54 protein-coding genes, 1 tRNA gene and 1 pseudogene are annotated in these 56520 nt (G+C 71.1%); 21 read left to right on the top strand and 35 right to left on the bottom strand.

Going from position 1 to position 56520, the window contains the following annotated elements; all coding sequences use genetic code 11:
• The first annotated feature begins 461 nt into the window (after window positions 1-461).
• The 5 genes from P3T41_RS01605 to P3T41_RS01585 all read left to right on the top strand — a co-directional run bounded on the left by P3T41_RS01605 (window position 462) and on the right by P3T41_RS01585 (window position 6136).
• Window positions 462-1691 (top strand): branched-chain amino acid ABC transporter substrate-binding protein, encoded by a 1230-nt coding sequence (locus P3T41_RS01605; protein ID WP_280687090.1) that lies wholly within the window; start codon window positions 462-464, stop codon window positions 1689-1691.
• Window positions 1692-1808: 117 nt separating this feature from the next.
• Complete coding sequence (locus P3T41_RS01600; protein WP_280687089.1) at window positions 1809-2738, top strand: branched-chain amino acid ABC transporter permease; 930 nt, start codon at window positions 1809-1811, stop codon at window positions 2736-2738.
• Window positions 2739-2757: 19 nt separating this feature from the next.
• Window positions 2758-4527 carry a branched-chain amino acid ABC transporter permease gene (locus P3T41_RS01595; RefSeq protein ID WP_280687088.1) on the top strand — a complete coding sequence of 590 codons (1770 nt, stop codon included), beginning with the start codon at window positions 2758-2760 and terminating at the stop codon, window positions 4525-4527.
• On the top strand, window positions 4524-5420 hold the full coding sequence (locus tag P3T41_RS01590; RefSeq protein WP_280687087.1) for an ABC transporter ATP-binding protein: 897 nt from the start codon (window positions 4524-4526) through the stop codon (window positions 5418-5420). The genes P3T41_RS01595 and P3T41_RS01590 overlap by 4 nt, the downstream gene beginning before the upstream one ends.
• On the top strand, window positions 5417-6136 hold the full coding sequence (locus P3T41_RS01585) for an ABC transporter ATP-binding protein (RefSeq protein ID WP_280687086.1): 720 nt from the start codon (window positions 5417-5419) through the stop codon (window positions 6134-6136). The genes P3T41_RS01590 and P3T41_RS01585 overlap by 4 nt, the downstream gene beginning before the upstream one ends.
• 95 nt (window positions 6137-6231) lie before the next feature.
• Here the strand turns inward: P3T41_RS01585 and P3T41_RS01580 are convergent, their stop codons facing one another.
• Window positions 6232-6885 (bottom strand): response regulator, encoded by a 654-nt coding sequence (locus tag P3T41_RS01580; protein WP_280687085.1) that lies wholly within the window; start codon window positions 6883-6885, stop codon window positions 6232-6234.
• 98 nt (window positions 6886-6983) lie between these two features.
• On the opposite strand from P3T41_RS01580, the gene P3T41_RS01575 reads away from it, so the two are divergent.
• From P3T41_RS01575 to lepB, 3 genes are all read left to right on the top strand, one after another.
• Window positions 6984-7056 (top strand) — tRNA-Leu (locus P3T41_RS01575).
• A 120-nt stretch (window positions 7057-7176) separates the two neighbouring features.
• On the top strand, window positions 7177-7938 hold the full coding sequence (locus P3T41_RS01570; protein WP_280687084.1) for a transcriptional regulator: 762 nt from the start codon (window positions 7177-7179) through the stop codon (window positions 7936-7938).
• 102 nt (window positions 7939-8040) lie between these two features.
• Window positions 8041-8892, top strand: coding sequence for a signal peptidase I (lepB, locus tag P3T41_RS01565; RefSeq protein ID WP_348533619.1), 852 nt, complete (start codon window positions 8041-8043; stop codon window positions 8890-8892).
• Here lepB and P3T41_RS01560 read toward each other — a convergent pair.
• The gene (locus P3T41_RS01560) at window positions 8883-9266 is read right to left on the bottom strand and encodes a VOC family protein (protein WP_280687082.1); all 384 of its coding nucleotides are present in this window, start codon (window positions 9264-9266) and stop codon (window positions 8883-8885) included. The two genes, lepB and P3T41_RS01560, sit on opposite strands and share 10 nt — an antisense overlap.
• Window positions 9267-9361: 95 nt before the next feature.
• Between P3T41_RS01560 and P3T41_RS01555 the strand changes: the two genes are divergently transcribed.
• The 5 genes and pseudogenes from P3T41_RS01555 (at window position 9362) to P3T41_RS01535 (ending at window position 16904) form a co-directional block, all read left to right on the top strand.
• On the top strand, window positions 9362-10201 hold the full coding sequence (locus P3T41_RS01555) for a hypothetical protein (protein WP_280687081.1): 840 nt from the start codon (window positions 9362-9364) through the stop codon (window positions 10199-10201).
• Window positions 10191-14432 (top strand): caspase family protein, encoded by a 4242-nt coding sequence (locus P3T41_RS01550; protein WP_280687080.1) that lies wholly within the window; start codon window positions 10191-10193, stop codon window positions 14430-14432. The genes P3T41_RS01555 and P3T41_RS01550 overlap by 11 nt, the downstream gene beginning before the upstream one ends.
• A 110-nt stretch (window positions 14433-14542) precedes the next feature.
• Window positions 14543-15307: pseudogene (locus P3T41_RS01545) on the top strand (ADP-ribosylglycohydrolase family protein); the annotation flags it as partial.
• Window positions 15308-15316: 9 nt separating this feature from the next.
• Window positions 15317-15817, top strand: coding sequence for a GNAT family N-acetyltransferase (locus P3T41_RS01540; protein WP_280687079.1), 501 nt, complete (start codon window positions 15317-15319; stop codon window positions 15815-15817).
• Window positions 15818-15923: 106 nt separating this feature from the next.
• A complete protein-coding gene (locus tag P3T41_RS01535; protein ID WP_280687078.1) occupies window positions 15924-16904 on the top strand; it encodes a serine hydrolase in 981 nt (326 codons plus the stop codon).
• Between the two features lie 63 nt (window positions 16905-16967).
• Here the strand turns inward: P3T41_RS01535 and pyk are convergent, their stop codons facing one another.
• Complete coding sequence (gene pyk / locus P3T41_RS01530) at window positions 16968-18413, bottom strand: pyruvate kinase (RefSeq protein WP_280687077.1); 1446 nt, start codon at window positions 18411-18413, stop codon at window positions 16968-16970.
• 268 nt (window positions 18414-18681) lie between these two features.
• On the opposite strand from pyk, the gene P3T41_RS01525 reads away from it, so the two are divergent.
• The 3 genes from P3T41_RS01525 to P3T41_RS01515 are packed head-to-tail and all read left to right on the top strand — an operon-like array spanning window position 18682 to window position 22095.
• The gene (locus P3T41_RS01525) at window positions 18682-19794 is read left to right on the top strand and encodes a hypothetical protein (protein ID WP_280687076.1); all 1113 of its coding nucleotides are present in this window, start codon (window positions 18682-18684) and stop codon (window positions 19792-19794) included.
• Window positions 19794-21503, top strand: coding sequence for a VWA domain-containing protein (locus P3T41_RS01520; RefSeq protein WP_280687075.1), 1710 nt, complete (start codon window positions 19794-19796; stop codon window positions 21501-21503). Before P3T41_RS01525 ends, P3T41_RS01520 begins: the two co-directional genes overlap by 1 nt.
• Window positions 21490-22095, top strand: coding sequence for a hypothetical protein (locus P3T41_RS01515; protein ID WP_280687074.1), 606 nt, complete (start codon window positions 21490-21492; stop codon window positions 22093-22095). Before P3T41_RS01520 ends, P3T41_RS01515 begins: the two co-directional genes overlap by 14 nt.
• A gap of 52 nt (window positions 22096-22147) precedes the next feature.
• On the opposite strand, the gene P3T41_RS01510 is transcribed toward P3T41_RS01515, so the two are convergent.
• The 21 genes from P3T41_RS01510 to hisI all read right to left on the bottom strand — a co-directional run bounded on the left by P3T41_RS01510 (window position 22148) and on the right by hisI (window position 44102).
• Window positions 22148-22459, bottom strand: a complete 312-nt coding sequence (locus tag P3T41_RS01510) for a hypothetical protein (protein WP_280687073.1) — start codon at window positions 22457-22459, stop codon at window positions 22148-22150.
• Between the two features lie 111 nt (window positions 22460-22570).
• Window positions 22571-24028, bottom strand: a complete 1458-nt coding sequence (locus tag P3T41_RS01505) for an aldehyde dehydrogenase family protein (RefSeq protein WP_280687072.1) — start codon at window positions 24026-24028, stop codon at window positions 22571-22573.
• A 45-nt stretch (window positions 24029-24073) separates the two neighbouring features.
• Window positions 24074-24946, bottom strand: coding sequence for a helix-turn-helix transcriptional regulator (locus tag P3T41_RS01500; protein WP_280687071.1), 873 nt, complete (start codon window positions 24944-24946; stop codon window positions 24074-24076).
• A gap of 154 nt (window positions 24947-25100) precedes the next feature.
• Window positions 25101-25523: a PIN domain-containing protein gene (locus P3T41_RS01495; RefSeq protein ID WP_280687070.1), complete on the bottom strand. Its 423-nt coding sequence runs from the start codon at window positions 25521-25523 to the stop codon at window positions 25101-25103.
• Complete coding sequence (locus tag P3T41_RS01490; RefSeq protein WP_280687069.1) at window positions 25520-25798, bottom strand: CopG family transcriptional regulator; 279 nt, start codon at window positions 25796-25798, stop codon at window positions 25520-25522. The genes P3T41_RS01495 and P3T41_RS01490 overlap by 4 nt, the downstream gene beginning before the upstream one ends.
• 229 nt (window positions 25799-26027) lie before the next feature.
• Complete coding sequence (locus P3T41_RS01485) at window positions 26028-27488, bottom strand: glutamate synthase subunit beta (RefSeq protein ID WP_280687068.1); 1461 nt, start codon at window positions 27486-27488, stop codon at window positions 26028-26030.
• The gene (gene gltB / locus P3T41_RS01480; protein WP_280687317.1) at window positions 27481-32085 is read right to left on the bottom strand and encodes a glutamate synthase large subunit; all 4605 of its coding nucleotides are present in this window, start codon (window positions 32083-32085) and stop codon (window positions 27481-27483) included. The genes P3T41_RS01485 and gltB overlap by 8 nt, the downstream gene beginning before the upstream one ends.
• A 418-nt stretch (window positions 32086-32503) precedes the next feature.
• Window positions 32504-33247, bottom strand: a complete 744-nt coding sequence (locus P3T41_RS01475; RefSeq protein WP_280687067.1) for a VIT1/CCC1 transporter family protein — start codon at window positions 33245-33247, stop codon at window positions 32504-32506.
• Between the two features lie 231 nt (window positions 33248-33478).
• Complete coding sequence (lgt, locus tag P3T41_RS01470; RefSeq protein WP_280687066.1) at window positions 33479-34405, bottom strand: prolipoprotein diacylglyceryl transferase; 927 nt, start codon at window positions 34403-34405, stop codon at window positions 33479-33481.
• Window positions 34406-34525: 120 nt separating this feature from the next.
• Window positions 34526-35389, bottom strand: a complete 864-nt coding sequence (locus P3T41_RS01465) for a thioredoxin domain-containing protein (RefSeq protein ID WP_280687065.1) — start codon at window positions 35387-35389, stop codon at window positions 34526-34528.
• Window positions 35390-35494: 105 nt separating this feature from the next.
• The gene (locus P3T41_RS01460) at window positions 35495-36013 is read right to left on the bottom strand and encodes a MauE/DoxX family redox-associated membrane protein (RefSeq protein ID WP_280687064.1); all 519 of its coding nucleotides are present in this window, start codon (window positions 36011-36013) and stop codon (window positions 35495-35497) included.
• 114 nt (window positions 36014-36127) lie between these two features.
• The gene (locus tag P3T41_RS01455; RefSeq protein WP_280687063.1) at window positions 36128-36331 is read right to left on the bottom strand and encodes a hypothetical protein; all 204 of its coding nucleotides are present in this window, start codon (window positions 36329-36331) and stop codon (window positions 36128-36130) included.
• 236 nt (window positions 36332-36567) lie between these two features.
• Window positions 36568-37377, bottom strand: coding sequence for a tryptophan synthase subunit alpha (trpA, locus tag P3T41_RS01450; protein WP_280687062.1), 810 nt, complete (start codon window positions 37375-37377; stop codon window positions 36568-36570).
• Window positions 37374-38615, bottom strand: a complete 1242-nt coding sequence (gene trpB, locus P3T41_RS01445) for a tryptophan synthase subunit beta (RefSeq protein WP_280687061.1) — start codon at window positions 38613-38615, stop codon at window positions 37374-37376. Before trpB ends, trpA begins: the two co-directional genes overlap by 4 nt.
• A gap of 197 nt (window positions 38616-38812) precedes the next feature.
• Window positions 38813-39625 carry an indole-3-glycerol phosphate synthase TrpC gene (gene trpC / locus P3T41_RS01440; RefSeq protein ID WP_280687060.1) on the bottom strand — a complete coding sequence of 271 codons (813 nt, stop codon included), beginning with the start codon at window positions 39623-39625 and terminating at the stop codon, window positions 38813-38815.
• 232 nt (window positions 39626-39857) lie between these two features.
• A complete protein-coding gene (locus P3T41_RS01435) occupies window positions 39858-40298 on the bottom strand; it encodes a DUF2752 domain-containing protein (RefSeq protein ID WP_280687059.1) in 441 nt (146 codons plus the stop codon).
• A gap of 184 nt (window positions 40299-40482) precedes the next feature.
• Entirely contained in the window at window positions 40483-40776 is a 294-nt protein-coding gene (locus P3T41_RS01430) for an HGxxPAAW family protein (protein WP_280687058.1), read from the bottom strand.
• A 118-nt stretch (window positions 40777-40894) separates the two neighbouring features.
• Complete coding sequence (locus P3T41_RS01425) at window positions 40895-41521, bottom strand: TIGR02234 family membrane protein (RefSeq protein ID WP_280687057.1); 627 nt, start codon at window positions 41519-41521, stop codon at window positions 40895-40897.
• 48 nt (window positions 41522-41569) lie between these two features.
• Entirely contained in the window at window positions 41570-42121 is a 552-nt protein-coding gene (locus tag P3T41_RS01420) for a Uma2 family endonuclease (RefSeq protein WP_280687056.1), read from the bottom strand.
• A gap of 39 nt (window positions 42122-42160) precedes the next feature.
• A complete protein-coding gene (locus tag P3T41_RS01415) occupies window positions 42161-43678 on the bottom strand; it encodes an anthranilate synthase component I (RefSeq protein WP_280687055.1) in 1518 nt (505 codons plus the stop codon).
• Window positions 43679-43718: 40 nt separating this feature from the next.
• Entirely contained in the window at window positions 43719-44102 is a 384-nt protein-coding gene (gene hisI / locus P3T41_RS01410) for a phosphoribosyl-AMP cyclohydrolase (protein ID WP_280687054.1), read from the bottom strand.
• A 111-nt stretch (window positions 44103-44213) separates the two neighbouring features.
• On the opposite strand from hisI, the gene P3T41_RS01405 reads away from it, so the two are divergent.
• Window positions 44214-44759 (top strand): hypothetical protein, encoded by a 546-nt coding sequence (locus tag P3T41_RS01405; RefSeq protein WP_280687053.1) that lies wholly within the window; start codon window positions 44214-44216, stop codon window positions 44757-44759.
• A gap of 9 nt (window positions 44760-44768) precedes the next feature.
• Here the strand turns inward: P3T41_RS01405 and hisF are convergent, their stop codons facing one another.
• Genes hisF through hisD form a run of 8 tightly spaced genes read right to left on the bottom strand, consistent with a single transcriptional unit; the run spans window position 44769 to window position 50531 of the window.
• A complete protein-coding gene (gene hisF, locus P3T41_RS01400) occupies window positions 44769-45539 on the bottom strand; it encodes an imidazole glycerol phosphate synthase subunit HisF (RefSeq protein ID WP_280687052.1) in 771 nt (256 codons plus the stop codon).
• On the bottom strand, window positions 45536-45964 hold the full coding sequence (locus P3T41_RS01395; RefSeq protein ID WP_280687051.1) for a Rid family hydrolase: 429 nt from the start codon (window positions 45962-45964) through the stop codon (window positions 45536-45538). Before P3T41_RS01395 ends, hisF begins: the two co-directional genes overlap by 4 nt.
• Window positions 45964-46686: a bifunctional 1-(5-phosphoribosyl)-5-((5-phosphoribosylamino)methylideneamino)imidazole-4-carboxamide isomerase/phosphoribosylanthranilate isomerase PriA gene (gene priA / locus P3T41_RS01390; RefSeq protein ID WP_280687050.1), complete on the bottom strand. Its 723-nt coding sequence runs from the start codon at window positions 46684-46686 to the stop codon at window positions 45964-45966. The genes P3T41_RS01395 and priA overlap by 1 nt, the downstream gene beginning before the upstream one ends.
• Window positions 46687-46707: 21 nt before the next feature.
• A complete protein-coding gene (hisH, locus tag P3T41_RS01385) occupies window positions 46708-47343 on the bottom strand; it encodes an imidazole glycerol phosphate synthase subunit HisH (RefSeq protein ID WP_280687049.1) in 636 nt (211 codons plus the stop codon).
• A 20-nt stretch (window positions 47344-47363) separates the two neighbouring features.
• Complete coding sequence (locus P3T41_RS01380; RefSeq protein ID WP_266298987.1) at window positions 47364-47513, bottom strand: hypothetical protein; 150 nt, start codon at window positions 47511-47513, stop codon at window positions 47364-47366.
• Window positions 47510-48109, bottom strand: a complete 600-nt coding sequence (gene hisB / locus P3T41_RS01375; protein WP_280687048.1) for an imidazoleglycerol-phosphate dehydratase HisB — start codon at window positions 48107-48109, stop codon at window positions 47510-47512. Before hisB ends, P3T41_RS01380 begins: the two co-directional genes overlap by 4 nt.
• On the bottom strand, window positions 48109-49227 hold the full coding sequence (locus P3T41_RS01370) for a histidinol-phosphate transaminase (RefSeq protein ID WP_280687047.1): 1119 nt from the start codon (window positions 49225-49227) through the stop codon (window positions 48109-48111). Before P3T41_RS01370 ends, hisB begins: the two co-directional genes overlap by 1 nt.
• Window positions 49224-50531: a histidinol dehydrogenase gene (gene hisD / locus P3T41_RS01365; protein ID WP_280687046.1), complete on the bottom strand. Its 1308-nt coding sequence runs from the start codon at window positions 50529-50531 to the stop codon at window positions 49224-49226. The genes P3T41_RS01370 and hisD overlap by 4 nt, the downstream gene beginning before the upstream one ends.
• A 128-nt stretch (window positions 50532-50659) precedes the next feature.
• On the opposite strand from hisD, the gene P3T41_RS01360 reads away from it, so the two are divergent.
• Window positions 50660-52462, top strand: coding sequence for an oxidoreductase (locus P3T41_RS01360; RefSeq protein WP_280687045.1), 1803 nt, complete (start codon window positions 50660-50662; stop codon window positions 52460-52462).
• A gap of 4 nt (window positions 52463-52466) precedes the next feature.
• Window positions 52467-54440, top strand: a complete 1974-nt coding sequence (locus tag P3T41_RS01355; protein WP_280687044.1) for a hypothetical protein — start codon at window positions 52467-52469, stop codon at window positions 54438-54440.
• A gap of 24 nt (window positions 54441-54464) precedes the next feature.
• Here P3T41_RS01355 and P3T41_RS01350 read toward each other — a convergent pair whose 3' ends face one another.
• The 3 genes from P3T41_RS01350 to P3T41_RS01340 are packed head-to-tail and all read right to left on the bottom strand — an operon-like array spanning window position 54465 to window position 55732.
• Complete coding sequence (locus P3T41_RS01350; RefSeq protein WP_280687043.1) at window positions 54465-54686, bottom strand: DUF397 domain-containing protein; 222 nt, start codon at window positions 54684-54686, stop codon at window positions 54465-54467.
• Window positions 54683-55537 (bottom strand): helix-turn-helix transcriptional regulator, encoded by an 855-nt coding sequence (locus P3T41_RS01345; protein ID WP_280687042.1) that lies wholly within the window; start codon window positions 55535-55537, stop codon window positions 54683-54685. The genes P3T41_RS01350 and P3T41_RS01345 overlap by 4 nt, the downstream gene beginning before the upstream one ends.
• A gap of 21 nt (window positions 55538-55558) precedes the next feature.
• Window positions 55559-55732: a hypothetical protein gene (locus P3T41_RS01340; protein ID WP_280687041.1), complete on the bottom strand. Its 174-nt coding sequence runs from the start codon at window positions 55730-55732 to the stop codon at window positions 55559-55561.
• A 74-nt stretch (window positions 55733-55806) separates the two neighbouring features.
• On the opposite strand from P3T41_RS01340, the gene P3T41_RS01335 reads away from it, so the two are divergent.
• Together P3T41_RS01335 and P3T41_RS01330 are read left to right on the top strand one after the other, a co-directional pair.
• On the top strand, window positions 55807-56034 hold the full coding sequence (locus tag P3T41_RS01335; RefSeq protein WP_280687040.1) for a hypothetical protein: 228 nt from the start codon (window positions 55807-55809) through the stop codon (window positions 56032-56034).
• Window positions 56015-56341 carry a hypothetical protein gene (locus P3T41_RS01330; protein ID WP_280687039.1) on the top strand — a complete coding sequence of 109 codons (327 nt, stop codon included), beginning with the start codon at window positions 56015-56017 and terminating at the stop codon, window positions 56339-56341. The genes P3T41_RS01335 and P3T41_RS01330 overlap by 20 nt, the downstream gene beginning before the upstream one ends.
• Window positions 56342-56520: the final 179 nt, after the last annotated feature.

Here is a 56520-nt window from a genome sequence, read left to right as displayed (position 1 = left end):
GCGACTCCCCTCTGTGACGTTGCGTAACATTATGGCCAGGCCCGCTACGCATCGGCGGCCCTGCGCGCAGCGCCTGGCAGGGCTGCCGACACTGCGTCAGGTCCGCATTCCGGACGCGGGTGACCAGACGGCCCCACTCGGACAATCATGTCCGCTCACCGAACAGATCGCCCATCACCACCTCGTTCCCCGGCCATTGGGACAGTACCTGACGATTCGTCAGAAACAGTGAGACCTCCGGCGCTCCCCGAAAGTCCAGCATGCGAGACGCCAGCATAAGGTGCTCATAACAAGAGAATCACAGCAGGCGCACACCCCTGCCACCGGCCGCCCGGCCGCTCTAGAGTCACGGCCAGTCACCGCGCCACCGGATCGAGCCAACCAGATCGGGCTGCCCCAGTGCGCGAACCGGCCGCGGCCGCCCACGGCCCGCTGCCTTCACACCAGAAGGGGAACCCCTCGTGCGTCATCGTTCACTGCTTGTGCTGAGCATCGCCCTCACCGGAGCCCTCACCGTCACCGCCTGCGGCTCCCGCGGCGGGAACAAGTCCAGCAGCAACAGCGCGTCCGGCGGCCTGACGGTCACCATCGGCGTCGACGCCCCGCTCTCCGGCCAGAACTCCGCCACCGGCCTGGGCATCCAGTACGGCGTGCAGATCGCCGTGGACGACGCCAACGCCAACCACCTGGTGCCGGGCGTCACGTTCAAGGTCAAGGCCCTGGACGACCAGGCCCAGCCCGCCACCGGCCAGCAGAACGCCACCGGCCTGGTCGCCGACTCCAGCGTGCTCGGCGTCGTCGGCCCGCTCAACTCCGGTGTGGCGCAGTCCATGCAGCAGGTGTTCGCGACCGCCAACCTGGTCGAGATCTCGCCGTCCAACACCAACCCCACGCTCACCCAGGGCCCCAACTGGGCCAGCGGCCAGAAGACCCGCGCTTACAAGACCTACTTCCGCACCGCGACCACCGACGCCCTGCAGGGCGCCTTCGCCGCCCAGTACGCCAGCGCCGCCGGCAAGAAGAACGCCTTCGTGGTGGACGACAAGCAGGCCTACGGCGCGGGCCTGGCCGGCATCTTCAAGGACGCCTTCGCCAAGGACGGCGGCCAGATCGCCGGCACCGACCACGTCAACACCGGGGACAAGGACTTCTCCACCCTGGTCACCAAGATCAAGTCCTCCGGCGCCGACCTGCTCTACTACGGCGGCCAGTACGACGAGGCCTCGCTGCTCTCCAAGCAGCTCAAGGCGGCCGGCGCCAACATCCCGCTGTTCGGCGGCGACGGCATCTTCTCCGCCACCTACATCTCCACCGCCGGCGCCGGCTCCGAAGGCGACCTGGCCACCTCGGTCGGCGTCCCGGTCGACACCCTGGCCACCGCCAAGGACTTCATCGCCAAGTACAAGGCCGCCAACTACCCCGGCGACTACGGCACCTACGGCGGCTACTCGTACGACGCCGCCACCGCGATCATCAAGTCGATCGGCAGCGTGGTCAGCGCCAACAACGGCAAGCTGCCCAGCGACGCGCGCGCCAAGGTGGTGGCCGGCGTGCAGGCCAGCGACTTCGACGGCATCGCCGGACACGTCTCCTTCGACCAGTACGGCGACACCACCAACAAGCAGCTGACCGTGTACCAGGTCACCAGCGGCAAGTGGGCCTCGGTCAAGACCGGCACCTTCAACGGCTGACCCGCACCACCCGACCCGCCACGGGGCCGCCCGCGCGAAGACCGCGCGCGCGGCCCCGCGTCCCCCCTCACTCCGCGCGCACCACGCGACGCCGGCACCACCGACCTGGAGGCTGCGGTGCACACCCTGCCGCAACAACTCGCCAACGGCCTTTTCCTAGGCTCGACATACGGGCTGATCGCCATCGGATACACGATGGTCTACGGCATCGTGCAGCTCATCAACTTCGCCCACGGCGAGATCTTCATGACCGGAGGCTTCGGCGCGCTCACCGTCTACCTGGTGCTGCCGCACGGCACCAGCCTCTGGCTCGCGCTGCCCCTGATGCTGATCGGCGGCGCCCTCACCTCGGTGCTGATCGCGCTCGGTGCCGAACGCTTCGCCTACCGCCCGCTGCGCAACGCCCCCAGGCTGGCACCGCTGATCGCCGCCATCGGCCTCTCGCTCGCCCTGCAGCAGGCCGTGCACAACCTCTACCCCAAGGCCACCAGCCCCCGCGCCTTCCCCCAACTGGCCGCCGGACCCTGGCACCTGGCCGGCATCCGGATCCAGTCCGGTGACCTGTTCACCGTGCTCGCCGCCCCGATCTGCATGATCATCCTGGCCCTGTTCGTGCAGCGCTCGCGCACCGGACGCGCCATGCAGGCCACCGCCCAGGACCCGGACACCGCACAGCTGATGGGCATCGACACCAACAAGATCATCGCCGCCGCCTTCGGCATCGGCGCCCTCTTCGCCGCCGTCGCCGCCGTCTGCTACGGCCTGCGCTACGGCGAGGTCGACTACAGCATGGGCTTCCAGGCCGGCCTCAAGGCCTTCACCGCCGCCGTTCTCGGCGGCATCGGCAACATCTACGGCGCGATGCTCGGCGGCCTGGTGCTCGGCCTCGCCGAAGCCCTCGCCACCGCCTACATCTCCAACGTCCCCGGCATGCAACAGCTCGGCGGCGGCAGTTGGGCCGACGTGTGGGCCTTCGTCCTGCTCATCCTGGTCCTGCTGCTGCGACCGCAAGGACTACTCGGCGAACGAGTAGCGGACCGGGCCTGAGGCGAGAGGAGAACCAGAGATGACCACCACCAGCCCCACCCTCGCCCTGCTGCGCCGCCAGGCCGCCGGCACCCTCGCCCGGCTCGAAGGCAGCGCCCCGGCCCCCGTCGCCCGCGCCCTGGTCGCCGGCGGCGCCGTCCTCACCATCGCCTCCGCCTTCCTCTCCTGGACCTGGACCGCGGACTTCCCCGGCGACCTCACCGTCAGCGGCTACCCCGGCGGCCTGCAGTGGCTCACCGTCGCCACCGGCCTGCTCCTGCTGCTGCAGACGCTGGCCGCCTACGACCTGCCGGTGCTGCGCGCCCTGGCCCCCACCGGCCACACCGCGCCACTGCGCCGCCTGGCCCTGGCCGCCTTCGCCACCACCTGGTTCACCCTGGCCGCGATCGCCATCGAACTCGGCGGCCTCGCCAACCTCACCACCGGCGGCTTCATCGCCGGCCTCGCCGTGCTGCCCGCGCTCTACGGCGCCCTGGCACTGCCCGCCGACCACCGGCCCGCCAAGGCCCCCGCGGCCACCTCGCCCTGGATCGAGCGGCTCTGGGTCACCCTGATCACCGCCGCCGGCCTGCTGCTCTTCACCTACGGCATCGACACCTCCTACGGCGAACTCTTCGAGGGCTACCTGATCGCCGCCGGGTTCAGCGCCGCCGCCTACCTCAAGTCCGGCCTCTTCGAGCGCGGCGCGGCCCTGCTCCAGCGCCAGCGCCCGTTCGCGATGACCGCCGCCTTCGTGGCCGCCGCGCTCTTCCCGCTCACCCAGAACAACGACCACGACGCCAACGTCGGCGTCAACATCCTGATCTTCGCCACCGTCGCCCTCGGCCTCAACATCGTGGTCGGCCTCACCGGCCTGCTCGACCTCGGCTACGTGGCCTTCCTCGGCGTCGGCGCCTACACCGCGGCCCTCGTCTCCGGCTCCCCGTTCTCACCCTTCCACAACGCCCAAGTACCGTTCTGGGCAGCCGCATTGATCGGCGCCGGAGTCTCCATAGTGTTCGGCGTGCTGATCGGCGCACCGACCCTGCGACTGCGCGGCGACTACCTGGCCATCGTCACCATCGGCTTCGGTGAGATCTTCCACATCACCGTGCAGAACCTCGACGGCACCTCCGGACCGAAGATCACCAACGGCCCCAACGGCATCCCGCAGATCCCCGACATCAGCATCTTCGGCCTCAACCTCGGCACCGCCCACCAGCTCGGCTCCATCACCATCGGCCGGTTCGCCAACTACTTCTTCCTGATGCTGATCGTCACCCTGATCGTCGTCGCCGTCTTCAGCCGGGCCGGCAACTCCCGGATCGGCCGCGCCTGGATCGCCATCCGCGAGGACGAGACCGCCGCCGAGGCCATGGGCATCAACGGCTTCCGCACCAAGCTGACCGCCTTCGCCCTCGGCGCCGCGCTGGCCGGCCTGGCCGGTACCGTCAGCGCCCACGTCACCTACAACGTGGTCCCCGACCCCTACGTCTTCGCCGGCTCCACCCCGCCCAACTCCGCCTTCCTGCTCGCCGCCGTCGTCCTCGGCGGCATGGGCACCGTCAGCGGCCCGCTGCTCGGCGCCTCGCTGCTCTACCTCATCCCCGAGAAGCTCTCCTTCCTGCAGAACTACCAGCTGCTCGCCTTCGGCGTGGCACTGATCCTGCTGATGCGCTTCCGCCCCGAGGGCATCATCGCCAACCGGCGCCGGAAACTGGAGTTCCACGCCGACGACGCGGACGCCGTCGAGATCCCCGAACAGGGCAGCGGCCCCGACAACGTCAACCTCAGCAAGGCAGGGGCGTGACCGACGTGACCACCACCACCGTGACCAGCACCGCCGCGCCGCTGCTGGACGTCCGCGGCGTCACCATGCGCTTCGGCGGCCTCACCGCCGTCAACAACGTCGACCTGACCGTCGGCGAAGGCGAGATCATCGGCCTGATCGGCCCCAACGGCGCCGGCAAGACCACCTTCTTCAACTGCCTCACCGGCCTGTACGTGCCGACCGAGGGCACCGTGAAGTACCGGGACAAGGTGCTGCCGCCCAAGCCCCACCTGGTCACCCAGGCCGGCATCGCCCGCACCTTCCAGAACATCCGGCTCTTCGCCAACATGACCGTGCTGGAGAACGTCCTGGTCGGCCGGCACAGCCGCACCAAGGAAGGCCTCATCTCCGCCCTGGTCCGCGGCCCCGGCTACCGCCGCGCCGAAGCCGACAGCCGCGCGAAGGCGATGGACCTGCTGGAGTTCACCGGCCTCGCCGGCAAGGCCGACCACCTGGCCCGCAACCTCCCCTACGGCGAGCAGCGCAAGCTCGAGATCGCGCGCGCCCTGGCCAGCGAGCCCGGCCTGCTGCTGCTCGACGAGCCCACCGCCGGCATGAACCCCCAGGAGACCCGGGCCGCCGAGGAGTTGGTCTTCGCCATCCGGGACCGGGGCATCGCGATCCTGGTCATCGAGCACGACATGCGCTTCATCTTCAACCTCTGCGACCGCACCGCCGTACTGGTCCAGGGCCAGAAGATCGTGGAGGGCGACCGGGAGACGGTGCAGAACGACGAACGCGTGATCACCGCGTACCTGGGCGAGCCGCTGGAAAGCGTGCCGGGGGCCTCCGACAGCACCGCCGACGACAGCACCGCCGACGACAACGACACGGCCGACGGCGCCGCCGACAGCACGGAGAACGACGAATGAGCAACGCCCTCCTGGACGTCCAGGACCTCCGCGTCGCCTACGGCAAGATCGAAGCCGTCAAGGGCATCAGCTTCAGCGTCGCCGCCGGCGAGGTCACCACCCTGATCGGCACCAACGGCGCCGGCAAGACCACCACCCTGCGCACCCTCTCCGGCCTGCTGCGCCCCACCGCCGGCAGCATCACCTTCGACGGGCAGCCGCTGGAGACCGTCCCCGCCCACCGGATCGTCGCCCTGGGCCTGGCCCACTCCCCCGAAGGCCGGCACATCTTCCCCCGGATGACCATCGAGGAGAACCTCCTCCTCGGCGCCTTCCTGCGCAACGACAGCGCCGGCATCACCCAGGACATCGAACGGGCCTACACCCTCTTCCCGATCCTCGGCGAACGCCGGAAGCAGGCCGCCGGCACCCTCTCCGGCGGCGAGCAGCAGATGCTCGCGATGGGACGCGCGCTGATGTCCCGGCCGAAGCTGCTGATGCTCGACGAGCCCAGCATGGGCCTGTCGCCGATCATGATGCAGAAGATCATGGCGACCATCATCGAGCTGAAGAGCGGCGGCACCACCATCCTGCTCGTCGAGCAGAACGCCCAGGCGGCACTGTCGTTGAGCGACCGCGGCTACGTGATGCAGACCGGACGGATCGTGCTCAGCGGCACCGGCGCGGAGCTGCTGCGCGACGAGTCGGTGCGCAAGTCCTACCTCGGCGAGGACTGAGCTCCTTCCGGGGCTCTTGCTGAGCGCGGTGGGGTGGCCTCGGTCACCCCACCGCGCTCAGCCACTTCCGCGCGCTCGCCGCATCAGCTCTCCGGTCAGCCCTCGGTGGACTCGGCCTTCTTGCGGTCCTGCGCCTCGCCCTCCTCGATCACGGCCTCGGCCACCGCCGCCATCGTCATCCGCCGGTCCATCGACGTCTTCTGGATCCACCGGAACGCGGCCGGCTCGTCCAGCCCGAACTTCGTCTGCAGCACGCTCTTCGCCCGGTCCACCAGCTTGCGGGTCTCCAACCGCTGCGTCAGGTCGGCGATCTCCCCCTCGAGCGCCCGCATCTCGGTGTACCGCGACACCGCCATCTCGATCGCGGGCACCAGGTCGCTCTTCGAGAACGGCTTGACGATGTACGCCATGGCCCCCGCGTCGCGCGCCCGGTCCACCAACTCCCGCTGCGAGAACGCGGTCAGCATCAGCACGGGCGCCAGGTGCGCGGCATGGATCCGCTCGGCGGCGGAGAGGCCGTCCAGGATCGGCATCTTCACGTCCAGGATCGCCAGGTCGGGCTTGTGCTCCTCGACCAGCCGCACGGCCGTCTCCCCGTCTCCCGCCTCACCGACGACGGTGTAGCCCTCCTCCTCGAGCATCTCCTTCAGGTCGAGCCGGATCAGCGCCTCGTCCTCGGCGATGACAATTCGGGTGATCTGGGGCGAGTCGGTCTCAAGCGCCTGGGGCTGCTCGTCGGCGGTGCTCACGGGGCTCCTCGTTCCGGCGGGGGGTGCATGCACGAGGGTACCTAGACGCGGTATGTTTGAGACTAACCGGGTCGAGGGAAACCTTCGATTCGATGGGCGCCCCGGTAGCCCAGCGGCAGAGGCACGGTGCTCAAACCACCGACAGCGTGGGTTCAAATCCCACCCGGGGCACTTTTCCTTCGATTCGAAGGTTATAAAGCGAGCGTAAACAGTTGGCGATCTTCACTCGCGAGAGTGGGTCTTCGCTGATTCCGGCCTCGGAAGGCCGAAAGCACCCGCACTCTCGGCCGTATGTACGACCTGGCTACCAGATCCCACGCCGTGGCTCTGCACCACTCCGGCCTGACCTTCAGTGAGGTCAGCCGCGCCACGGGCATCTCGCGCTACTCCATCCGCCAGTGGACCCTTGACATCACGCCGAGCCCCCTGATGACCGCCGAGTGCCCACTCACCCTCGGCCGCCTCGCCCCTGACCGCCCATCGGCTGAATACAGCTACCTCCTCGGCCTCTACCTCGGCGACGGCTGCCTGAGCGAGGGGCGTAGGTCGGTCTACGCCCTGCGGATCGCGTGCGGCAACACCTGGCCCGGCCTCATCGACCAGTGCGAGCAGACCATCCGCGCGGTGATGCCCAGCAATGGCGTGCTGCGCGTCCCGGCGCCAGGGTGCACGTCGGTGGTGAGCACGAGCAAGCACTGGCCCTGTCTCTTCCCACAGCACGGGCCCGGCCGGAAGCACGAACGCGCCATCGTGCTCGCCCCGTGGCAGCAGGAAATCGTGACCGCCCACCCATGGGAGCTGTTGCGCGGGCTCATCCACTCCGATGGCTGCCGCATCGTCAACTGGACCACCCAGGGCAGCAAGCGGTACGAGTACCCGCGCTACTTCTTCACCAACAGCTCGGCCGACATCATCGGCATCTTCACCCGGACCCTCGACGCCGTCGGGGTCGCCTGGAAGGCTGCGCACCGCCCGAACGGCTCGACCAACATCTCCATCGCCCGCCGCCCCTCCGTAGCCCTCATGGACCAGCACATCGGCCCCAAGTACTGACCCGCCTCCTTACACCGCCCACAGCACGCCGCCGCCATGATGGCTGAGGCCCTCCCAGGGGCCAGGTCGCGTCAACAGGAACCGGGAGCGAACGTGGCGTACGTGGTGACCAGCGCGCAGGCGGACGCGAACGAGCCCGCCCCACCCTCCCCCAAACAGCGCCGCCCCTTCTGGAAAGAACTCCCGATCCTGGTCGGCGTCGCACTCGTCCTGGCGCTGCTGATCAAGACCGTTCTGCTGCAGGCCTTCTACATCCCCTCCCCCTCGATGACGAACACCCTGCGGGTCGGCGACCGCGTCATGGTCGACAAGTTGACTCCACCCCTGGGCGCGAAGCCGTCACGCGGCGAGGTGGTGGTCTTCCACGATCCAGGACACTGGCTGGACCAGGAGACCCCGGACAAGCCGAGCGCCAACCCCGTGCTGCACGGCGCCCAGACGGCGCTCAGCTGGGTCGGTCTGATGCCGTCGGCCGACGAGAAGGACCTGATCAAGCGGGTGATCGCGGTGGGCGGGGACACCGTCAGCTGCCAGGGCACCGGGCCGGTGTACGTCAACGGCAAGGCGCTGGACGAGCCGTACATCTACCCGGGCGCCACCCCGTGCGGTGACCGGAACTTCGGGCCGCTCACGGTGCCGGCGAACTCGATCTGGGTGATGGGCGACCACCGCAACGACTCCAGCGACTCCCGCTACCACCCGGACGAGCCGGGCGGCGGCGCGGTGCCGGACAGCGACGTGGTGGGGCGGGCAGTGGTGGTCGCGTGGCCGCTCACGCACTGGAGCGGGCTGCCGATCCCGGGCACGTTCACGCAACCCGGGATCGGCGTGCGGGCGGCGGGGTTGGCGGCGAACGCGCCGGCTGCGGCGGGGCTGTTGGGGGCCATCCCGGTCACGTTGCTGATTCGGCGCCGACGTGGGCACGGGCACGGGATCCGCCGGCATCAGGGCTGAGCGGGAAGCGGGCTGCCGACCCGCAGCAGATTGCCGCTGCGGTCGACGAGGGCGAATTCCCGCATCCGGTAGTCGGTGTCGGTGGGCGGTTCCAGGCGGCTGCCGGTGGCCGGGTCGTTGCGCACGCCGATCTCGGCCCACTGGCGGTGGAGGGCCCGCGCGTCCGCGACATGCAGGTAGCAACTGCCCGCCGTGGCGAGCGGATCGACGTCGGGCTGGTGCCAGAAGTGCAGTTCCACCGTGCCGCGGACCAGGATCAGGTAATCGTACGTCTCCGGCGCCGGGCCGCGCTGCTCGAAGCCCAGGCGAGCGTAGAAGTCGAGCGTCTCGCCCAGGTCGCGGCTGGGCAGGATGGGAACCGCGTACTCGTCCATGCGGCAGACGTTAGCGCGAGGCTCTGACTCCCGCCGTCACCACAGGCCCTACAGTGGCGTCTGCCAACTGGTGGGCGCGGAAGGGGAGTCGCGGGATGGCGCGGGTAGTCGCGGTGCACGGGGTGGGCCAGCAGCAGCTCGGCGAGCAGAGCCTGCTGCGGAGTTGGTACCCGGCCCTGTCGGACGGCCTGCGCCGTGCCGGGGCAACTGAACTCCCGGTTGCCGAGGTCGCGATGGGGTTCTACGGTGACCTGTTCCGTCCGCCGGGCGGCATGCTCGCGGCGGGCGACCCGCCGTACACCGCCGCCGACGTGGACGAGGGGCTTGAGCAGGACCTGCTGCTCGCCTGGTGGCAGGCAGCCGCCGAGGTGGACGAGCGGGTGGTGCCACCCGGCGCCCAGACGCTGGCGCGGGCTCCGCGTTCCGTGCAGGCCGCGTTGCGGGCGCTGGCGGGTTCGCGGTTCTTCTCGGATCTCGCGCTGCGGGCGCTGGTGTTCGACCTGAAGCAGGTCAGTCGCTATCTGACGGATCATCAACTCCGGTCGGTGGCGCGGGAACGGGTGACGGCACTGATCGGCGCGGACACCCGGGTGGTGGTGGGGCACTCGCTCGGCTCGGTGGTCGCGTACGAGGCGCTGTGCGCGCTGCCGGGGCACGGCGTGCGGGCGTTGGTGACACTGGGGTCGCCGCTCGGCATCCCGATGATCTTCGATCGGCTGCAGCCGGAACCCGGTGGCTGGCCGGCCGTGCTGGCCTGGACGAACGTGGCGGACGCGGGCGACGTGGTGGCCCTGGTGAAGGACCTGCGCCCCGCCTTCGGCGCACGGCTGCGCTCGGCGCTGGTCCACAACGGCAGCCACGCGCACGACGCGACCGCGTACCTGACCAGCGAGTTGACCGGCGCAGCCATTGCGGAGGGCCTGGATGGCGTCTGAGGTCCAGCCGCGCCGCTTCCTGATCGCCACGGCCGTCGCCCACTACAAGAACGCGTCCGCCTGGGACCGTCCGGGGCTGGTCGAGGCCCGGCAGGACATCATCGACCTGTTCACCGGCCGCTTCGGCTACCAGCACGTCAGCGATCTCGGCCTGGACCCGACGCAGAGTCAGCTGACGGAACGACTGAGGGCGTTCTGCCGCTCCGAGGAGCGCCGCGAGGACGACCTGATCGCCGTCTACATCGGCGGCCACGGCGAGGTACTGGACGAGGACGCGGGCGGCGGGCACGTGCTGCTGACCTCGGACACCGATCCGGACGACATCGCCGGCGCGCTGCTCACCGAGGAGTTGGCCCGCCAGTTGCTGGGCGGCACGAAGGTGCGCCGACTGCTCCTGCTGCTGGACACCTGCTACTCGGGGCAGGGCGGTGCCGAGTTGGTGTCGGCAGCACTGGAGCGGATGAGTCCGCGCTGGGCTCGGCGGCCTGGCTCGGGGCTGGTGGTGGTGTCGTCGGCGCAGCCGTTGGAGCAGGCGGAGACGGGCGCGTTCCCGCGCCGGCTGCGGGAGGCGGCGCGCAGCCTGGCGACGGCGGGGCACGGTCCGCGGGCGCTGGCGCTGGACGCGGTGGTGCAGCACATGAACCGCGAGGGCGGGTTCCAGCGGGTGGGGCTGGCGCAGATCGGGTTGACGGGGGCGGTGCCGGAGTTCCTGCCGAACGCCCGGTACGAGCCGCAGTTGACGGAGGTCGACCTGGCGTTGCAGCAGACCTTGCGATGGCAGCGGCAGGCGGACCGGCGGGAGCAGGAGCTGAGCAACCGCTTCGCGTTGCGCGCGGCGGGTGGCGGCTCGAACTCGGGCGGGTGGGGCGACGGTCCTGACCCCTCGGGCTGGTGGTTCGCGGGCCGACGCACGGCGCTCGGCGAGATCACCGACTGGCTTCTCGCCCCGGCGGCGCAGCGCTCCGCGCTGGCGGTGACGGCCGGGCCGGGGTCCGGCAAGACGGCGGTGCTGGGGCTGGTGGCGATCTTGGCTCACGCCGAGCGTCGGCATACCGTCCCCGTCCACACGCTCGGCCTCGACGCCGGCCTGGTGAGCGCCGCGCGGGGCGTCGATGTGGCGATCTATGCGCAGGCCTTGACCGACCAGCAGGTCCTGGCGGGTATCGCGGCCGCGGCCGGGTCCGATGCGGTCACGGTCGGCACGTTGCTGGATGCGCTCACCGGACGGGAGCGGCCGTTGACCGTCGTGGTCGACGCTCTGGACGAGGCCGCCACTCCCGACAGTCTTTGCAGCACGGTGCTGCGCCCGCTGGTCGATTACGCGCGCGGGCGGATCCGCCTGCTGCTGGGGACCCGACCGCATCTGCTGCCGCAGCTCGGGGTGCGGCGCGAGGGCACGATCGATCTCGATGCGGAGCGGTACGCGGACCCGGAGGCGGTCCTCGTCTACACCGTCCGCAACCTGCTGCAGGGTGCGCCCGATTCGCCGTACCGTGTGTGCCCCGCCTCGCAGCGCCAGGCCGTCGCGGCCGCTATCGCGGAGGCGGCGGGTCGGTCGTTCCTGGTCGCGCGGATCACCGCGCGGACCGAGGCCGATGTGAGCGTTCCGGCCGACCCGGCCGATCCTGCGTGGCGCGCGGGTCTGCCGCGCCATGCGGGCCAGGCGATGGCCCGCGACCTGTCCGTGCGGTTGGGCCCGGACGCCGAGCGGGCGACCGACCTGCTGCGGCCGCTCGCCTATGCCCAGGGGCAGGGCCTGCCCTGGGAGAACCTCTGGGCCCCACTGGCGAGCGCGATCAGCGGGCAGCGGTACACGGACGAGGACGTGGCCTGGCTGCGCCGGTCGGCGGGTTCGTACATGGTGGAAGCGGTGGAGGCGGACCGCTCGGCGTACCGGGTGTACCACCAGGCCCTGGTGGAGCACCTGCGGACCGGGGTGGACGCGGGTCGCGTGCACGCGGCGTTCGCGCGGACGCTGGTCGAGCGGGTGCCGTACGGCTCGGACGGCACGCGGGACTGGGGGCACGCGCATCCGTATGCGTTGCGGTACTTGGCGGCGCATGCGGTGGGGGGCGGGGTGCTGGACGAGGCGCTGGGGGAGGTGGAATTCCTGGTGCACGCGGAGGCGGACGGGCTGGCGCCGCATCTGCGGGCGGCAGGGACGGAGGGGGCGCGGTTGGCGGCGGCGGTCTATCTGGCGTCCATCGGCACACACCGGAGCCTCGCCCCTGACCGGCGCCGCCAGTTGCTCGCACTCGACGCGGTCCGCTACCAGGACTCGGCGCTGTCCGCAGCGCTGAGCAGCAGGACAGGCCGAGGCGGCTGGACGGCGCTCCATGGCACCGCAGGGTCACTGTCGCACGCGCTTCGCAATGTCCTGAGCGGCCATGACGGTCCCGTGCAGGCCGTGGCGTGCACCATGCTGCACAGCCGTCCGATCGCCGTCAGCGGCGGCGACGACTTCACTGTGCGGCTGTGGGACCTGAGTACCGGTCGGCCTTTCCCCAAGTCTCTCCGCGGCCACATCAGCTGGGTGCAAGCGGTGGCGTGCACCATGCTGGACGGCCGCCCGATCGCCGTCACCGGCGGCGACGACCACTCGGTGCGACTGTGGGACCTGGAAGCCCTGATTCCCCTCGGCGAACCTCTCACCGGCCACAGCGGCTCCGTACGAGCAGTGGCGTGCACCATGCTGGACGGCCGCCCGATCGCCGTCACCGGCGGCGACGATTCCTCGGTGCGGCTGTGGGATCTGATCACAGGTCAACCCATCGGTGTGCCCCTGACCGGTCACAACGGGTCCGTACGAGCAGTGGCCTGCACGATGCTGGACGGCCGCCCGATCGCCGTCACCGGCGGCAACGACCACACCATCCGAACCTGGGACCTGGAAACTCTGGCTCCCATCGGTGAGCCCTTCACCGGCCACATCGGCCGGGTGTATGCGGTGGCCTGCACCATGCTGCAAGGTCGGCCCATCGCCGTCAGCGGTGGCGAGGACCTCGCGGTGGGGATATGGGATCTGACTACAGGTCAACTCATCGGTGACCCTCTTGCCGGTCACAACGAGCCGGTGCGAGCGGTGGCTTGCACCGCGCTGGAGGGCCGCCCGATCGCCGTTACCAGCAGCAGCGACCGCAGTGTCCGAGTCTGGGATCTGACGACGAGTCGCCCCTTGGGCGGGCCCCTCTCTGGTCACAACGACTCGGTGTACTCAGTGGCGTGCTCGATGGTCAACGGCCAGCCTGTTGCTGTCACCGGCAGCCTTGACGAGACGATGCGCGTGTGGGATCTGGCTGCCAACAGACCGATCGACGAGACATCCGAGGACGCCGGCACGGTGCAGGCAGTGACGTGCACCGTTCTGAACGACCGGCCCGTGACCGTCACCAGCAGCGACGACGGGACGGTCCGGGTGTGGGATCTGGCCACCGGCACGGCTCTCAGCAAGCCACTCGTCGGACGCCAATCCCGGGTGACTTCGGTGATGTGTACGGTGCTCGACAGACGGCCCGTCGCCGTCACCAGCGGGCGCGGCGGCTCGACGCGGATCTGGGACCTGGCTACCGGCACACCCGTCGGCATCCCCCTCTCCTTTCGCGTGCGCGGGGCCGGCGAGGTGGTGTTCGCGGCGGTCGACAACAGGACCATCGCGGTCACCAACGGTCGGGGCAACACGGTGCAGCGGTGGGAGATGGCTACCGGTGAGCCCATCGGCGGCCCGCTCATCGGGCATTCCGACAGGGTGCAGGTGGTGACATGCACGGTGCTCGGCGACCGGCCCGTCGCCGTGATCATCGTCAGAGGTGACGACAGGACGCTGCAAGTGTGGGACCTGGCCACCGGTCAAGCCGTCGGCAGGCCCCTCAGCGGTCTCATCCGGGCACAGGCCGTGGCGTGCACGGTGCTCGACAACCGCCCTGTCGCCGCTATCGGGAGCGACGACGGCACGGTGTGGGTATGGGACCTGAATACGGCTCAACCCGTGGGGCAGGGCCTCCACGGCCACAAAGGCCCGGTGCAGGCACTGGCGTGCACGGTGCTCGACAATCGGTCCATTGCCGTCACGGGCAGCGACGACTGCACAGTGCGGGTTTGGGACCTGGCCAGCCGAACCTGCACAGCAGTCGTCCAGTTACCCTCGCCCTGCACCAGCCTTGCCGCCACCGATGGTGGCTACCTGGTCGCGGCCTTCAACCGCGACTTCGCGGTCTTCAAGCGACGACCGTGAGCACGCTGCCGCCACCCACAGCGGTCAGCAGCCCCCCACGAACTCCCCCGCCCGCACGCCGACCAGGAACGGCCGCCGCGCCTCGGCACCGAACACCAGCGCCGGAGCACGGCGGGTTGGACCTGCCGGACATCTTCGCCCGGTTCCAGCGCTGGGCCGCGTCCGAACCCAAGGACATCGGGCTGCAGACCGAGGACGTACTGAGCAACGGCATGCCGTGGAACCTCGCCGCAGCCGTCCATTTCCAGGTCAACCTGCGCGCTGCCGGCAACGGTTCGCTGATGCGGGCCGCGACCTCGGCGGTGTACTTCGCCCGCGACGGGCGGCAGGCGACCATGGACGCCGCCCGCCGGATCGCCGCCCTGACCCACGGCGACGGCGCGGCCTGGGAGGGGACCGCCGTCTTCCACGAGTTGGTCCGGCTGGCCTTGCAGGGCGACGACCCGCTGGCCGCGCTCCCGGAGATCCTCACCCACGTCGACCCGGGGCACCGTGACCGCTACGCCACCGTCCTCGCGCCGACCTGGCACCCTGCCGACGCCACCGAGTTCAACGGCGCGGTCTGGCCCTGCCTGGGCTCCGCCGTCTGGGCCGTGCGCACCACCACCTCGTTCGAGGCGGCCATGCGTGCCGCGGTCGACCTGGGCGGCGACACCGACACGGTAGCCGCCGTCACTGGTGGCCTCGCGGGAGCGATGTACGGTGTCGGCGCCATCCCCGGCCGCTGGACCGAGTCCCTGCACGTCCCGCTTCCCGGCCACGGCGGGCGGGTGCTGCAACTGGCAGAGCTGCTCGACCTCGCAGAGCGTCTCGCCTTGCGCGAACCTCCCGGCGCGCCACCCCACTCAGGTGGTCCCGGAGCACCAGCTGGGTAGAGTCGGCCAGTGCCCGAGCTGATACGGCTGCATGCCGACCATGCCCCAGCGGTCCTGGCCTTCGAGCTGGCGAACCGCGCCTATTTCGCCACCTCGATCTCCGACCGGGGCGACGAGTTCTTCGACCAATTCGCCGACCGGCACCGCGCGTTGCTGGCCGAGCAAGCGGCCGGCATCAGTGCCTTCTACGTGCTCGTCGCCGAGGATGGCTCGGTTCTGGGCCGGTTCAACCTGTACGACCTCGAGGACGGCACCGCCGTACTCGGCTACCGGGTCGCGCAGCACGTCGCCGGGCGTGGCGTGGCGACGGCGACGGTCCGGGAGTTGTGCCGGCTGGCGGCGGAGCGGCACGGGCTGCGCACCTTGCGGGCGGCCACCTCTCGCGCCAATGCCGCGTCCCAGAAGGTACTGGGCAAGGCCGGGTTCGTCCCGGTGGGCCCGGCCGATCCGGCCGACCTCGGCGGTAAGCCGGGCACCTGGTATCAGCGCGACCTCGTGCTCCAGCGGTAGACCGCGACCAGGCCTGAAACCGCCGACGATCAAACGCGCGTGTTACGGACCGCGTGATCCAGTAGCGGACCACGTACGGCCCGTCCAGTCCGACCAGAGGAGCCTCATGGCCACGTTCCAGCACATCCGAATACCCCGCCCGCTCGCCCGCCTGAGTGTCGGCGCGGCGGCGACGCTGCTGGCGTTAGCCGTCCCCGCCGCCGCGCAGGCGGCGCCCGCCTCGGCGCCCGGCACCCCGACCTACTGCACCTCCGCCCACGATCCCCAGCTGGCGGCCCGGCTGTCCAAGGACATCGCCAGCGCCCTGGCGGGCCGTCAGGACACGCTGGCCTTCGCCGTATCGGACGACAAGACCGGCCTGTCCTGCACCGACCACGCCACCCAACACTTCGACTCGGCGAGCGTCATCAAGGTGACCATCATGGGCGCGGTGCTGCGCCGCGCCGAGGACGAGCACCGGTACCTGACCGACTGGGAGGACAGCAACCTCCAGCAGATGATCGAGGCGTCCGACAACACGGCGGCCACCAACCTGTGGCAGAGCCTGGGCATGCCGCGCCTCCAGGCGTTCGTGAACCAGGTCGGGATGAACGACACCCAGCTGGGCGCCGGCGGCTACTGGGGGCTTTCGCAGATCACCGCGGCCGACGAGCTGAAGATGCTGAACGTCTTCTCCGGTACCCCGAGCGTGATCACGGCGGCGGCGCAGGCCTACGGCCTGACTTTGATGAACCAGGTGGATGCGGACGAGCGTTGGGGCACCCCCTTCGGGGCGCCGGCGTCGATCTCCGTGCACGTGAAGAACGGCTGGCTGCCGCGGGCGACGCACGGGTGGCGGGTGCACAGCCTGGGCATCTTCACCGGGCCGGGCAAGGAGTACCGGATGGCGGTGCTGACCGAGGACAACACCACCGAGTCGGACGGGATCGACACGATCCAGGCGATCGCGCAGGCGGTGCACCGCGACCTCAACGGTGCTTCCGGCGGCCCGGCCGCCAAGGCGCTTCCGCATGCCGAGAGCAACGCCAAGGGCGCGGCCTCGGAGTCCTCCGACGGATCCGCACCGTTCGGGCCCGTCGCGAACTGACGGCCCCACACGCAGTGGGGGCGCCCGCTCCACGCGGACGCCCCCACCCTGCGACGGACGACGTCAGTTGTCCAACTCCCCCACGTGGTGCACCCGCACCAGGTTCGTCGACCCCGCGAGGCCGGGCGGTGACCCCGCGGTGATGATCACGACGTCACCGCGCTCGCACCGCCCCAGGCTGAGCAGTTGCGCGTCCACCTGGGCCACCATCTCGTCGGTCGTCGGCACGAACGGGCCGAGGAAGGTCTCCACGCCCCAGGTGAGCGACAACTGGCTGCGCACCGCGGGCTCGTAGGTGAAGGCCAGGACCGGGATCGGCGAGCGGTACCGGGTCAGGCGGCGGGCCGTGTCGCCGCTCTGGGTGAAGGCGATCAGGTACTTGGCGCCCAGGAAGTCGCCGATCTCGGCGGCGGCGCGGGCGACCGCGCCGCCCTGGGTGCGGGGCTTGTTGCGGGCGGTCAGCGGGGGCAGGCCGGCGTCCAGCACCTCCTCCTCGACGGCCTCGATGATCCGGCCCATGGTCTTGACCGTCTCGATGGGGTACTTGCCGACCGAGGTCTCGCCCGAGAGCATCACCGCGTCCGTCCCGTCGAGCACGGCGTTGGCGACGTCGGAGGCCTCGGCGCGGGTCGGGCGGGAGGCGTGGATCATCGAGTCGAGCATCTGGGTGGCCACGATGACCGGCTTGGCGTTGCGCTTGGCCAGCTTGATGGCGCGTTTCTGGACCAGCGGGACCTGCTCCAGCGGCAGTTCGACGCCCAGGTCGCCGCGGGCGACCATGATGCCGTCGAAGGCGTCGACGATCGAGTCCAGGCTCTCCACGGCCTGGGGCTTCTCGATCTTGGCGATGACGGGCAGGAAGCGGTTCTCCTCCCGCATCACGCTGTGCACGTCCTCGATGTCCTTGCCGCTGCGGACGAAGGAGAGGGCGATCAGGTCGGCACCGATCCGCAGGGCCCAGCGCAGGTCGGCGACGTCCTTGTCGCTGAGCGCGGGCACGGAGACGGCGACTCCGGGCAGGTTGAGGCCCTTGTGATCGGAGATCAGGCCGCCTTCGATGACGATGCAGTGGACGCGCGGGCCGTCCACGTGGGTGACTTCGAGGCAGACCCGGCCGTCGTCGATCAGGATCCGCTCCCCGCGCGCGACGTCGTTGGCGAGCCCGGGGTAGGTGGTTCCGCAGCGCTCGCGGTCACCGGAGACGTCCTCCACCGTGACGGTGAACTCGTCGCCGCGTTCGAGGAGTACAGGGCCTTCGGCGAACTTGCCGAGGCGGATCTTCGGACCTTGAAGGTCGACCAGGATGCCGACACTTCGGCCGGTCTCGTCGGCGGCCTTGCGGACCCGGCGGTACCGTTCCTCGTGTTCGGCGTGGGAGCCGTGGCTCAGGTTGAAGCGGGCGATGTCCATTCCGGCGTCGACCAGGGACTTGATCTGGTCGTACGAGTCGGCGGCGGGCCCGAGAGTACAGACGATTTTTGCTCGGCGCATGGCTCCGAGGGTATGCATTACCCGCGCGTAACAACGACGTTCCGACGGACCGTCATGTGACCACTGCGCAAAGCTTCGTTGAACTTTCTGACGCGCCGTGACATCGCTTGATCAACAACGAAATCGGGTACGGGAGAACCGAGCCGATACGGATCCGTGAAGGCCTGTTCACCCCCGGTTCACCGTGGTGACAGGCGCAGCTCCGGGGGCGGCGGGACGCTCTGGCCCTACAGTGCGACGGGGACGTGAACGGAACGGCGAACAGGGGACGGGGGATCGGATCGCCATGAGGCGACTGCTCGGGGTGTTGGTGGCCGTGTGCCTGCTGATCGGCGTGGTGGTGCTGGTCCAGGTGCAGCACCATGCGGCCAAGGCCGGGTCGACGAGCGGCGGCACCGTCGCGCTCTCCGGCGTGATCGGCTCGGAGAAGGCGGACTTCTTCGCCGACGGCCAGGTCCAGCAGGCCTTCCGGTCCCGGGGGCTGTCGGTCTCGGTCCAGCACTCGGGCTCCTGGCAGATGGGCGACGACGTGACGGGCAAGCCCTTCGACTTCGCGTTCCCGGCCAGTTCGGTGGCGGCCAAGGCGATCAGCACCACGATCACCACCACGCCGGTGCGGCCGTTCTACTCGCCGCTGGTGGTGATCGCGCACGCGGACACCGCCCAGTTCCTGGCGCAGAACAACCTGGCGACCGAGGACAAGACCTCGCACGTCTGGACCTTCCACATGGCCGCCTACCTCAAGGACGTCCAGAGCAAGCTGAGTTGGGAGGATCTGCCGGGCGGCGCCCGGCCGGGCTACGTGGCCGGGAAGATCTACGTCGCGACCACCGACCCGAACAGCTCCTCCTCCGCCTCGCTCTACCTCGCGGTGATGTCCTACCTCGCCAACAACAGCCAGGTGGTTTCGGACCAGACCGGAATCGACCAGGTCACCCCGCTTCTGCGCTACCTGATGGCGAATCAGGGGGCGCTGCTCTCCAGTAGCGACCAGCTGTTCCGGGACTTCGTGGCCAACACCGGGAAGCCGCTGAGCTGGACCTACGAGTCCGAGGTCGCCGAGCAGGCGATGAAGGGCACGCTGCCCGACGACACCGTGGTGCTCTACCCTGACATCGACATCCAGAGTGACCACACGGTGGTCGAGTTGACGAAGCCGGCCGACGCCCTCGCGCAGGCCCTGCTGACCGACCCGACGCTGATCAAACTGGAGGCCCAGTACGGCTTCCGGCCCACCAACGACCCGCAGGCGATGGTCCAGGCCCTGACCGCGAAGACCAAGAAGCAGCAGACCGGCTTCCCGCTCGACCTGAGCTCGCTGGGCACCTTCCAACCTCCGGCACCGACCACCGACATCCTGAAGAAGCTGGTGGCGGCGTCCTCCTCGGGGAGCAGCTGATGAACGAGCCGATCACCCGCCGCTCCCTGGTGGGCGCGGTGGCGCTCGGCCTCGCGGCGCTGGCCACCGGCTGCGACAGCGGCGGCAAGCCCGGGCCCGGCCCGACCGCGAGCGATCCGGCCGGCCCGGTCAGCCCCACCGCCGCCGGCTCCGCCCCCACCGCCCCGCCGTCCTCCGGCGCCCCGTACACCCTGCGGGTGCTGGCCGGCAGCGAGGTCCAGGACATGCAGCCGGTGCTGGAGGACGTCCAGAAGGCCACCGGGGTCACCGTCCAGCTCAGCTACACCGGCACCCTGGCCGGCGCCGCGACCCTCGCCTCGGGCCAGGCGGACGGGCACTACGACGCGATCTGGTTCGGGTCCAACCACTACCTGCGGCTGGACCCGGGCTCGGCCGGCAAGCTGCTCTCGGAGACCTCGGTCATGGTCTCGCCGGTGGCGCTCGGGGTGCGCGCCTCGGTGCTGGCGGCGCTCGGCTGGGATCCGGCGAAGACGACCTGGTCGCAGGTGGGCCAGGCGGTGACGGCGGGCAAGCTGACCTTCGGCATGGCGGACCCCTCGCAGTCCAACTCGGGTCTCTCCGCGCTGATCGGGCTGGCCTCGGCGTTCTCCGGCGCCCAGGCGGCGCTCACCCAGGACGACGTGACGAAGGCCGCCCCGGCGCTGCAGAGCTTCTTCACGGGGCAGAAGCTGACCTCGGGCTCCTCCGGCTGGCTGGCCCAGGCCTACCAGCGCGCGGCGCAGGGCGGTTCGGGCGCCTCGGTGGGCGCGCTGGTGAACTACGAGTCGGTGCTGCTCTCGCTGAACCGCACGCTGCCCGCCGACGCCCAACTGACCGTGATCCGGCCCACCGACGGCGTGGTGTCGGCCGACTACCCGCTCACCCTGCTGAGTTCGGCCGGTGCCCCGGCCCGGGACGCGTTCGCCCGGCTGACGGCCGACCTGCTGCGTCCCGAGGTCCAGCGCGAGATCTCGGACACCACCGAACGGCGCCCGGTGGTGCCGGGCGTGGCGCCGGGGGCGGGCCTGGGCACCGACCGGCGGCCCGAGTTGCCGTTCCCCGGCAGCCGGGCCGTGGCGGACGCGCTGCTGGCCGCGTACCAGAACCAGCTGCGCCGGCCCTCCCGGACGGTCTACGTGCTGGACACCTCGGGGTCGATGGCGGGGCCCCGGCTGGACGGGCTGAAGCAGGCGCTCGGCCAGCTCACCGGTGCCGGCGGCAGCCTGGCGGCCAACGGGTTCCGCGAGCGCGAGGAGGTCAGCCTGATCTCCTTCGCCGACGGCGTGAAGTGGGAGCACACCCACCAGGTCCCGGCCACCGCGCCGCAGGCCGAGCTGGCGGCGATCGCGGCGGACGTGCAGAGCCTGACGGCCGGCGGCGGCACCGCGATCTACAGCACGCTGGAGCACGCCTACCAGCTGGTCGAACAGCAGCAGCAGGCGTCGGCAGCGGACGACCGGTTCACCTCGATCGTGCTGATGACGGACGGCGAGAGCAACGAGGGCGCCACCACGGACGACTTCGCCGCCTTCTACAAGGTGCTGCCGCCGGCTCTCCAGGCGGTGCCGGTCTTCCCGATCCTCTTCGGCGAGGGCGCGAAGACCCAGTTGCAGGGGATCGCGGACACCACCGGCGGCAAGCTGTTCGACGCGACCGCGGGGCCGAGCGCGCTGGACGGGGTGTTCGAGGAGATCCGTGGCTACCAGTAACCGGCGCCGGGGCGGGCTGCCGGGTTGGTTCGGCAGCCGGGCGCACTATCTGGGCAGCGGCGCCGCGGTGCTGGGCCTGGGGGTCTCGCTGGCCGAGGGGCTCGGGGCGACCGGGGTGGCGGTGGTGGGTGGGCTGTATGCGGCGGGGGCGGTGCTGGGGGTGGTCTTCGAGCCACCGCAGCCGGTGCCGGATCCTGAACCGGATCCCCAGCCCGAGCCCGAACCGGTTTCACAGCCCGAGCCCGAGCCCGACACCGAGTTTCCGGAGTCGCTGAAACGGCTGGCCGAGCAGCGCGAGCGCGTGGCACTGGCGCGCTGGCCAGAGCAGGGCGGCACGCTGGCCCGCTACCTGCTCGACCAGCTGACCGAGAAACTGACCGAGAAGCTGAACGAGCGGCGGACCGACTCCGAGGCCGCGCCCGAGCGACCGAGCCGGCTGGTCGATGCGGCGGTGGCCGCGCTGGAGCACTACGAGCGGGACCTCTCCTGGCAGCGCCTGGAGCCGGGCGGCCGGCCGCCGGAGGAGGCGCTGGCCGAGCGGGTGGGGGAACTGCTGGACGGCCCGGCGCCGGCGGCCTCGCCACAGCGGTGAGGGCCGGTACGGCGTACCGGCCCTCACACCCTGCTACTCCGCTGCCTGCCGCTCAGTGCGCCGAGTGCCGCTCGGCGCCCCGGTGCCGGTGGCCCTTGAGTTCGGCGTGCGCGGGCAGCGCACCGGTCAGCGCCCGCTCCTCGGTCATCCGGCGCCCGCCATGGCTGAAGGGCGCCTCGCCGGCCAGCGCCGCGTAGGTGCCGTAGCCGACCGGGGCGCTGCCACCGGTGCCGGTGTGCAGCACCGGGCCGAAGGCGCGGGGCCTGCCACCACCGGAGGCGGCCATGCCGCGGCGCTCCAGGATCTCCTGGGTGCCGCGGCGGAGTTTGACGCTGGTCTTCTTGCCCGCCGGTCGCTTGGTCATCACTGGCCTCCCATCGACGCCTCTCTGCGATGGTATGTCCAGCCATGCCCTATTTCACCCGTTCGGGGCTCCGCTCGATCACAGCTCCGTCCGATCGCGAGCTGCGCCCGATCAGAACGGGAAGCGGCTGCGCCCGTGCTGGATGGAGATCCACTTGACCGTGGTGAAGGCCTCCACCGTGGACTCGCCGTTCAGCCGGCCCACCCCGGAGTTCTTCTCGCCGCCGAACGGCACGATCGGCTCGTCGGCGATGGTGCCGTCGTTGACGTGGATCATGCCGGTCTCGATCCGCTGCGCCACCCGCACACCACGCTCGATGTCGCCGGTGTGCACGGCGCCGCTGAGCCCGAAGGGGGTGTCGTTGGCGAGCGCCACCGCCTCGTCCTCGCCGTCGAAGGGGACCAGCAGGACGACGGGGCCGAACAGCTCGCGCCGCAGGATCGGGGCCTGCGGGTCCAGGTCGGTGAGCACCACGGGCGCCATCAGGGTCCCGACGGTGGTGCCGCGCAGCAGCGCGGTGGCGCCGTCGGCCAGCGCCTGGTCGACCTGGGCGACGAGCGCGTCGGCCTGGGTGGTGTTGATCAGCGGGCCGATCTGGGTGGCGGGGTCCTGGGGGTCGCCGACGGTGAGCGAGGCGACCTTGGCGACGAACTTCTCGGTGAACTCGGCGAGCACCGAGCGGTCCACCAGCACCCGGTTGGCGGCCATGCAGACCTGGCCCTGGTGCGCGAAGCGGCTGAAGGTGGCCGCGTCCACCGCGTAGTCGACGTCGGCGTCGTCCAGCACGATCAGCGCGCTGTTGCCGCCCAGTTCCAGCACCGAGCGCTTGAAGTGCGAGGCGGCCACGGTGGCCACGTGCCGGCCGACCCGGTCCGAGCCGGTGAACGAGATCGCCTTGGGCACCGGGTGCTCGAGCAGCGCGTCGCCGATCTCGGCGATGTCGGTGACCACCACGTTGAGCAGGCCGCCCGGCAGGCCGGCCTCTTCGAAGATCTTGGCGATCAGGGTGCCACCGACGATCGGAGCGTCCTGGTGCGGCTTGAGCACCACCGCGTTGCCGAGCGCGAGCGCGGGGGCGACCGGCTTCATGGAGAGGAAGAGCGGGAAGTTGAAGGGGCTGATCACCCCGACCACGCCGACCGGCAGCCGGTAGAGGCGGTTCTCCTTGCCGTCCACCGGCGAGGGCAGGATCCGACCCTCGGGGCGGATCGCCAGCTGCATCGCCTCGCGCAGCATGTCCTTGGTCAGCGACAGCTCGAAGGCGGCCTTGAGGTGGGTGCCGCCGAGTTCGGCGATGATGGTCTCGGTGATCTCCTGCTCGCGGTCCTCGATGATCCGCAGGGCGCGCTCGAAGACCTGGCGACGGGTGTAGGGGTTGGTCGCCGCCCAGGCGCGCTGCGCCCGCTCGGCCGCCCGGTAGGCCTGGTCGACCTCCGCGACGGTGGCCACCGTGATCACGGCCAGCTTCTCGCCGTTGTAGGGGTTGATGTCGACGATGTCCCAGGAACCACTGCCCCTGCGCCATTCACCGTCGATGTACTGCAGGGCGAGTTCCGAAAAGTGCGACACCTGGCTCCCCTTCACAAGCTGACAGGGGATCATCCTACTGATATGTCAGGCGTCTTGGAGTAGCGAACGGAGAAGCTCGCGACTGCGTTCGGGCGTCAGGCTGTCGGCTCGCAACCGGGCCAGGGAGTCGGCGTACTCGGCCACCTCGCGCGGGCGGTCCAGGTAGAGCGCGGTGGTGAACTGCTCCAGGTAGACGACTTCGGCCAGGTCGGGCTCGCGGAAGGCCAGCAGTGAGAAGGCGCCGGTCTCGGCGGACAGGCCGTCGAAGCCCAGCGGCATCACCTGCAGCTCGATCTGCGGCCGGTCGGCCAGCTCCAGCAACCGGGTCAACTGACCCTGCATCACCGCCGGACCGCCGCACGGGCGCCGCAGCGCCGCCTCGTCGATCACGGCGACCAGGCGCGGGCCGCCCTCGCGGACCAGCAGCCGCTGGCGGCGCATCCGCACCTCGACCCGGCGCTCGATCTCCTCCTGCGGGGCGCTCTGCGCGCCGAGCTGGATCACCGTGCGGGCGTACTCCTCGGTCTGCAGCAGCCCGGGCACGAACTGCACCTCGTAGGAGGAGATGGTGCCGGCCGCCTCCTCGAAGCCCAGGTAGGTCTGGAACCAGCCGGGCACCACGTCGGCGTAAGCGTGCCACCAGGGCGTCGCGTTGGCGGCGCGCACCATCGAGAGCAGCTCGGCGCGCTGGCCGGGGTCGGTGATGCCGTAGAGCGAGAGCAGGTCGGCGACGTCGCGCTCCTTGAAGCTGACCCGGCCCAGCTCCATCCGGCCGATCTTCGACTCGGAAGCGCGGATCTCGTACCCGGCGACCTCCCGGGTGACGCCCTGCGCCTCACGCAGTCGGCGCAACTGGGACCCCAGCAGCAGCCGTCGGACCGTCACCCCGCTCCCGGTCTGACCGGTGCCGCTGCTCATCGCGCCTGCTCCTCACCTTGGCTCCGGGCCGCAGTCTGCCATGTCCAACTGACACAAGCACGGGATGGAAGCTGTGAGTTCACCCAGGAGCGCACCTCGCGCACCCGACGAACCGTCATCTTCCGCAACGGAGTTGACGCGGTGATCGCGTTACTCAGACCTTCTTGACGACGATGTGATCCGGCACGAGCCGCTCCAGGTCATCGATGTCGGACGTGAGGACCGTCACCTGGCCCTGCTGGCCCAGCGCGACGACGGCGAGCATGGCATCGATCGCGTACTTGTGACCATGCAGGCCGGCTTCAGCGAGGAGCCGACGAGCCTGCCTGGCCTGGTCCCGCCCCAGTTCGGCCACCTTGACCCGGGACAACACCCAGTCCCAGCGCTGCTCGTGAGTCCTGGCGTCGTACGCCTCCACCAACGTCATGGGTGAGGTCACGACCTCGGCCTCGCCCCGGGCGGCCAGGTCGAGCCGAGCGATCATCATCCGGTCGCCACGGACCGCGAGCGACAGCGCCTCGCAATCCAGTACGAACACGCGAAGCTGCTTGGCAGCCCCCTCACCGCGCTTCTTCACGCGGCGTCTCCGGCGCGCCCGCCCCGAGCGGCCCGGCGGCGCTCGTGCTCCGCGTCCAGGTCGTCCAGCTCCCGATGGGCAGCCGCGCGCTCGTCGGGCGTGACCACCCCGTGCTCGTCCTCAAGCCATCCGACGAGTTCCTGGAGCCGATCTCGGTCGCGCTTGTACTGAAGGGCCTCGGCGACATACGCCGAAATGCCACGCTCGGCCGCATCCGAGCGGATCTCCTCCAGGAGTTCCTCCGGGATGGTGACTGTGATCTTCTTCGAGGCCATACAGTCAACCATACTTGCCATATTCCATGCCCGCAATGTCCGTGCCGAGGCTCGGAGAACACCGACGGCGCCTGCCCCCGCTTGGTCGGGGAGGGGCAGGCGCCGTCGTTCGTGCTCCGTTGCGGACCGGCGGCTCTGACGGTGCAACGGGTTTGGTGCGGCCCGCTGGGAAGCGGGCGGTGTGCGGGAGGGTTTTCCCGGTGTGGCTTTCGGTGGGGCTGGCGGTGTGTCAGACCACCAGCGGGCGGTCGGTGGGGCGGATCGGGGCGGGCAGCGCGGTCTTGCCGCCCAGGTAGGCGTCGACCGCGGCGGCCGCCGAGCGGCCCTCGGCGATCGCCCAGACGATCAGCGACTGGCCGCGGCCCGCGTCGCCGCAGACGTAGACGCCGTCGACGTTGGTGGCGAACTTCGAGTCCCGGGCCACGTTGCCGCGGGCGTCGAGCTCGGCGCCCAGCTGCTCGACGAGACCGTTGCGAACGTCGGTCCCGGTGAAGCCCATCGCCAGGGTGACCAGCTGCGCGGGGATCGAGCGCTCGGTGCCGGGCACCGGCGTGAACCGGCCGTCCTTGAACTCGACCTCGACCAGGTGGAGTTCCTGGACGTTGCCGTCCTCATCGCCGGAGAAGTGGGTGGTGTTCACGGAGTAGACCCGGTCACCGCCCTCCTCGTGCGCGGAGGTGACCTTGTAGGTCATCGGCATGGTCGGCCACGGCTGGTGGCCGGGGCGCTCCTCGCCGGGGCGCGGCATGATCTCCAGCTGGGTGACCGAGGCCGCCCCCTGGCGCAGCGCGGTGCCCAGGCAGTCGGCGCCGGTGTCGCCGCCGCCGATCACGATGACGTGCTTGCCCTTGGCGCTGATCGGGGCCTCGACGAAGTCGCCCTCCTGGACCTTGTTGGCCAGCGGCAGGTACTCCATCGCCTGGTGGACGCCCTTGAGCTCGCGCCCGGGCACCGGCAGGTCGCGGGCGGTGGTGGCACCGGCGGCGACCACCACCGCGTCGAAGCGCTCGCGCAGCTGCTGGCCGGTCAGGTCGGAGCCGATCTCCACGCCGGTGCGGAACCGGGTGCCCTCCGCGCGCATCTGCTCGATGCGGCGGTTGATGTGGCGCTTCTCCATCTTGAACTCGGGGATGCCGTACCGCAGCAGGCCGCCGATCCGGTCGGCGCGCTCGTAGACCACGACGGTGTGGCCGGCCCGGGTGAGCTGCTGGGCGGCGGCGAGTCCCGCCGGCCCGGAGCCGACGACGGCGACCGTCTTGCCGGAGAGCCGCTCGGGCACCTGCGGGCGGACCCCGCCGTTGTCCCAGGCCTTGTCGATGATGGTGACCTCGACGTTCTTGATGGTCACCGCGTCCTGGTTGATCCCGAGCACGCAGGCCGACTCGCACGGCGCGGGGCACAACCGCCCGGTGAACTCCGGGAAGTTGTTGGTCGCGTGCAGCCGCTCGATCGCGCCGGCCCAGTCGTCCCGGAAGGCGAGGTCGTTCCACTCGGGGATCAGGTTCCCCAGCGGGCAGCCGTTGTGGCAGAACGGGATGCCGCAGTCCATGCAACGCCCGGCCTGCTTGCTGATGATCGGCAGCAGGCTGCGCTCGACGTAGACCTCGTTCCAGTCCCGCAGCCGCACGTCCACGGGACGGCGCTCGGCGAGCTGCTTTCCGGTGGTCAGGAAGCCCTTGGGGTCAGCCATGTGCCGCCTCCATCATCTTGCGAGTGGTCTCGGACTCGGAGAGTCCATCGCGCTCAGCGGCGTCCTTGGCGGCGAGCACAGCCTTGTAGTCGGTCGGCATGATCTTGGAGAAGCGGGAGACCCCGCTGCCCCAGTCGGCCAGCAGCTCGGCGGCAACCGTCGAGCCGGTCTCCTCGTAGTGCTGCTGCACGGTCTCGCGCAGCCATTCGCGGTCCTTGGCGTCGGGGGCCTCGATGCCCACCAGACCGCCGTTGACGTTGGCCGGACGCAGGTCCAGCACGTACGCCATGCCGCCGGACATGCCCGCGGCCAGGTTGCGGCCGGTCTCGCCGAGGATGACGACCCGTCCGCCGGTCATGTACTCCAGGCCGTGGTCGCCCACGCCCTCGACCACCAGGGTGGCACCCGAGTTGCGCACCGCGAACCGCTCACCGGCCTTGCCGCGCAGGTGGATCCGGCCGCTGGTGGCGCCGTAGCCGATGGTGTTGCCGGCGATCACGTGCGCCTGCGCGTCGGCGCCGATGGCGGCCGCGTCGCGGGCCGGGCGGACCACCAGCACGCCGCCGGACAGGCCCTTGCCGACGTAGTCGTTGGCGTCGCCCTCCAGCCGCAGCGTGATGCCGCGCGGCACGAAGGCGCCGAAGGACTGGCCGGCCGAGCCGGTGAAGGTGACGTCGATGGTGCCCTCGGGCAGGCCCTCGCCGCGGTACCGCTTGGTCACCTGGTGGCCGAGCATGGTGCCGACCGTGCGGTTGACGTTGCGGATCGGCAGCTGGATCCGGACCGCCTCGCCGCGCTCCAGGGCGTCCTCGGCCAGCTCGATCAGCTGGTTGTCGAGCGCCTTGTCGAGCGCGTGGTCCTGCGTGGTGGTGCGGTGCAGCGCGGCGCCTTCGGGCAGTGCGGGGACGTGGAAGAGCGGGGTCAGGTCGAGCCCGGCGGCCTTCCAGTGGTTGATCGCGGCGCCGGCGTCGATGTGCTCGGCGTGGCCGACGGCCTCCTCGATCGAGCGGAAGCCCAGCTCGGCCAGCGTCTCGCGGACCTCCTCGGCGATGAACTCGAAGAAGTTGACCACGAATTCGGGCTTGCCGGAGAACCGCTCGCGCAGCACCGGGTTCTGGGTGGCGACGCCGACCGGGCAGGTGTCCAGGTGGCAGACCCGCATCATGACGCAGCCGGAGACCACCAGCGGCGCGGTCGCGAAGCCGAACTCCTCGGCGCCGAGGAGGGCGGCGATCACCACGTCGCGGCCGGTCTTGAGCTGGCCGTCGGTCTGCACCACGATCCGGTCGCGCAGCCCGTTGAGCAGCAGGGTCTGCTGGGTCTCGGCCAGGCCGAGCTCCCAGGGACCGCCCGCGTGCTTCAGCGAGGTCAGCGGCGAAGCACCCGTGCCGCCGTCGTGGCCGGAGACCAGCACCACGTCCGCGTGCGCCTTGGAGACGCCCGCCGCGACCGTGCCGACGCCGACCTCGGAGACCAGCTTCACGTGGATGCGGGCGTCCGGGTTGGCGTTCTTGAGGTCGTGGATCAGCTGGGCCAGGTCCTCGATGGAGTAGATGTCGTGGTGCGGCGGCGGCGAGATCAGGCCGACGCCCGGGGTCGAGTGCCGGGTCTTGGCGACCCACGGGTAGACCTTGTGGCCGGGCAGCTGGCCGCCCTCGCCGGGCTTGGCGCCCTGGGCCATCTTGATCTGGATGTCGTCGGCGTTGACCAGGTACTCGCTGGTGACGCCGAACCGGCCGGAGGCGACCTGCTTGATCGCCGAGCGGCGGGCCGGGTCGTGCAGGCGCTCCGGGTCCTCGCCGCCCTCACCGGTGTTGGACTTGCCGCCCAGCTGGTTCATCGCGATGGCCAGCGTCTCGTGCGCCTCCATCGAGATGGAGCCGTAGGACATGGCGCCGGTGGAGAAGCGCTTGACGATCTCGGAGACCGGCTCGACCTCGTCGATGGAGATCGGCGCCCGGCCCTTGCCGTCCAGCTTGAAGAGACCGCGCAGCGTCATCAGCCGCTCGGACTGCTCGTTCACCCGCTCGGTGTACTGCTTGAAGATGTCGTAGCGCCGGGTGCGGGTGGCGTGCTGCAGCCGGAAGACGGTGTCCGGGTCGAACAGGTGCGGCTCGCCCTCGCGGCGCCACTGGTACTCGCCGCCGATGTCCAGCGCGCGGTGCGCGGCGGAGATGCCGGAGGCGGGGTAGGCCTTGGCGTGCCGGGCGGCGGTCTCCTTGGCGATCTCGTCCAGGCCGATGCCGCCGAGCTTGCTGGTGGTGCCGGTGAAGTAGGCGTCCACCGTCTCCTGGGCGAGGCCGATGGCCTCGAAGACCTGCGCGCCGCGGTAGGAGGCGACGGTGGAGATGCCCATCTTGGACATCACCTTGAGCACGCCCTTGCCGAGCGCCTTGATCAGGTTCTTGATCGCCTTCTCGGGCTCGATCCCGGTCAGGAAGGTGCCCTGGGCGACCAGGTCCTCGACCGACTCCATCGCCAGGTACGGGTTGACCGCGCCGGCGCCGTAGCCGACCAGCAGCGCCACGTGGTGCACCTCGCGGACGTCGCCGGCCTCGACCAGCAGCGAGATCGCGGTGCGCTGCTTGGTGCGGATCAGGTGGTGGTGCACCGAGGAGGTGAGCAGCAGCGAGGGGATCGGCGCGTGCTCGGCGTCGGAGTGCCGGTCGGAGAGCACGATGATCCGCGCGCCGTCGGCGATCGCCGCGTCGGCCTCGGCCGCGATGGCCGCCAGCCGGGCCGCCAGCGCCTGGCCGCCGCCGGAGACCTTGTAGAGGCCGGAGAGCGTGACGGCCTTCAGGCCCGGCTGGTCGCCGTCGGCGTTGATGTGGATGAGCTTGGCCAGCTCGTCGTTGTCGATCACCGGGAAGGTGATGCCGACCGCGCGGCAGTGCGCGGCGTCGGTGGCCAGCAGGTTGCCCTCGGGGCCGAGGTTGCTCAGCAGCGAGGTGACCAGCTCTTCGCGGATCGCGTCCAGCGGCGGGTTGGTGACCTGGGCGAAGAGCTGCACGAAGTAGTCGAAGAGCAGCCGGGGCTTCTCGGAGAGGGCGGCGATCGGCGAGTCGGTGCCCATCGAGCCGAGCGCCTCACCGCCGGTCTTCGCCATCGGCGCCAGGATGACCCGCAGCTCCTCCTCCGTGTAGCCGAAGGTCTGCTGACGGCGCGTCACCGAGGCGTGGGTGTGCGCGATGTGCTCGCGCTCGGGCAGCTTGGCCAGTTCGATCTGGCCGGCCGCGACCCACTCGCCGTACGGGTGCGCGCCGGCGAGCTGGGCCTTGAGCTCCTCGTCCTCGACGATCCGGTGCTCGGCGGTGTCGATCAGGAACACCTTGCCGGGCTGCAGCCGGCCCTTCTTGACCACCTTCTCCTGGTCCAGGTCGAGCACGCCGACCTCGGAGGAGAGCACCACCAGGCCGTCCTCGGTGATCCAGTACCGGGCCGGGCGCAGGCCGTTGCGGTCCAGCACCGCGCCGATCTGGGTGCCGTCGGTGAAGGTGACGCAGGCCGGTCCGTCCCAGGGCTCCATCAGGTTGGAGTGGAACTGGTAGAAGGCGCGCCGGGCCGGGTCCATGGTGGCGTGGTTCTCCCAGGCCTCCGGGATCATCATCAGCACCGAGTGCGGCAGCGAGCGCCCGCCGAGGTGGAGCAGCTCCAGGACCTCGTCGAAGGAGGCCGAGTCGGAGTGGTCCGGGGTGCAGATCGGGAAGATCCGGCTGAGACCCTGCCCGTTCTTGTTGGCGGGGATCAGGTCGGTGGCCAGCTGCGACTCGCGCGCGGTCATCCAGTTCCGGTTGCCCTTGACGGTGTTGATCTCACCGTTGTGCGCGACGAACCGGTAGGGGTGGGCGAGCGGCCAGCTCGGGAAGGTGTTGGTGGAGAACCGGGAGTGGATCAGGCCGATCGCGGAGGCGTAGAGCCGGTCCGACAGGTCGGGGAAGAACGGCTCCAGCTGCCCGGTGGTGAGCATGCCCTTGTAGACGATGGTGCGGGCGGAGAGCGAGGGGAAGTAGACCCCGGCCTCGCGCTCGGCGCGCTTGCGCACCACGAAGGCCACCCGGTCCAGCTCGATGCCGGTCCGCTCGCCGCTCGCCGCCGCCAGGAAGAGCTGACGGAAGCGCGGCATCACCGAGCGGGCGGTGGCGCCCAGCAGGTCGGGAGCGGTGGGCACCTCGCGCCAGCCGAGGACGGTCAGGTCCTCCTCAGCGGCGATCGCCTCGATGGCGGCGACCGCGGCGGCGTCGGCCGCGTCCTCGTCGGGGAGGAAGGCGATGCCGACGGCGTAGTGGCCGGCGGCCGGCAGCTCGAAGGCGACCTGGGCCCGCAGGAAGGCGTCCGGGATCTGGGTCAGGATGCCGGCGCCGTCGCCGGAGTCCGGCTCGGCGCCGGTGGCACCGCGGTGCTCCAGGTTGCGCAGCACGCACAGCGCCTGCTCGACGATGGTGTGGTCGGCGATGCCGGTCAGCGTGGCGACGAAGCCGACGCCGCAGGCGTCGTGCTCGTTTCGTGGGTCGTACAGGCCCTGAGCAGCAGGTCGCGCATCCGGAACGAGCGCATACGGGGAGCGGCTGCTGCCCTGGGGCTCGTTGTCGGAGTGCATGGATGCAGACAGCATCGGCTCTCCCGTCGTCGTCTTGGCAAGAGGTGCAGTTGCAACAGGGACGACGTTGGCCCTCTGCGATTTCGTGCAGGTTACATGATGCCGCATATCCCGGGTAGTGGACTTTCTCGTCCACATGGCGGACAACACCCCCCTGGTCAGGGGCGGTTACCGGCCGGTATCGGCGAGCTGGAGAGGCAGACGCTCATCCGCAAGCTGCCACCAGTGTGCCCCGCTGTTCGCGGCCCGAAACAGGAGCGAAACGACACGGCTGCGCGGGCCCCGGCCGGCCACCTGCGATTCCGGCCCCGAAATACGCCACGAGGCGCTGGACCGATGGTCGGCAGCGCCTCGCAGTCAATATTCTGCATGAATATGCAGGAGCATGCGTGATCTTCCACACACGACTGACACTCCGTCAGCCCACATGGCCACCGATCAGCCAGCCGAGCAGGTAGGTCACCCCGGCCGCGCAGGCGCCCAGCACCAGCTGACGCAGTCCGCTGTACCACCAGCTGCGGGCGGTCACCCGGGCCACCACGGCGCCGCAGCCGAACAGGCCGAGCACCGCCAGCAGCAGCGCGGGCACCAGCGAGGTGGCGCCCAGCAGGTAGGGCAGCAGCGGCAGCAGCGCGCCGAGCGCGAAGCAGCCGAACGAGGAGAGCGCGGCGACCAGCGGGCTGGGCAGGTCGTGCGGGTCCACCCCCAGCTCCTCGCGGGCGTGCACCTCCAGGGCCTGCTCGGGGTCGCGGGTCAGCTGGCGGGCCACCTCGTGGGCCAGCTCCGGATCGACACCGCGCGACACGTAGAGCTGGGCCAGCTCGACCAGCTCGCCCTCGGGGTTGCGGCGCAGCTCCAGCCGCTCGGCCTCGATCTCGGCCTGGACCAGCTCGCGCTGCGAGGCCACCGAGGTGTACTCCCCCGCCGCCATCGAGCAGGCGCCCGCCGCCAGGCCGGCAAGGCCGGTGAGGATCACCGTGCTGTTGCTCGCCGCACCGCCGACCACGCCGGTCATCAGGGCGAAGTTGGAGACCAGCCCGTCCATCGCGCCGAAGATCGCCGGACGCAGCCAGCCGCCGTTGACATCGCGGTGGTGGCCCTCGGCCGGGACCCGCGGCTGGGCCGGCTCGCCGAGGACGGGTTCGGTGATGGTGATGGACATGGTGCTGGCCCTCCTGTTGCCGACTTCCCCCACTGCGGGCGCCTGCGGGCACGGCGAACGGCCGTGAGCGTGGCTGGCCCCCAGGGCTTCTCACCCTTCGAAACTAGTCGGACGGTCTGACCATTTCCAGCAAGCAAGCCCTGGCTTACCTCGCTGACCTGCGCTTTTACCGGCTGGGCAGACGAACGGGCCCCGGAGTGCGTGCACTCCGGGGCCCGTTCTGACGGTCCGTCAGCTACTGTGGTGCGACTCCTCGGTGGGCGCCGCGGGCTGGTCAGCGTCCTCGGAGGACGCCGCGGACGGCTCCTCGTCGACCGCCGGGGACACCGCGGCGGCGGGGTCGATCGAGTCCGGCGCCTCCCGGCCCGGCCGCTTCCTGCCGACCACCACCAGGTAGGTCACCGCACCCACGAAGACGACGATCGAGGTCCAGTCGTTGAGCCGCAGGCCCAGCACGTGGTGCGCCTCGTCGATCCGCAGGTACTCGATCCAGGCCCGACCCACCGTGTAGGCGGCGACGTAGAGCGCGAAGGCCCGGCCGTGGCCGAGGCGGTACCTGCGGTCGGCCCAGATCACCAGGAACGCCACGCCGACGCACCAGATCGACTCGTAGAGGAAGGTCGGCTGGAAGATCCCGTCGGTGACCGTGCCGTCCGGGTTGACCTTGTGGATGTGCAGGCCCCAGGGCAGCGAGGTCGGCCTGCCGTACAGCTCCTGGTTGAACCAGTTGCCCCACCGGCCGCAGGCCTGGGCGAGCGCGATGCCCGGTGCGATGGCGTCGGCGTACGCGGGCAGCGGCACGCCCCGGCGGCGGCAGCCGATCCAGGCGCCGACCGCGCCGAGCGCGATCGCGCCCCAGATGCCGAGGCCGCCCTCCCAGATCTTGAAGGCGTTCCACGGGTTCTGCCCCGCACCGAAGTACAGCTGGTGATCGGTGATCACGTGGTAGAGCCGGCCGCCGACCAGGCCGAACGGCACCGCCCAGACGGCGATGTCGCCCACCGTGTGCCTGGCGCCGCCGCGGGCGACCCAGCGCCTGCTGCCGAGCCAGACCGCGACGGCGACACCGATGATGATGCAGAAGGCGTACGCGCGCAGCGGGACCGGTCCGAGGTACAGGACGCCCCGGGACGGGCTGGGGATGTAGGCGAGTTCCATAGCGCTTCCGACGCTACCGCGCGCCGGCCTCGGGTCGGTACCAGCAGCGGTTCCGGTTTCGAAACAGCCCCCTCCCGGCGGCACTCGGCGAGCACCGCCGGGAGGGCGATGGGCCACCGCTCAGCTGGTCGGCGCCTGGTTCGGGTCGGTCTCGGCGGCCGTGCTGCTCGGCGCCGGGCTGGCCGAGGCGCTGCCGGTGGTGCCCAGCGGCTTGCCCTGGTTGGCCTCGTTGACCCACTTCACCAGGTTGTCCGGAGTGATGTCCTCGGAGCCGTTCTTGGGGTAGATCGACTTGCCGTTGAGCAGCACGGTCGGCGTCGAGGTGTAGCCGGACTTGTCGAAGTCCTGCTCGACCGCCGAGACCCAGCTGCCGTACTTGTTGGTGTTGACGCAGGCCTCGAAGGTCGGCGAGTCCAGACCCGGGACCTGCTTGGCCAGGTCGATCAGCTTGGACTTGTCCTTCCAGGAGTCCACCGTCTCATCCGGCTGGTTCTTGTAGAGCACGTCGTGGTAGGCGCGGAAGTAGCCCGCGTCCTGGGCGCAGGCGAGCGCGTTGGCGCCGTTCTTGGAGCCCTTGCCGCCGTCGTGCCGGTCGATGAACGAGACGATGTGGTAGTTGTTGTACAGCTTGCCCTGGTCCTGCAACTGGTCGATGGTGGGCGCGAATTCACGCTCGAAGGCGCCGCAGGCGGGGCACCGCGGGTCCTCGTAGACGACGAGCGTCGAGGGGGCGTTGGCCGGGCCGTCGGGGATCACCAGGTTCTTGGGGCCGATCGCACCCGCTGGCGCCGCCTTCGGGGTGTCCGAGCTGGACCGGCCGCTCTGCACCGCGAAGCCGATGCCGGCGGCCCCCGCCAGGACCACCAGCACGGCGCCGACCACCAGCAGCTTCTTCTTGCGGGCGTCCTTGGCCTCCCGGGCGACCCGCTCCTCCTTCATCCGCTCGCGGGCCGTGCGCTTGCCGTCTCGGTTCTTCTCGCTCATGTCTCTGCTTCCAGGCTTCCAGGAGAAATCGGTGCCGCTATCAGGAGAGGGCCGGGGTCAGGGGGCCGCTGTCAGGGGAGGGCCGGGGTCACCGGAGGTGGGGGCTCACAACGAGAGCCAGGCGTCCACCGACGCCTTGGTGCGCGGCCGGAACACCAGCCAGAGCGCCATCAGCAGGAAGCCGATGTCGCGCAGGATCTCCTGCAGGTACTGGGTCTGCGAGGCGGCCACCGCCCCGCCGCCGCCGAAGCAGCCGCAGTCGACCGAGATGCCGCGGGCCCAGGTCGAGGCGATGCCCGCGATGAAGACGAGCAGCAGGACCACCGAGATCACCGCGGCCACCCGCACCGCGAGGCCGATCAGCAGCAGCACCGCGAGCGCCAACTCCAGGAACGGCAGGCCGTATCCGACCGGCTTGACCAGCGACTCGGGCAGGATCCGGTAGGCCCGCACGGCCTGGGCCGCGACCGCCGGATCGGAGATCTTGGCGAGCCCCGCCCAGCCCCAGACCACCGCGAGGCCCAGCCGCACCGCAGTACTGAGCCACTCGAAGGCCGAGCCCGTGGCCCGGCGTCGCAGCACCGACTCGCTCTCGGCCACCCGCGCCACCCCCTTCTCAGACATCCGCCGCCCGGCGCACCGCGCCTGCGGGAGCTACCTGATGAACCGTAGGGGATTGACGCTGTTTACTCCAATTGCTGCACAAATGACCGAGTCACCCGAAAGAGGGATGATGAGCTATCTGTCCCTTTTGACGATCTGTCCGGGACCGACCCGCCCGGGATCGTGCGAGGCCTGATCCGCGTGGTGCTGACGGGCCGCCAACTCGGCGCCGCGCTTGGCCAGCGCATGGCCCACCACATGCTCCCCGCCGAAGGCGCCGGCCAGCACCAACGCGGCGGCGGCTGCCCTGAGCAGGACACCACGATGCAGACCGGTCACGGCGGCGCTCCCTCCGGTGGATCACGGGTAGGTCATCGCGGTTGCTGCGGAGTGCACGAACGGCAACGGGCAGAACCGTTCCCAAAGTCGCATCCGGTGCAACGCCTCGGGCAAACCGATGACACGTCAGGCCGTGCGGATTCACCCGTACGGGCTGGACGCGGACAGGAGGGCAGAACGGCCCGCCACCTCCGAGGAGATGACGGGCCGTCAGCAGGGCCGGGCGATGCGGTGACTCAGCGCCGGCGCACGCCCTCGGCGAGGTCGGCGGCCAGCTCGCGGACCGCCGCGAGCGCAAGCCGCTCGTCGCCGTCCGCGTCCAGGATCCGCTGGACGAAGGCCGATCCGACGATCACGCCGTCGGCGAAGCCGGCCACCTGCGCCGCCTGCGCGGCGGTGGAGACGCCCAGGCCCACGCAGACCGGCAGGTCGGTGGCGGCCCGGGTGCGGGCGACCAGGTCCTCGGCCAGCTCGCCGACCTGGGCCCGGCTGCCGGTCACGCCCATCACCGCGGCCGCGTAGACGAAGCCGCTACCGGCCGCCGTGACCTCGGCCAGCCGCTTGTCCCGGCTGCTCGGGGCGACCACGAAGACGGTGTCCAGACCGTGCTCGGCCGCCGCCGCGCGCCAGGCCTCGGACTCCTCCACCGGCAGGTCGGGCAGGATGACGCCCGCTCCCCCGGCCGCGGCCAGGTCGGCGGCGAACCGGGCGGTGCCGTAGCGGTCCACCGGGTTCCAGTACGTCATCACCAGCACGGCGGCCTCGGGGTGCGCCCCGGACACCTCCTGCACGGTGCGCAGCACGTCCTTGATCCGCACCCCGCCGCGCAGCGCGATGTCGTCGGCGGTCTGGATGGTCGGGCCGTCCAGCACCGGGTCGGAGTGCGGCAGGCCGACCTCGACGATGTCGCAGCCGCCCTCCAGCAGGGCGTTGACCGCCCGGATCCCGCCGTCCACGGTCGGGAAACCGGCCGGCAGGTAGCCGATCAGGGCGGCGCGGTTCTCGGCCGCGGCGGCGGCGAGCACGCCACTGAGCTTGGAGGTCATCGGGTCTCCCCCTGGGCAGCGGCGGCGGTGTCGTAGAGGCCGAAGTACTGGGCGGCGGTGTGCATGTCCTTGTCGCCGCGGCCCGAGAGGTTGACCAGGAGGGTCGCGTCCGGGCCGAGTTCGCGGCCGAGCACCAGCGCGCCGGCCAGCGCGTGGGCGCTCTCGATGGCCGGGATGATGCCTTCGGTGCGCGACAGCAGGCGCAGCGCCAGCATCGCCTCGTCGTCGGTGACCGGGCGGTACTCGGCCCGCCCGGTGTCCTTCAGCCAGGCGTGCTCGGGGCCGATGCCCGGGTAGTCCAGGCCCGCCGAGATCGAGTGGCTCTCGATGGTCTGGCCGTCCTCGTCCTGCAGCACGTAGCTGCGCGCGCCGTGCAGCACGCCCGGCTCGCCCTTGGTCAGGGTGGCCGCGTGGCGCGCGGTGTCGACGCCCTCGCCGGCCGCCTCGCAGCCGATCAGGCGCACCCCGGCGTCCGGGATGAACTCGTGGAAGATGCCGATCGCGTTGGAGCCGCCGCCCACGCAGGCGACCACGGCGTCCGGCAGCTTGCCGGTGCGCTCGATCACCTGGGCCCTGGCCTCGACGCCGATCACCCGGTGGAAGTCGCGGACCATGGCCGGGAACGGGTGCGGCCCGGCCACCGTGCCGAACAGGTAGTGGGTGTTGTCGACGTTGGCCACCCAGTCGCGGAAGGCCTCGTTGATGGCGTCCTTGAGGGTGCGGCTGCCGGACTTGACGGCCACCACCTCGGCGCCGAGCATCCGCATCCGGGCCACGTTGAGCGCCTGGCGCTCGGTGTCGACCTCGCCCATGTAGATGGTGCAGTCGAAGCCGAAGAGCGCGCAGGCGGTGGCGGTGGCCACGCCGTGCTGGCCGGCGCCGGTCTCCGCGATGATCCGGGTCTTGCCCATCCGGCGGGTGAGCAGGGCCTGGCCGAGCACGTTGTTGATCTTGTGCGAGCCCGTGTGGTTGAGGTCCTCGCGCTTGAGCAGCACCCGCGCGCCGCCCGCCTCGGCGGAGAACCGGTGCACGTCGGTGAGCGGGCTGGGGCGGCCGGTGTAGTCCTTGAGCAGCAGGTCGAGCTCGGCGGTGAAGGCCGGGTCGTGCTTGGCCTTCTCGTACTCGTCGGCGACCTGCTCGACGGCGGCGACCAGCGCCTCGGGGATGAAACGGCCGCCGTAGGCGCCGAAGTAGCCCCGGGCGTCAGGGACCTGAGGGCCTGTCAGATTTTCGGACACGAAGAATCCTGGTGTGATGGTGAACGGACGGGAACGGGCTTCAGCCGTGCATCGTCCGTCGCCATCGACGTCCCGGGACCTGCCCGGGCTCGCAGCCGATCACGTACCGCACCCGGCGCCCGAGCACCCGGCGCGCGGGGGCGCGGCAACCGCGCGGGCGGCAACCGGGGGCGAGGCGGGGGGCGAGGGCCATTGCGTCAGCCCTGCTGCTTGTTGCGCAGGGCCGGGTGCGCGCCGGCCGCGACCAGGTCGGCGACGGCCGCCTTCGGGTCCTTGCCGGTCACCAGCGACTCGCCGACCAGGACCGCGTCGGCGCCCAGGTTGGCGTAGGCGATCAGGTCGTGCGGCCCGCGCACGCCCGACTCGGCGACCTTGACGATGCCGTCCGGGATCGCGTGCACCACGTTGCCGAAGGTGTCGCGGTCGACCTCGAGGGTCTTCAGGTTGCGGGCGTTGACCCCGATGATCCGCGCACCGGCGTCCACCGCGCGCCGGATCTCCTCCTCGTCGTGCACCTCGACCAGCGGGGTCAGCCCGATCGACTCGGCCCGCTCGATCAGCGAGACGAGCGCCGGCTGCTCCAGCGCGGCCACGATCAGCAGCGCGAGGTCGGCCCCGTGCGCGCGGGCCTCCCAGAGCTGGTAGGCGGTGACGATGAAGTCCTTGCGCAGCAGCGGGGTGTCCACGGCCGCCCGGACCGCGTCCAGGTCGGCGAGCGAGCCGCCGAACCGGCGCTGCTCGGTGAGCACGCTGATCGCGGCGGCGCCGCCGGCCGAGTAGTCCACGGCCAGCGCGGCCGGGTCGGCGATCGCAGCCAGCGCGCCCTTGGACGGGCTGGAGCGCTTGACCTCGCAGATCACCCGGACGCCCTCGCCGCGCAGCGCGGCCACGCCGTCCTTGGCGTCCGGCGCCTTGGCGGCCAGTTCCTTCAGCTCGTCCAGGGAGACCCGGGCCTGCCGCTCCGCGAGGTCCTCGCGGACCCCGTCGATGATCTCGTCGAGCACGCTCATGCGCGGGTGGCCCCCATCGAATCTGATAGCCGGATGGTGCCGTCGGCGGCGCGAATCCGATCGGACGCGCCCCCTTCGACGCTGTCGATGGTATCGGCACCGGGGCGCGCGGGGCGCATTCGCCCGGCGCGCGTCTCGCGGAGCGGTACGGCTACCGGCCAGGTCACGGGCCGTTCGACCGCTGGCCGGGCCGCCGGGCAGCCGCCGGTGAGGCTGCCGGTGGAGCCGCCGCTCAGACCAGCGGCGGTGCCAGCCCCGCGCCGCCCGGCAGGTTGCGGACCACCGTGAAGGCGAGCAGCACCAGCAGCAGCACGACCAGCCGCCCGCGGGTCAGCACCGGATGCGGCGGCCGCCCGCCGGTCAGCGCCGACCAGAGCCAGCGCACCCAGAACACCCCGAGCACCGCGAAGAGCGCGACGGCGAGCAGGTTGTCGTGGCAGGCGGTGGTCAACTCGCCGCGGCTCAGCGCGTGCACGCAGCGCAGCCCGCCGCACCCCGGGCACCACCAGCCGGTGGCCTGCAGGAAGGGGCAGGTCGGATAGTGGCCCGGGGCGTTCGGGTCCACCGCCGAGACGTACAGGGTGGGCAGCGCGACGGCGGCGAGTGCCGTGAGCGGACGGGCGATGCGGCGCAGGACTGGCGCGGAGCCGGCCGGGGTGCTGGGGGCGGTCACGGTGCTGATTCTGCCCTCGTCCGGGTGAGCCACGCGCTACCCCGCGCGGGTGGCGGTGCGGCACGGCAGCCGGCGGGGGCGCGGACGGCGCGACGCGAGCCCCCGCAAGCACGCGGACCGGGGCGCCCGGCAGCGTGCGTGCGGGCGCCCCGGTCCGGGGCGGTGCGGCAGTGAGTGGTGCGCCTCAGTGGGCGGCGACGGCGGCCGGCTCGGCCGTGGCCGCGACGTCAGCCTTGGCGGCGGCCCTGGCGCGCGCCTCGGCGATGACGGTCGCCGTCGTGTTGTCCGCGACCTTGCCCATGCCGGCCATCGACATCGCCTTGGCGACCACGCCGCCGGCCAGGATGACGGCGATCCCGACCCAGAAGATCGGCACCGAGGCCATGATCATCGCGGCGCCGCTGACGCAGAAGCCGAGGAAGACGATGGCCGACCCGGTCCAGGCGGCGGGGGTGTGTCCGTGGGCTTGCGACGACATCTGGGTGCTCCTTGGTTCTACGGTCCTACCGGGGGTCGGTGCCGGCCTCGGCGGATTGTCACCCTCCATTGTTGCGGACGCCTCGCGACGCCCCAAAGCCGGGTCCGGGTGAGGACGGTCACGGTTGACGCGACCCGACGGCGGGCACGGTCGGGTCCTCGCCCCGGTCCAGCGCCTTCCACAGATCGGCGGGCGTCTGCGGGCCCGCCGGCTGCGCCTTCGGCTGCTTCGCGACCGGGGCGTCGTAGCGCGTGCCCATGCTCGGCCAGGCCCGCCCGCGCAGCAGCGTGAGCACCCCGGCCGCGGCCAGCAGCAGGCCGCCGAGCAGCGCCACCCAGGGCCAGGCGGTGTGGCTGACCTGCTCCGCGGAGGTGCCCAGCAGCCCGAGCTTCTTCGCCGCCTCGCTGTCCACCGCCGTGCTGTTGGTCGCCCCCAGCCCCGCCGCCACCGCCGCTCCGACGCCGGCCAGCGTCACCAGCACGCCGACCGCGTACCGCCCGACCCCGCGCACCGCGAAGATCGCCACCGCCGAGGCCAGCCCGACCAGCGCCATCGCCTGCGGCAGCCCCGACACCTCGCTCCCGGGCGCACTCACCGCGAGCCCCTTGACCTGCCCCTCGGCCCAGGTCCGCCCCACCGCCACCAGCACCAGCGTCGCCCCACCCACGGTGAGCAGCAGCATCATCGCCAGGCTGCGCCGATCGGCGGCGGTGCGGGTGGGAGCGGGGGCGGGCGTGGCAGTCATCCGTCCACTATCCCCCGGGATGCCTGCCGCCCGGACACCGGGTCGTCCTCAGTCGCGGGGGAAACCGCCGGTCTTGATGGTGATGGTGCGGCCGTCGAGGGGCAGCACGAGGTCCTCGCCGAACGGGACGGGCTCGCTCAGCTCGTACCGGCCGCTCTGCGGAGAGCTGTGCAGGGTGCAGAGGGCGGTGGACGGGTCGATGACCACGTAGATCGGGATGGCGCACTCGGCGTAGAGCCCGAGCTTCTTGACGAAGTCGTTGTCCTGATTGGACTTCGAGACGACCTCGAGGACGGCTTCGAGGTCGTGCCACTCGTAACGGCCTCGGCCGTTGAGCTCCGCGCCGGGGGCGACGACCGCGAGGTCGGGTGCGTAGCCGTAAAGGCTGGACGGAAAGTCCACCATGACGTCGGAGATGTAGTCACCCCGCTCGGCCAGCTGGTCCTCGATCTGCCGAGCCGCCTTGAAGATGACCTTCATCTGCGTCAGGCCCTGAGGCCTCATGATGATCTTCCCGTCCGTGATCTCGACGTGGTAGCCACGCGGGAAGTCGACAGCCTCGTGCACATCCCAGGCGCTCTCGGTTGCCATCGCGGTCATCCCGCCACCTCCCTGTGAGACACAACGATCGGGCGTCCTTCACGCTACCGGCGCGCGCAGCGTGTTGGCCGTGGCGACGGCGCGCAGTACGGCGGCGGCCTTGTTGCGGCACTCGGTGTCCTCGCTCGCCGGGTCGGAGTCGGCGACCACGCCCGCGCCGGCCTGGACGTAGGCGGTGTGGTCGCGCAGCACGGCGGTGCGGATGGCGATCGCGGTGTCGGCGTCGCCGGCGAAGTCGAGGTAGCCGACGCAGCCGCCGTAGAGGCCGCGGCGGGTGGGTTCGAGCTCCTCGATGATCCGCATCGCGCGGGGCTTGGGCGCGCCGGAGAGGGTGCCGGCCGGGAAGCAGGCGGTGAGCACGTCGAAGGCGGTGCGGCCGGCGGCGACCTCGCCGGTGACGGTGGAGACGATGTGCATCACGTGGCTGTAGCGCTCGACCGACATGAAGTCGACCACCTCGACGCTGCCCGGGGTGCAGACCCGGCCCAGGTCGTTGCGGCCGAGGTCCACCAGCATCAGGTGCTCGGCCCGCTCCTTGGGGTCGGCGAGCAGCTCGGCGGCCAGCTCGGCGTCCTCCTGCGGGGTGGCGCCGCGGTGCCGGGTGCCGGCGATCGGGTGCACCATCGCCTGGCCCTGCGTCACCTTGACCAGCGCCTCCGGGCTGGAGCCGACCACGTCGAAGCCGCCCTCGGCCTCGCCGTCCGGGCCGGGGAACCGGAACAGGTACATGTACGGGCTGGGGTTGGTGGTGCGCAGCACGCGGTAGACGTCGAGCGCGGAGGCGGGGCAGGGCGCCTCGAAGCGCTGCGAGGGGACCACCTGGAAGGCCTCGCCGGCCCGGATCCGCTCCTTGACCTGCTCGACGGCGGCCCGGAACGGCGCCCCGCCGAACGGTGACACGGCGTCAGCCGCGGTGGGGGTGAAGGTGGCCAGGCCCGGATCGACCGGCTTGGCCAGCTCCGCCTCCATCGCGTCGAGCCGGGCCACCGCGTCCGCGTAGGCCTCGTCGGCGCCGCTGGCCAGGTCGTTGTGGTTGACCGCGTTGGCGATCAGCAGCACGCTGCCGTCCACGTGGTCGAGCACCGCCAGGTCGGTGGCGAGCATCATGGTGAGCTCGGGCAGCCGCAGGTCGTCCGGGTTGAGGTCGGGCAGCTTCTCCAGGCGGCGGACGATGTCGTAGCCGAGGTAGCCGACCAGGCCGCCGGTGAGCGGCGGCAGGCCGTCGTCGAGGTGCCGGGGGGTGTGCAGGGCGGCCAGGGTGGCCCGCAGCACCTCCAGCGGGTCGCCGGTGCGCGGGATGCCGACCGGGGGGTTGCCCAGCCAGCGGGCCCCGCCGTCCGGGCCGACGGTCAAGGTGGCCGCGCCGCGCACCCCGACGAACGAGTAGCGCGACCAACTGCGGCCCTGCTCGGCCGACTCCAGCAGGAAGGTGCCGGGCCGCTCGCCCGCCAGCGAGCGGTAGAGGCCGATCGGCGTGAGGCCGTCCGCCAGGAGCCTTCGGGTGACCGGGATGACCCGGGTGTCGACGGCGAGCTTGCGGAAGGCTTCGAGGTCCATCAGGCGGGCACCGATCTCTCAGGGGTTGGCGGGAGTGCGGTCAGCGGGGCAGCAGCACGTCTTCGTCGAAGCAGGTCCGGGCGCCGGTGTGGCAGGCGGCGCCGACCTGGTCGACCCGGACCAGCAAGGTGTCCCCGTCGCAGTCCAGCGCCACCGACTTCACGTGCTGGAAGTGTCCGGAGGTGTCGCCCTTCACCCAGTACTCCCGGCGGCTGCGGCTCCAGTAGGTGCAGCGCCCGGTGGTCAGGGTGCGGTGCAGGGCCTCGTCGTCCATCCAGCCGAGCATCAGCACCTCGCCGGTGTCGTGCTGCTGGGCGATGGCGGGCAGCAGGCCGTCCTCGGTGCGCTTGAGGCGGGCCGCGACGGCCGGGTCGAGGGCGGTGCTGCCGGGGACGGCGGGGACGGACGGCGGTACGGATGACATGCGGACATTGTCGCAGGCACCGGGCGCCGACGGGGAACCCCGACGATCTTTCGGACGGCAGTTGTGGCAACTGGGCCACGAGGCGTACCGCACTGCGGGATTCTGGTGCGCATGACCCAGCCCGCACGCCGCACCGGCCCGTTGCTCACGCTCGCCGTCGTGCTGCTGCTCACCGCCGGCGCGGTGACGGCGGCGCTGCTGTGGCCCGGTGGCAAGCACTCGGCCGCCGCGCCACCGCCCGCGCCCTCCGCGTCCCCGTCTCCCAGCCCCTCGCCGTCCCCCTCGCCCAGCCCCAGCAAGCAGCTGCCGTACCCCTGGTACCCGGTCGGCGGCTGCCTGGACGACCCGCAGTTGAGCCCCGTGATCACCGTGTCGCAGGCCCGCGCGTGCGACCAGCCGCACGACGCGGAGGCGATCGGCAACCCGACGCTGCCCGACGGGCTCACCAAGGAGAGCCAGCTCGGCCTCGCCCTGGTGAAGGCCTGCCAGCCGGTGGCGGCCGCCTGGGAGGCGAAGCAGGGCGGCGGGACGTGGTACCCCTTGCAGTTGGAACCGTCGCTGACGTACTACCAGCAGGGCTACCGGGACGCGACCTGCCTGCTGGCCGCCTCCCGCGCGCAGGGCGGGCCGAAGCTCACGGCGCCGCTGAAGAACTGAGACCGGCCACTACCGGACCGGGTGCCCGGCCTCGCGCAGCGCGTCCTTCACGTCGCCGATGAGCAGGTCGCCGAAGTGGAAGACGGAGGCGGCCAGCACCGCGTCCGCGCCCGCGGCGACCGCCGGGGCGAAGTCGGCGAGCTTGCCGGCGCCGCCGGAGGCGATCACCGGGACGGCGACCCGCTCGCGCACCGCGTGGATCATCGCCAGGTCGTAGCCGTCCTTGGTGCCGTCCGCGTCCATCGAGTTGAGCAGGATCTCGCCGGCGCCCAACTCGGCGGCGCGCTCGGCCCATTCGACCGCGTCCAGGCCCGTGCCACGCCGCCCGCCGTGGGTGGTCACCTCGAAGCCCGAAGCGGTCTCGGTGCCGGGCTGGACCCGGCGGGCGTCCACCGAGAGGACCAGCACCTGGCGGCCGAAGCGCTCGGCGATCTCGCGGATCAGCTCGGGCCGCGCGATCGCGGCGGTGTTGACGCCGACCTTGTCGGCGCCGGCCCGCAGCAGCTTGTCGACGTCCTCGACGGACCGGATGCCGCCGCCCACGGTGAGCGGGATGAAGACCTGCTCGGCGGTGCGGCGCACCACGTCGTAGGTGGTCTCCCGGTCGCCGGACGAGGCGGTGATGTCCAGGAAGGTCAACTCGTCGGCGCCCTGGGCGTCGTAGGCCCGGGCCAGCTCCACCGGGTCGCCGGCGTCGCGCAGGTTCTGGAAGTTGACGCCCTTGACCACCCGGCCCGCGTCCACGTCCAGGCAGGGGATCACACGTACCGCGAGCGTCACTGCTGTCCTTCCAGGGTCTGCGCCAATCCGGCGCGGTAGGCGTCGAGTTCGACCTCGACCAGCATCCGGGAGTCGATCAGCCCGTCGACCACCACCATGGTGGCCACCGGGCGGACCGCGTCGAAGAGCTGCTTGTGCGCGCGGCCGACCTCGTCGACGTCGCGCAGATGGCTGATGTACATCCGGGTGCGGACCACGTGGTCCGCCGTCAGGCCGTACGCGGCAAGGGCTTCGAGGCCGATCCCGAAGGCGCTCAGGGTCTGCGTGAAGGGGTCGCCCTCGCGCTCGATCTGCCCGTCCACCCAGGCGGTGCAGCCGGCGACGTACACCTGGTCGCCGACCGCGACGGCCCGGGCGCAGCCGAAGTCCTCCTCCCAGGGAAGGGAGCCGAAGACCCTGCCGCGCACGATCTGACGATCCGTCACTAGGACACAGCCTCCAGGGCCTGCTCAAGGGTGAACTTCTGCTCGTAGAGGGCCTTGCCCACAATCGAGCCCTCGACACCTTCGGGCACCAGGGTGGCGATGGCGCGCAGGTCGTCCAGCGAGGAGACGCCGCCGGAGGCGACCACGGGCCGGTCGGTGCGGGCGCAGACGTCGTGCAGCAGCTGCAGGTTGGGGCCGGTCAGGGTGCCGTCCCGGTTGACGTCGGTGACCACGTAGCGGGCGCAGCCCTCGGCGTCCAGGCGGGCCAGCACCTCGTACAGCTCGCCGCCGTCCTTGGTCCAGCCACGGCCGCGCAGCGTGGTGCCGACCACGTCCAGGCCGACCGCGATCTTGTCGCCGTGCTCGGCGATCACCTTGGCCACCCACTCGGGGCTCTCCAGCGCGGCGGTGCCCAGGTTGACCCGGGTGCAGCCGGTGGCCAGGGCGGCGGCGAGCGAGGCGTCGTCGCGGATGCCGCCGGAGAGTTCGACCTTGATGTCCAGGCGCCCGGTGACCTCGCGCAGCAGCTCGCGGTTGTCGCCGGTGCCGAAGGCGGCGTCCAGGTCGACCAGGTGCAGCCATTCGGCGCCGGCGCTCTGCCAGGCCAGCGCGGCGGCCAGCGGCTCGCCGAAGGAGGTCTCGGTGCCGGAGGCGCCCTTGACCAGGCGCACGGCCTGACCGTCACGGACGTCGACGGCGGGGAGCAGTTCGAGGCGGCTCATTTACGTACAACCTTCGTGGAACTAGAGGGTGTTGACCCAGTTGGTCAGCAGGGCGGCACCGGCGTCGCCGGACTTCTCGGGGTGGAACTGGGTGGCCCAGAGCGGGCCGTTCTCGACCGCCGCGACGAACGGCTGCCCGTGGGTGGTCCAGCTGACCAGCGGGGCGTTGATCTTCTCGTTGGTGATCTCCAGCTCCCAGCGCCGCACCCCGTAGGAGTGCACGAAGTAGAACCGGCTGTCCTGGTCGAGGCCGGCGAAGAGCCGGCTGCGCTCGGGCCAGGAGACCGTGTTCCAGCCCATGTGCGGGATGATCGGCGCGTCCAGCGGCTCGACCGTGCCGGGCCACTCGTCGCAACCCGCCGTCTCCACCCCGTGCTCGACCCCGCGCTCGAAGAGGATCTGCATGCCCACGCAGATGCCCAGCACCGGACGGCCACCGGCCAGCCGGCGCCCGATGATCTGCTCGCCGCGCACCGCCTTCAGCCCGCGCATGCACGCCTCGAAGGCGCCGACGCCGGGCACCAGCAGGCCGTCCGCGTCCAGTGCCTGCTGGAAGTCGGAGGTCACCGTGACGGTGGCGCCGGTGCGCTCGACGGCCCGCTGCGCGGAGCGGAGGTTTCCTGATCCGTAGTCGAGGACCACGACGTTCTTGCCCATATCGGGGACAGCTCCAGGGTCTAGAGGCGCAGGACGCCGGCGGCCAGGCAGAACGCCGAGCTGATGGCGAGCAGGAAGACGACGCCCTTGGGCAGCTTCTGCTTCCAGAACGAGTACACGCCGCCGGCCAGGAACAGCCCCACGACGATCAGCACGGTGGCCGTGTTCACAGCGCGCCCTTCGTCGAGGGGAGGATGCCGGCCGCCTTCGCCCGCGGGTCGAACTCCGAGGCGTAGCGCAACGCCCGGGCCAGCGCCTTGAACTGGCACTCCACGATGTGGTGCGCGTTGCGCCCGTACGGGACGTGCACGTGCAGGGCTATCTGCGCCTGGGCGACGAAGGACTCCAGGATGTGCCGGGTCATCGTCACGTCGTAGCTGCCGATCATCGGCGCCATGTTCTCGGGCTCGGTGTGCACCAGGTACGGGCGACCGGAGAGGTCGACGGTCACCTGGGCCAGCGACTCGTCCAGCGGGACGGTGCAGTTGCCGAACCGGTAGATGCCGGTCTTGTCGCCGAGCGCCTGCTTGAAGGCGGCACCCAGCGCGAGGGCGGTGTCCTCGATGGTGTGGTGGGTGTCGATGTGCAGGTCGCCCTCGGTCTTCACGGTGAGGTCGAAGAGGCCGTGGCGGCCGAGCTGGTCGAGCATGTGGTCGTAGAACCCGACGCCCGTGGAGATGTCGGTCTGGCCGGTGCCGTCGAGATCGATCTCGACCAGGACCGTGGTCTCCTTCGTGGTGCGCTCAACGCGCCCGATGCGGGACATCAGTTCTTACAGCTCCTTGGTGACAGTTCCTTGGTGACGGTGCGGACGGCGTCCAGGAAGGCGTCGTTCTCGGCGGGGGTGCCGGCCGTGACGCGCAGGTACCCGGGGACGCCGTTGTCGCGGATCAGCACGCCGCGGTCGAGGATCGCCCGCCAGACGGCGCGCTGGTCCTCGAAGGTCCCGAACTGGATGAAGTTCGAGTCCGAGTCGGTGACGGTCAGGCCCAGCGCGCGCAGCGCCTCGACCAGCCGGTCGCGCTCGCCCTTGAGCTTCTGGACGTAGCCGAGCAGCGTGTCGGTGTGCTCCAGGCAGGCCAGCGCGGTCGCCTGGGTGACGGCCGAGAGGTGGTAGGGCAGCCGGACCAGTTGCACGGCGTCCACCACGGCCCGGTCGGCGGCCAGGTAGCCCAGGCGCAGGCCGGCTGCGCCGAAGGCCTTGGACATGGTCCGGGTGACCACCAGCAGCGGGCGGCCCTCGATCAGCGGCAGCAGCGAGGCGCGGTGCGAGAACTCGACGTAGGCCTCGTCCACGATCACCACGGTCGGCTTGACCGCCTGCGCGGCGTCGTGGAGCGCGAGCACGGTGTCGCGCTCCACGGCGGTGCCGGTCGGGTTGTTCGGCGAGCAGATGAAGAGCACGTCGGGGCGGTGCTCGGCGAGTGCCGCGATCGCCGCGTCCACGTCGATGGTGAAGTCGGCGTTGCGCGGACCGGCGATCCAGCGGGTGCCGGTGCCCCGGGAGATCAGCTCGTGCATCTGGTAGGACGGCTCGAAGCCGAGCGCGCTGCGGCCCGGGCCGCCGAAGGTCTGCAGCAGCTGCTGGATGACCTCGTTGGAGCCGTTGGCCGCCCAGACCTGGCCGAGCTCCAGCGGGTGCCCGGTGGTGCGGGTCAGGTAGCGGGCCAGCTCGGTGCGCAGCTCGACCGCGTCCCGGTCCGGGTAGCGGTTGAGGCTGCGGGCGGCGTCGGCGACCCGCTCGGCGATCCGGGCCACCAGCGGCTCGGGCAGCTGGTACGGGTTCTCGTTGGTGTTCAGCTGGACCGGGACGTCCAGCTGCGGGGCGCCGTAGGGCGACTGTCCGCGCAGCTCGTCACGGACGGGCAGGTCGTCGATCTTCAAGAGTTCGGCACCGTCCAGTCGAAGCGGGCGCGGATGGCATCGCCGTGGCCGGGCAGGTCCTCGGCGTTGGCGAGGTTCACCACGTGCGCGGCGACGTCCGCCAGCGCCTCGCGGCTGTAGTCGATCACGTGGATGCCGCGCAGGAAGGACTGCACGGACAGGCCCGAGGAGTGGCAGGCGCAGCCGCCGGTGGGCAGCACGTGGTTGGAACCGGCCGCGTAGTCGCCCAGCGAGACCGGCGCGAACCGGCCGACGAAGATCGCGCCCGCGTTGCGCACCCGGGCGGCGACGGCGGCCGCGTCCCGGGTCTGGATCTCCAGGTGCTCGGCGGCGTAGGCGTTCACCACGACCAGGCCCTGCGCCAGGTCGTCCACCAGCACGGTGCCGGACTGCCGGCCGGTCAGCGCGGTGGTGACCCGCTCGCGGTGCTTGGTCTCGGCCACCTGCTTGGCCAGCTCGACGTCGACCGCGTCGGCCAGCGCGAGGGAGTCGGTGACCAGCACCGAGGCGGCCATCGGGTCGTGCTCGGCCTGGCTGATCAGGTCGGCGGCCACCTCGGCGGGCACCGCGCTGTCGTCGGCCAGCACGGCGATCTCGGTCGGTCCGGCCTCGGCGTCGATGCCGATCCGGCCCTTGAGCAGGCGCTTGGCGGCCGCCACGTAGATGTTGCCCGGGCCGGTGACCAGGTTGACCGGCGCGCACTCCTCGGTGCCGTAGGCGAACATCGCGATCGCCTGGGCGCCGCCGACCGCGTACACCTCGGTGACGCCGAGCAGCGCGCAGGCCGCCAGGATGGTCGGGTGCACCTGGCCGCCGTGGTCCTTCTGCGGCGGCGAGGTGACCGCGATGCCCTGGACGCCAGCCTCCTGGGCGGGCACCACGTTCATCACAACGGAGGACGGGTAGACGGCCAGCCCGCCCGGCACGTAGAGGCCGACCCGGTCCACCGGCACCCACCGCTCGCTGACCGTGCCGCCGGGCACCACCTGGGTGGTGTGGTCGGTGCGGCGCTGCTCACGGTGGACCAGGCGGGCCCGGCGGATCGACTCCTCCAGGGCCGCGCGGACCTTCGGGTCCAGGGCGGTCAGGGCGGCGGTGATCGCCGCCTCGGGCACCCGGGTGGTCGCCAGCGTGACGCCGTCGAAGCGCTCGGTGATCTCGATCAGCGCCGCGACCCCGCGATGGCGTACGTCCTCGCAGATCGGCCGCACCGTCTCCAGGGCGGCTTCCACGTCGAACTCGGCACGGGGCAGCAGGTCACGCGGGTCGCTGGTGGAGCCGCGCAGGTCGATTCGAGAGATCACACGGCCCAGTGTAAGGAGTGGCCGGAATGGGTGGCCCCACATATCAGTCCGTGATACGAACGCTGAGACGTCCGCTGCGCGGCGTCCAGGGGCAGGGAACAGCAGGGGACGCGGGGATGGCGGGGAACATGGGGAGCACGGGGAACTCGGGAACGCAGGCGGCGCCGGCCGACTGGAACCCGGTCGAGCAGCGGTTATGGGAAGCCTTCCGGCGTGGCGAGGTCTACGACCTGTCGGTCGGCGACCGGCACGCGGACGATCCGGCCTCACCGGCCGGCTGGGGCCCGGAGCGGACCGTACGGGCCGAGGTGCTGGCGCTGCTGCTGCTCGCCGGCCCGGCCGCCATACCCGGCACGGTGCGCGGCCTCAAGCTCACCGGCGCGCTGGTCACCGGGCGCCTGGACCTCGCCGGCGGGCGGATCACCGACTTCCTCGAACTGCGCGCCTGCCGCTTCGACACCGGCGTGCTGCTCTCCGAGGCCCAGGCGGGCACGGTGCGCTTCGACGGCTGCTGGCTGCCCCGGCTGGACGGCTCCCGGCTGACCACCGCCGGCGATCTGGTGCTGGCCCGCTGCGTGGTGCCGTTCGGGGTGCGGCTGACGGACGCGCAGATCGGCACCGACCTGATCGTCAACTACCTCATGGCGGGCTGCGACCAGTACCAACACGCCTTCTCGGCCGACGGCATGACGGTCCATCAGGACTTCGAGGCCGACCGGCTGATCACCTACGGCGACCTGAGCCTGCGCACCGCCAAGATCGGCGGCCGGCTCTCGCTGCGCGGCGCCGAGCTGCGCGCCCGCCCCGGGCAGAGCAACTGCCTCAACGCGGCCCGGATCAACGTCGGCAGCACCTGCTACCTGAGCGGCTGGCTGCCCGCCGGGCCGATCCGACCGCACCCCAGCGCCCACCCGCTCGCAGTGCAGGGGGTGCTCTACAGCCTGCGCAACGCCGACCCGGGGCCGTTCTACCGCGCGCAGAGTTCGGACCCGCGCGCGGAGGAGGTGGCGGAGACCGCTCCGGGAGTCCCGGGGCCACGACCCGAGGCCGAGGCTCTCGCCGGGACGCCCATGGCGCAGGGCAGCGCGCCCGGTGACATGTACGGCCACGGATTCGGCGAGGCGGCCGCCCTCGGCAGCCTCAGCGTGCCGTTCCGCGCCTTCGGCGGGGTCCGCCTGGAGGACGCCCGCTTCGAGTCCGCCTGCCTGATCGCCAACGCCGAGTTCCACCTGGCGGACGGCCAGGAACTCTCGCTACGCCGGATCCAGACCCCCGAACTGCGCTTCACCTGCCCGACCCCGCCTACCGGCACCGTCGCTCTCTCCCGGGCCCGGATCGGCAATCTGGTCGACTCCCCCAGCGCCTGGCCGACCAACCACAAGGTCCGGCTGACCGGCTTCGCCTACGAGTACCTGCGCCCACCGGAGGGCAGCGCCTTCACCGTCGCCCAGCGGGTCAACTGGCTGGACCACGCACTGGACGCCTACCACCCCGAGCCCTACGAGCAGTTGGCCGCCGCCCTGCGCCGCGACGGCCTCGACGAGGACGCCCGCGAGGTGCAGTACGCCAAGCAGCACCGCCGCACCCAGAACCTGCCCCTGCTGGGCCGACTCTGGTGCCGCTTCCAGGACATCACGGTGGGCTACGGCTACCGCCCGCGCCGCGCGGCGGCCTGGCTGCTGGCCGCCTGGCTGCTGGGCACCCTCTGGTTCGCCGGCCACCAGCCGCCGCCTGCCAAGCTGGACGAACACCCGCACTGGAACGCCGCGTTGTACTCGGCCAGCCTGGTGCTGCCGATCGTCAACCTGGGCCAGGACGGCTGGGCACCGGCCGGTTTCAGCCAGTGGCTGAGCGCGGGCCTGGTGATGACCGGCTGGCTGCTGGCGACCACGGCGGTGACGGGGGCGACCCGCGTGCTGCAGCGGGGGTGACACCGTGGCGCAGAACGTGCACAACGAGTTCCACGGCCGGGCCGAGTTCGTGGTGCAGGCCGGCAGCATCACCGGGCCGATCACCTACGTCGCCGCGCCGCTCACCGAAGAGGAGCAGGCCGCCCGCCGATTCGCGCGGATGGTCCATCTCCAGTGGTCACGCGAGGCCGGCCTGCGCGGACTGCTCGACCCAGCTCCGCTGTCCACTCGCTGGGTCGACGCCCACCACGAGTACGGCGACCACGTGCGTCTGGCCGGGCAGGTCGAGCAGGCGCAGGCGGGCGACCTGGCCGCGTTCGCGGCGGCGTTCCTGGCACTGCCGAAGCAGCGGTTGGTCCTGCTCGGCGAGGCCGGTTCGGGCAAGTCGAGCGTGGCGGTGCTGCTGACGCTGCGCCTGCTGGCGGACCGGACGGCCGACGACCCGGTGCCGGTGCTGCTCTCACTGGGCTCCTGGGATCCGCTGCGAGAACACTTCCAGGCCTGGCTGGCAGCCCGGCTGGCCGAGGACTACCCCAAGGCGCAACGACAGCTGCTGCTCGACGCCCAGCTGATCACGCCGGTGCTGGACGGGCTCGACGAGATGTCACCACCGCGCCGGGCCGCCGCACTTGATCGGCTGCACAAGGGTGCGGCGGGTACCGCCCCGCTGATCCTGACCTGCCGTGCTGCCGACTACACCGGCGGCGTGCTGCGGTCCGCCGCGGTGGTGCGGGCGCAGCCAGTGATGCCGCAGGACGCACTCGCCTACCTGGAGGCGGTGGTGCCACCACAGCGACACGGGCCATGGCAGCCGGTCTTCGCGGTACTGGCGGGCGAGCTGTCCGGGCCACTGCTGACCGTCTCGGCCAACCCCCTGATGCTCGGCCTGATCCGCGCGGTACATGGCGCCGGCCACCCGGACCCGGCGCATCTGCTGTCCTTCACCGAGGTCCGCGAGCTGGAGAACCATCTACTCGACGGCCTCCTCCCAAGCGTCTTCACCGATGTGCCGGCAGCGCCGGCACAACCGGCAGCGCGGCGACGCCGCTGGGCGCTCGATCGCGCCGAGCGCTGGCTGGGCTTCCTGGCCACCGATCTGACGGTCCGCCACTCGGATGACCTCTCGTGGTGGCAGCTGCATCAGCGGGTTTCCTCGTGGCGGCGGGCGCTGCTGACCGGGGCAGCCACCTGGCTGCTCGCCATCCCGCTGCTGGCAGCGGACCTCCTCGCGATCGGCCAGCCGTACCAGGTCCTGCCCTGGAGTGCTCTGCTGTTCGGCGGCGGCGTCCTCGGCTTCTCGGTCGGCGGATGCGCCGGGGCTGCCGGGGCTCGCGGAAGTGCCATCAGGCCGGCGGTGATCCGGACCACCGAACGACCGGGCCCCGCCGTGCTCGGCGCGCTGCTGCGCCGGCCTTGGGCTGCGCTTCTGCTGTGCTGCTGGCTGCTCTGGGCGGCGGCAAACGGCATCTCGTTCGTCCGCTGGACGCAGCACCGGTCAGGGCCGGTGCCGAACCTCTTCCCGCTGGCGTCCTTCGCGGCACTCGTCGGTACCGTCGCGATCCAGTGGCTGTTCAACCTGCTGACCGCGCCGATCAGGCGGGAGGAACTGGCCGATCCAGCAAGCGCGCTGGCACGCGGCCGACGGAGCGCGGTGCGACCCGCCCTCGGGGTCGGTCTGCTGTCGGCAGTCGGCTGCGCGCTCTTCTTCGTCGTCGTGGGCGCAGGCATGTCGCTGACGTGGTCAGACGCATGGGTCGGGATGTCCGTACTGGCGATCGAGGCCGGCGTGCTGGGCGCGGCGATCGGGCTGGTCCGCACATCGTGGTTCGCCTACCGCCACGCCCACCTCCACCACGCCCTCAGCGGCCGCCTCCCCTGGCGCCTGTCGAAGTTCCTGGCTGATGCCCACCGCCTCGGCGTGCTGCGGCAGGTCGGCCCGGTCTACCAGTTCCGCCACGCCCGCCTGCGGGAGCGGCTCGCGGAGCGCCGGGCACGCTGAGACGGTCGGGCTCCGCGCCTCCGATCAGCGATCGGCCACCACGAGCCGGTCACCGCCCGCCGCATCGGCGAACACTGCCCAGGCCTTCGCGGAGAAGCGGAGGGCGGGGCCTGCGGGGTCCTTGCTGTCCCGGACGGCGACGTCGCCGGAGGCGGCGGCGCACTCGACGCAGTTGCCGTCCTCGTTGCTCCGACTCGACTTGCGCCAGAGCGCCGACAGGGCAGACGCATCAGGAAAGCTGCTCACTTGATCATGTCCCTTTTCTCGATGATGAGCGCGTGCGAGTCATCGAGGTTCAGGGCTGACGCGATGATCTGGTTGAAGCCCGCTCGGTAGATCTCCACCCGCTCCGGCTCATCCTCCCACCGACTGCCCGCATGACCTGGCGCGAGGACGACATCGAGTGCGCGCGCGGGGAACTCCAGCAGTGTGTAGGCACCGTTCATCCCCGGGTGCGGTGGCGCCGCCGACTCCATGATCTGAATCTTGATGTTCGGGCTGCCACACAGGCTGATGAGCCTGTCGAGCTGATCGACCATCACCCCCTCGCCCATGTTGGCCGAGAGCGCAGACTCATGGATGACGGCCCACATCGTGACCGGGTTCTCCGCCCTGGACAGGATGGCCTGCCGAGCGATCCGGACATCGATCATGGCCGGAATGCTCGCCGGGGTTCGGCTCAGCCTGGAGAAGATCGCCTGCGCGTATGACCGCGTCTGGAACAACCCGGGGATGAACGAAGCCTCGTACGTCTTGATCCCGATGGCGCTTGCCTCCAAGGTGATCAAGTCAGTGTGGAGAAGGTTGAGCGCGTCGCTGTAGCCCTGCCACCAGCCGCGCCTCGGCTTCTCCTTGACGATCTGCAGAAGCACGGCCTTGAGGTCGGCATCGCACTCGTAAACGTCGAGCAGCGCCCCGACCACATCCGCCTTCGGATGTGCAACGCGGGCATTCTCGTAGCGACTCAGCTTCGGAAGGTTCATCCCAGGGATCCGGCTCACAACCTCCTCAGCCGAGAGGCCCGTTGACTCACGCAGTCGGCGAAGCTCGGCTGCGAGACGCCGATGCCGAACCGTGGGCACATCGTTAGCGGCCATCCTTCCCACCCCTCCTTGCTGTCAGGTGATCAGTCTGCCTGCACCGCAAGGACGTATGCCACCACCAAGCCCACTTTCGAGGAAGGCGAATTCACGTTCGATTTGAATGTTTTCACATTTTGCTTGACCTACTTGCATGCGGATCGAGCCAGCCATCATGCTGAGAGTGACGGATTGGCCGCCCAGAGCGATCATCAGCCTCGGCCATCCGCCATCTCCTCCTGCCCGAAGCCTGCCTGACGACCGTCAGAACCAAGCAAGGAGACGCCATGACCGCAAGACTCGACCCCTCCGAGCAGCGCGCCGTCACCTCCGCCGCCGCCCTCACCGCCATCCTCACCGAGGCCGACATCACCATCCCCTCCCTCGGCGTGGACTGGCCCACCATCACCGGCCACTACCTCGTCACCCTCGGCCGGGTCCGCCCCGACGTGGCCGACGAGTTGACCGCCCTGCTCCGCGACGGCCTGAACGCCCGTGCCCAGCACCAGCGTTGAGTCCCCCGAGGACCGCGCCTGCCGCGAGCAGCGCGAAGCCGCCGAACTCGCCGTCGCCGCCCTGGTGGACGCCCTCGCGCTGGCCGGACTTCCGCCGCTGGTGGCCCTGGAGGGCGGCGCCCGGATCACCATCACGCCCGCCGGGGCGCACATCGAGATCGGCGGTTGCGGCGTCCGCACGCTCACCGCGATCACCGACCACATCGCCGCTCACGCGCACTGCACGGGCCGGGTCCTCCGGGGTTCCGTCGTGCCCACTGGGCTGGCCGAACTGCCCTCTCTGCGCGAGGAACTGAGCCACCCGTGAAGAAGAGCGTCATGACCCTGCACGTCTACCGGATCACCGCCACCGGCCGGCGCATCAAGCTCTCCTCCCGCCGGATCCGGTCTGACGAGCCGGACACCCGCCCGCTCCCCGACGTGTGGCCACGCTGCCGCTGCCGTCGGTGCGAGCGCCCAGCCTCATCTCCCGTCAGCGCCGTGGGA

Origin of the sequence: Kitasatospora sp. GAS204B (assembly GCF_029892155.1) — a bacterium.
Lineage (GTDB): Bacteria > Actinomycetota > Actinomycetes > Streptomycetales > Streptomycetaceae > Kitasatospora.
This window is presented reverse-complemented; position numbering and strand designations above follow the sequence as displayed.

Excerpts from the sequence above, each read along its gene's own strand:
- P3T41_RS01360 (WP_280687045.1), top strand. The coding sequence starts at position 50,660 with ATGGGGAGCACGGGGAACTCGGGAACGCAGGCGGCGCCGGCCGACTGG.
- hisI (WP_280687054.1), bottom strand. The coding sequence starts at position 44,102 with ATGTCATCCGTACCGCCGTCCGTCCCCGCCGTCCCCGGCAGCACCGCC.
- P3T41_RS01560 (WP_280687082.1), bottom strand. The coding sequence starts at position 9,266 with ATGGACGAGTACGCGGTTCCCATCCTGCCCAGCCGCGACCTGGGCGAG.
- trpA (WP_280687062.1), bottom strand. The coding sequence starts at position 37,377 with ATGACCTCCAAGCTCAGTGGCGTGCTCGCCGCCGCCGCGGCCGAGAAC.
- hisH (WP_280687049.1), bottom strand. The coding sequence starts at position 47,343 with ATGGGCAAGAACGTCGTGGTCCTCGACTACGGATCAGGAAACCTCCGC.
- P3T41_RS01475 (WP_280687067.1), bottom strand. The coding sequence starts at position 33,247 with ATGTCCATCACCATCACCGAACCCGTCCTCGGCGAGCCGGCCCAGCCG.
- P3T41_RS01520 (WP_280687075.1), top strand. The coding sequence starts at position 19,794 with ATGAACGAGCCGATCACCCGCCGCTCCCTGGTGGGCGCGGTGGCGCTC.
- P3T41_RS01595 (WP_280687088.1), top strand. The coding sequence starts at position 2,758 with ATGACCACCACCAGCCCCACCCTCGCCCTGCTGCGCCGCCAGGCCGCC.
- P3T41_RS01460 (WP_280687064.1), bottom strand. The coding sequence starts at position 36,013 with ATGTCTGAGAAGGGGGTGGCGCGGGTGGCCGAGAGCGAGTCGGTGCTG.
- P3T41_RS01550 (WP_280687080.1), top strand. The coding sequence starts at position 10,191 with ATGGCGTCTGAGGTCCAGCCGCGCCGCTTCCTGATCGCCACGGCCGTC.
- P3T41_RS01405 (WP_280687053.1), top strand. The coding sequence starts at position 44,214 with ATGACCCAGCCCGCACGCCGCACCGGCCCGTTGCTCACGCTCGCCGTC.
- P3T41_RS01335 (WP_280687040.1), top strand. The coding sequence starts at position 55,807 with ATGACCGCAAGACTCGACCCCTCCGAGCAGCGCGCCGTCACCTCCGCC.
- P3T41_RS01525 (WP_280687076.1), top strand. The coding sequence starts at position 18,682 with ATGAGGCGACTGCTCGGGGTGTTGGTGGCCGTGTGCCTGCTGATCGGC.
- trpC (WP_280687060.1), bottom strand. The coding sequence starts at position 39,625 with ATGAGCGTGCTCGACGAGATCATCGACGGGGTCCGCGAGGACCTCGCG.
- P3T41_RS01490 (WP_280687069.1), bottom strand. The coding sequence starts at position 25,798 with ATGGCCTCGAAGAAGATCACAGTCACCATCCCGGAGGAACTCCTGGAG.
- P3T41_RS01485 (WP_280687068.1), bottom strand. The coding sequence starts at position 27,488 with ATGGCTGACCCCAAGGGCTTCCTGACCACCGGAAAGCAGCTCGCCGAG.
- P3T41_RS01415 (WP_280687055.1), bottom strand. The coding sequence starts at position 43,678 with ATGGACCTCGAAGCCTTCCGCAAGCTCGCCGTCGACACCCGGGTCATC.
- P3T41_RS01430 (WP_280687058.1), bottom strand. The coding sequence starts at position 40,776 with ATGTCGTCGCAAGCCCACGGACACACCCCCGCCGCCTGGACCGGGTCG.
- lgt (WP_280687066.1), bottom strand. The coding sequence starts at position 34,405 with ATGGAACTCGCCTACATCCCCAGCCCGTCCCGGGGCGTCCTGTACCTC.
- P3T41_RS01585 (WP_280687086.1), top strand. The coding sequence starts at position 5,417 with ATGAGCAACGCCCTCCTGGACGTCCAGGACCTCCGCGTCGCCTACGGC.
- priA (WP_280687050.1), bottom strand. The coding sequence starts at position 46,686 with ATGAGCCGCCTCGAACTGCTCCCCGCCGTCGACGTCCGTGACGGTCAG.
- P3T41_RS01510 (WP_280687073.1), bottom strand. The coding sequence starts at position 22,459 with ATGACCAAGCGACCGGCGGGCAAGAAGACCAGCGTCAAACTCCGCCGC.
- P3T41_RS01555 (WP_280687081.1), top strand. The coding sequence starts at position 9,362 with ATGGCGCGGGTAGTCGCGGTGCACGGGGTGGGCCAGCAGCAGCTCGGC.
- P3T41_RS01425 (WP_280687057.1), bottom strand. The coding sequence starts at position 41,521 with ATGACTGCCACGCCCGCCCCCGCTCCCACCCGCACCGCCGCCGATCGG.
- P3T41_RS01570 (WP_280687084.1), top strand. The coding sequence starts at position 7,177 with ATGTACGACCTGGCTACCAGATCCCACGCCGTGGCTCTGCACCACTCC.
- hisB (WP_280687048.1), bottom strand. The coding sequence starts at position 48,109 with ATGTCCCGCATCGGGCGCGTTGAGCGCACCACGAAGGAGACCACGGTC.
- pyk (WP_280687077.1), bottom strand. The coding sequence starts at position 18,413 with ATGCATACCCTCGGAGCCATGCGCCGAGCAAAAATCGTCTGTACTCTC.
- P3T41_RS01500 (WP_280687071.1), bottom strand. The coding sequence starts at position 24,946 with ATGAGCAGCGGCACCGGTCAGACCGGGAGCGGGGTGACGGTCCGACGG.
- gltB (WP_280687317.1), bottom strand. The coding sequence starts at position 32,085 with ATGCACTCCGACAACGAGCCCCAGGGCAGCAGCCGCTCCCCGTATGCG.
- P3T41_RS01345 (WP_280687042.1), bottom strand. The coding sequence starts at position 55,537 with ATGGCCGCTAACGATGTGCCCACGGTTCGGCATCGGCGTCTCGCAGCC.
- P3T41_RS01535 (WP_280687078.1), top strand. The coding sequence starts at position 15,924 with ATGGCCACGTTCCAGCACATCCGAATACCCCGCCCGCTCGCCCGCCTG.
- P3T41_RS01340 (WP_280687041.1), bottom strand. The coding sequence starts at position 55,732 with ATGATCGCTCTGGGCGGCCAATCCGTCACTCTCAGCATGATGGCTGGC.
- P3T41_RS01420 (WP_280687056.1), bottom strand. The coding sequence starts at position 42,121 with ATGACCGCGATGGCAACCGAGAGCGCCTGGGATGTGCACGAGGCTGTC.
- P3T41_RS01465 (WP_280687065.1), bottom strand. The coding sequence starts at position 35,389 with ATGAGCGAGAAGAACCGAGACGGCAAGCGCACGGCCCGCGAGCGGATG.